47 protein-coding genes and 1 tRNA gene (2 of these 48 running past the window's edge) are annotated in these 57,356 nt (G+C 62.4%); 20 read left to right on the top strand and 28 right to left on the bottom strand.

What is annotated here, in order from left to right:
• Together pncB and AC0L3C_RS11200 are read left to right on the top strand one after the other, a co-directional pair.
• Positions 1-19 carry the end of a nicotinate phosphoribosyltransferase gene (pncB, locus tag AC0L3C_RS11195; protein WP_473282265.1) on the top strand. 1,286 nt of this gene lie to the left of the window's left edge, so the window shows 19 of its 1,305 coding nt (coding positions 1,287-1,305); its start codon lies beyond the left edge, outside the window; its stop codon occupies positions 17-19.
• Between the two features lie 244 nt (positions 20-263).
• On the top strand, positions 264-1,568 hold the full coding sequence (locus AC0L3C_RS11200) for a GGDEF domain-containing protein (protein ID WP_473282263.1): 1,305 nt from the start codon (positions 264-266) through the stop codon (positions 1,566-1,568).
• Between the two features lie 14 nt (positions 1,569-1,582).
• Here AC0L3C_RS11200 and AC0L3C_RS11205 read toward each other — a convergent pair whose 3' ends face one another.
• On the bottom strand, positions 1,583-2,203 hold the full coding sequence (locus tag AC0L3C_RS11205) for a TetR/AcrR family transcriptional regulator (RefSeq protein WP_473282315.1): 621 nt from the start codon (positions 2,201-2,203) through the stop codon (positions 1,583-1,585).
• A 535-nt stretch (positions 2,204-2,738) separates the two neighbouring features.
• On the opposite strand from AC0L3C_RS11205, the gene AC0L3C_RS11210 reads away from it, so the two are divergent.
• Both AC0L3C_RS11210 and AC0L3C_RS11215 read left to right on the top strand, forming a co-directional pair.
• On the top strand, positions 2,739-6,143 hold the full coding sequence (locus AC0L3C_RS11210; protein ID WP_473407992.1) for an acyl-[ACP]--phospholipid O-acyltransferase: 3,405 nt from the start codon (positions 2,739-2,741) through the stop codon (positions 6,141-6,143).
• Between the two features lie 5 nt (positions 6,144-6,148).
• A complete protein-coding gene (locus AC0L3C_RS11215; RefSeq protein WP_473407993.1) occupies positions 6,149-6,862 on the top strand; it encodes an esterase/lipase family protein in 714 nt (237 codons plus the stop codon).
• Here AC0L3C_RS11215 and tcuB read toward each other — a convergent pair.
• Genes tcuB through tcuA form a run of 3 tightly spaced genes read right to left on the bottom strand, consistent with a single transcriptional unit; the run spans position 6,826 to position 10,382 of the window.
• Positions 6,826-7,932, bottom strand: coding sequence for a tricarballylate utilization 4Fe-4S protein TcuB (gene tcuB / locus AC0L3C_RS11220; protein WP_473407994.1), 1,107 nt, complete (start codon positions 7,930-7,932; stop codon positions 6,826-6,828). The genes AC0L3C_RS11215 and tcuB overlap by 37 nt on opposite strands.
• A gap of 4 nt (positions 7,933-7,936) precedes the next feature.
• Positions 7,937-8,965, bottom strand: coding sequence for an alpha/beta hydrolase (locus AC0L3C_RS11225; RefSeq protein ID WP_473407995.1), 1,029 nt, complete (start codon positions 8,963-8,965; stop codon positions 7,937-7,939).
• Between the two features lie 25 nt (positions 8,966-8,990).
• A complete protein-coding gene (gene tcuA, locus AC0L3C_RS11230; RefSeq protein ID WP_473407996.1) occupies positions 8,991-10,382 on the bottom strand; it encodes an FAD-dependent tricarballylate dehydrogenase TcuA in 1,392 nt (463 codons plus the stop codon).
• Between the two features lie 155 nt (positions 10,383-10,537).
• On the opposite strand from tcuA, the gene AC0L3C_RS11235 reads away from it, so the two are divergent.
• Complete coding sequence (locus AC0L3C_RS11235; protein ID WP_473282251.1) at positions 10,538-11,233, top strand: GntR family transcriptional regulator; 696 nt, start codon at positions 10,538-10,540, stop codon at positions 11,231-11,233.
• 12 nt (positions 11,234-11,245) lie between these two features.
• Here the strand turns inward: AC0L3C_RS11235 and ybaK are convergent, their stop codons facing one another.
• The 8 genes from ybaK to mobB all read right to left on the bottom strand — a co-directional run bounded on the left by ybaK (position 11,246) and on the right by mobB (position 21,013).
• Positions 11,246-11,719, bottom strand: a complete 474-nt coding sequence (gene ybaK, locus AC0L3C_RS11240) for a Cys-tRNA(Pro) deacylase (RefSeq protein WP_473407997.1) — start codon at positions 11,717-11,719, stop codon at positions 11,246-11,248.
• Between the two features lie 109 nt (positions 11,720-11,828).
• A complete protein-coding gene (gene fdhF / locus AC0L3C_RS11245) occupies positions 11,829-14,597 on the bottom strand; it encodes a formate dehydrogenase subunit alpha (protein ID WP_473407998.1) in 2,769 nt (922 codons plus the stop codon).
• On the bottom strand, positions 14,594-16,303 hold the full coding sequence (locus AC0L3C_RS11250; RefSeq protein WP_473407999.1) for an NADH-ubiquinone oxidoreductase-F iron-sulfur binding region domain-containing protein: 1,710 nt from the start codon (positions 16,301-16,303) through the stop codon (positions 14,594-14,596). Before AC0L3C_RS11250 ends, fdhF begins: the two co-directional genes overlap by 4 nt.
• A 245-nt stretch (positions 16,304-16,548) precedes the next feature.
• Positions 16,549-16,836, bottom strand: a complete 288-nt coding sequence (locus AC0L3C_RS11255) for a hypothetical protein (protein WP_473263297.1) — start codon at positions 16,834-16,836, stop codon at positions 16,549-16,551.
• Between the two features lie 90 nt (positions 16,837-16,926).
• Positions 16,927-18,582: an OFA family MFS transporter gene (locus AC0L3C_RS11260; RefSeq protein ID WP_473263298.1), complete on the bottom strand. Its 1,656-nt coding sequence runs from the start codon at positions 18,580-18,582 to the stop codon at positions 16,927-16,929.
• A gap of 318 nt (positions 18,583-18,900) precedes the next feature.
• Positions 18,901-19,164: a sulfurtransferase TusA family protein gene (locus AC0L3C_RS11265; protein WP_473408000.1), complete on the bottom strand. Its 264-nt coding sequence runs from the start codon at positions 19,162-19,164 to the stop codon at positions 18,901-18,903.
• A gap of 55 nt (positions 19,165-19,219) precedes the next feature.
• Positions 19,220-20,476, bottom strand: coding sequence for a molybdopterin molybdotransferase MoeA (locus AC0L3C_RS11270; protein ID WP_473408001.1), 1,257 nt, complete (start codon positions 20,474-20,476; stop codon positions 19,220-19,222).
• A 9-nt stretch (positions 20,477-20,485) separates the two neighbouring features.
• Complete coding sequence (gene mobB / locus AC0L3C_RS11275; protein WP_473408002.1) at positions 20,486-21,013, bottom strand: molybdopterin-guanine dinucleotide biosynthesis protein B; 528 nt, start codon at positions 21,011-21,013, stop codon at positions 20,486-20,488.
• Positions 21,014-21,221: 208 nt separating this feature from the next.
• On the opposite strand from mobB, the gene fdhD reads away from it, so the two are divergent.
• Together fdhD and mobA are read left to right on the top strand one after the other, a co-directional pair.
• Positions 21,222-22,112 (top strand): formate dehydrogenase accessory sulfurtransferase FdhD, encoded by an 891-nt coding sequence (fdhD, locus tag AC0L3C_RS11280; protein ID WP_473408003.1) that lies wholly within the window; start codon positions 21,222-21,224, stop codon positions 22,110-22,112.
• Positions 22,057-22,734 carry a molybdenum cofactor guanylyltransferase MobA gene (gene mobA, locus AC0L3C_RS11285; protein ID WP_473282239.1) on the top strand — a complete coding sequence of 226 codons (678 nt, stop codon included), beginning with the start codon at positions 22,057-22,059 and terminating at the stop codon, positions 22,732-22,734. Before fdhD ends, mobA begins: the two co-directional genes overlap by 56 nt.
• Before the next feature lie 7 nt (positions 22,735-22,741).
• Here mobA and AC0L3C_RS11290 read toward each other — a convergent pair whose 3' ends face one another.
• From AC0L3C_RS11290 to AC0L3C_RS11300, 3 genes are read right to left on the bottom strand one after another with little or no spacing between them, the layout of a single operon-like run.
• The gene (locus AC0L3C_RS11290; RefSeq protein ID WP_473263304.1) at positions 22,742-24,691 is read right to left on the bottom strand and encodes a molybdopterin biosynthesis protein; all 1,950 of its coding nucleotides are present in this window, start codon (positions 24,689-24,691) and stop codon (positions 22,742-22,744) included.
• Positions 24,692-24,703: 12 nt separating this feature from the next.
• On the bottom strand, positions 24,704-25,810 hold the full coding sequence (locus AC0L3C_RS11295) for a molybdopterin-binding protein (RefSeq protein ID WP_473408004.1): 1,107 nt from the start codon (positions 25,808-25,810) through the stop codon (positions 24,704-24,706).
• 54 nt (positions 25,811-25,864) lie between these two features.
• Complete coding sequence (locus tag AC0L3C_RS11300) at positions 25,865-26,698, bottom strand: ABC transporter substrate-binding protein (RefSeq protein ID WP_473263306.1); 834 nt, start codon at positions 26,696-26,698, stop codon at positions 25,865-25,867.
• A gap of 299 nt (positions 26,699-26,997) precedes the next feature.
• On the opposite strand from AC0L3C_RS11300, the gene AC0L3C_RS11305 reads away from it, so the two are divergent.
• The gene (locus tag AC0L3C_RS11305; RefSeq protein ID WP_473263307.1) at positions 26,998-27,891 is read left to right on the top strand and encodes a substrate-binding domain-containing protein; all 894 of its coding nucleotides are present in this window, start codon (positions 26,998-27,000) and stop codon (positions 27,889-27,891) included.
• Positions 27,892-27,990: 99 nt separating this feature from the next.
• A complete protein-coding gene (locus AC0L3C_RS11310) occupies positions 27,991-29,217 on the top strand; it encodes an ABC transporter substrate-binding protein (RefSeq protein ID WP_473408005.1) in 1,227 nt (408 codons plus the stop codon).
• A 130-nt stretch (positions 29,218-29,347) separates the two neighbouring features.
• Here AC0L3C_RS11310 and AC0L3C_RS11315 read toward each other — a convergent pair whose 3' ends face one another.
• The gene (locus tag AC0L3C_RS11315) at positions 29,348-30,325 is read right to left on the bottom strand and encodes a TAXI family TRAP transporter solute-binding subunit (protein WP_473408006.1); all 978 of its coding nucleotides are present in this window, start codon (positions 30,323-30,325) and stop codon (positions 29,348-29,350) included.
• 107 nt (positions 30,326-30,432) lie between these two features.
• On the opposite strand from AC0L3C_RS11315, the gene AC0L3C_RS11320 reads away from it, so the two are divergent.
• On the top strand, positions 30,433-31,407 hold the full coding sequence (locus tag AC0L3C_RS11320; RefSeq protein ID WP_473408007.1) for a Bug family tripartite tricarboxylate transporter substrate binding protein: 975 nt from the start codon (positions 30,433-30,435) through the stop codon (positions 31,405-31,407).
• Between the two features lie 379 nt (positions 31,408-31,786).
• Positions 31,787-31,862, top strand: a tRNA-Ile gene (locus AC0L3C_RS11325).
• A gap of 81 nt (positions 31,863-31,943) precedes the next feature.
• Here the strand turns inward: AC0L3C_RS11325 and AC0L3C_RS11330 are convergent.
• The 3 genes from AC0L3C_RS11330 to AC0L3C_RS11340 are packed head-to-tail and all read right to left on the bottom strand — an operon-like array spanning position 31,944 to position 33,860.
• Positions 31,944-33,068 (bottom strand): tyrosine-type recombinase/integrase, encoded by a 1,125-nt coding sequence (locus AC0L3C_RS11330; RefSeq protein ID WP_473408008.1) that lies wholly within the window; start codon positions 33,066-33,068, stop codon positions 31,944-31,946.
• An 11-nt stretch (positions 33,069-33,079) separates the two neighbouring features.
• A complete protein-coding gene (locus AC0L3C_RS11335; RefSeq protein ID WP_473408009.1) occupies positions 33,080-33,265 on the bottom strand; it encodes a hypothetical protein in 186 nt (61 codons plus the stop codon).
• A gap of 7 nt (positions 33,266-33,272) precedes the next feature.
• Positions 33,273-33,860: a hypothetical protein gene (locus tag AC0L3C_RS11340; RefSeq protein ID WP_473408010.1), complete on the bottom strand. Its 588-nt coding sequence runs from the start codon at positions 33,858-33,860 to the stop codon at positions 33,273-33,275.
• Between the two features lie 119 nt (positions 33,861-33,979).
• Between AC0L3C_RS11340 and AC0L3C_RS11345 the strand changes: the two genes are divergently transcribed.
• The 7 genes from AC0L3C_RS11345 (at position 33,980) to AC0L3C_RS11375 (ending at position 39,734) form a co-directional block, all read left to right on the top strand.
• On the top strand, positions 33,980-34,276 hold the full coding sequence (locus tag AC0L3C_RS11345) for a hypothetical protein (RefSeq protein WP_473408011.1): 297 nt from the start codon (positions 33,980-33,982) through the stop codon (positions 34,274-34,276).
• Between the two features lie 13 nt (positions 34,277-34,289).
• A complete protein-coding gene (locus AC0L3C_RS11350) occupies positions 34,290-34,622 on the top strand; it encodes a hypothetical protein (RefSeq protein ID WP_473408012.1) in 333 nt (110 codons plus the stop codon).
• A gap of 126 nt (positions 34,623-34,748) precedes the next feature.
• Positions 34,749-35,117, top strand: coding sequence for a hypothetical protein (locus tag AC0L3C_RS11355; RefSeq protein WP_473408013.1), 369 nt, complete (start codon positions 34,749-34,751; stop codon positions 35,115-35,117).
• A gap of 71 nt (positions 35,118-35,188) precedes the next feature.
• Positions 35,189-37,903: a DUF3631 domain-containing protein gene (locus AC0L3C_RS11360; protein WP_473408014.1), complete on the top strand. Its 2,715-nt coding sequence runs from the start codon at positions 35,189-35,191 to the stop codon at positions 37,901-37,903.
• 352 nt (positions 37,904-38,255) lie between these two features.
• Complete coding sequence (locus AC0L3C_RS11365) at positions 38,256-38,459, top strand: hypothetical protein (RefSeq protein WP_473408015.1); 204 nt, start codon at positions 38,256-38,258, stop codon at positions 38,457-38,459.
• Positions 38,460-38,461: 2 nt separating this feature from the next.
• Positions 38,462-39,151: a hypothetical protein gene (locus tag AC0L3C_RS11370; RefSeq protein WP_473408016.1), complete on the top strand. Its 690-nt coding sequence runs from the start codon at positions 38,462-38,464 to the stop codon at positions 39,149-39,151.
• A 13-nt stretch (positions 39,152-39,164) separates the two neighbouring features.
• Positions 39,165-39,734 (top strand): hypothetical protein, encoded by a 570-nt coding sequence (locus AC0L3C_RS11375; RefSeq protein WP_473408017.1) that lies wholly within the window; start codon positions 39,165-39,167, stop codon positions 39,732-39,734.
• Positions 39,735-39,906: 172 nt separating this feature from the next.
• On the opposite strand, the gene AC0L3C_RS11380 is transcribed toward AC0L3C_RS11375, so the two are convergent.
• Complete coding sequence (locus tag AC0L3C_RS11380; protein ID WP_473408018.1) at positions 39,907-40,737, bottom strand: hypothetical protein; 831 nt, start codon at positions 40,735-40,737, stop codon at positions 39,907-39,909.
• A 62-nt stretch (positions 40,738-40,799) separates the two neighbouring features.
• On the opposite strand from AC0L3C_RS11380, the gene AC0L3C_RS11385 reads away from it, so the two are divergent.
• Entirely contained in the window at positions 40,800-41,087 is a 288-nt protein-coding gene (locus AC0L3C_RS11385; protein WP_473408019.1) for a hypothetical protein, read from the top strand.
• 161 nt (positions 41,088-41,248) lie between these two features.
• Here the strand turns inward: AC0L3C_RS11385 and AC0L3C_RS11390 are convergent, their stop codons facing one another.
• From AC0L3C_RS11390 to AC0L3C_RS11405, 4 genes are all read right to left on the bottom strand, one after another.
• On the bottom strand, positions 41,249-41,806 hold the full coding sequence (locus AC0L3C_RS11390) for an HD domain-containing protein (RefSeq protein WP_473408020.1): 558 nt from the start codon (positions 41,804-41,806) through the stop codon (positions 41,249-41,251).
• A gap of 44 nt (positions 41,807-41,850) precedes the next feature.
• Positions 41,851-43,674, bottom strand: coding sequence for an ATP-binding protein (locus AC0L3C_RS11395; protein WP_473408021.1), 1,824 nt, complete (start codon positions 43,672-43,674; stop codon positions 41,851-41,853).
• A gap of 223 nt (positions 43,675-43,897) precedes the next feature.
• Complete coding sequence (locus tag AC0L3C_RS11400) at positions 43,898-45,016, bottom strand: hypothetical protein (protein ID WP_473408022.1); 1,119 nt, start codon at positions 45,014-45,016, stop codon at positions 43,898-43,900.
• Between the two features lie 85 nt (positions 45,017-45,101).
• The gene (locus AC0L3C_RS11405) at positions 45,102-45,341 is read right to left on the bottom strand and encodes a hypothetical protein (RefSeq protein WP_473408023.1); all 240 of its coding nucleotides are present in this window, start codon (positions 45,339-45,341) and stop codon (positions 45,102-45,104) included.
• A 98-nt stretch (positions 45,342-45,439) separates the two neighbouring features.
• Between AC0L3C_RS11405 and AC0L3C_RS11410 the strand changes: the two genes are divergently transcribed.
• Positions 45,440-46,348: a BrxR family helix-turn-helix transcriptional regulator gene (locus AC0L3C_RS11410; protein ID WP_473408024.1), complete on the top strand. Its 909-nt coding sequence runs from the start codon at positions 45,440-45,442 to the stop codon at positions 46,346-46,348.
• Positions 46,349-46,373: 25 nt separating this feature from the next.
• Here AC0L3C_RS11410 and AC0L3C_RS11415 read toward each other — a convergent pair whose 3' ends face one another.
• From AC0L3C_RS11415 to AC0L3C_RS11430, 4 genes are all read right to left on the bottom strand, one after another.
• Positions 46,374-47,603 carry a PDDEXK-like family protein gene (locus tag AC0L3C_RS11415; protein ID WP_473408025.1) on the bottom strand — a complete coding sequence of 410 codons (1,230 nt, stop codon included), beginning with the start codon at positions 47,601-47,603 and terminating at the stop codon, positions 46,374-46,376.
• Positions 47,603-50,968, bottom strand: a complete 3,366-nt coding sequence (locus tag AC0L3C_RS11420; protein ID WP_473408026.1) for a Swt1 family HEPN domain-containing protein — start codon at positions 50,966-50,968, stop codon at positions 47,603-47,605. Before AC0L3C_RS11420 ends, AC0L3C_RS11415 begins: the two co-directional genes overlap by 1 nt.
• 8 nt (positions 50,969-50,976) lie before the next feature.
• A complete protein-coding gene (locus AC0L3C_RS11425; RefSeq protein ID WP_473408027.1) occupies positions 50,977-53,994 on the bottom strand; it encodes a DUF1156 domain-containing protein in 3,018 nt (1,005 codons plus the stop codon).
• 91 nt (positions 53,995-54,085) lie between these two features.
• Positions 54,086-57,356: the 3' portion of a helicase-related protein gene (locus AC0L3C_RS11430; RefSeq protein WP_473408028.1), read on the bottom strand. Its footprint extends 326 nt past the window's final position; only the last 3,271 of its 3,597 coding nucleotides appear in the window; its start codon lies beyond the right edge, outside the window — the gene reads right to left on this strand; its stop codon occupies positions 54,086-54,088.

Here is a 57,356-nt window from a genome sequence, read left to right on the forward strand (position 1 = left end):
CAAGCCGGTGCTGGTCTAGCGCCAGAGCAATCTCTCCATCAGGTAGACCACCTGGGGCGAATGCGAGACATCGGCGCGCCGATGCCGCGTCAGTTCCGGTTCGGCGGCATTTGCGACGATCTGCAAGCATCCACTTCACGACGCCTTCACCCTGCGACGTGGTCTCCTGGCATTTTCAAGTCGAGTTAAGCACCTTTCGCGCGTAATCCGCGTTATGAGCGGATCGCTCCGCTGGGGTCGTTGAGCGACTTGGGGAACGCAAAGTGTTTCGCAGAACAGCGCCATCAACGAAGGGACGCAACTTCCTTCACGTCATCAAGCTCGTCTCGCCTTTCGTCACGGTCGTCCTGCTGCAGGCGGCGATCGCCGGGTTTAGCCTGGAGGTGATGTCCTCCGTCCGCGCCTATGTCGCGGGCGAAGCGCTGTGGTCGCGCTCGCAGAAGAACGCCGTCTATTTCCTCAATCTCTATCTGCATTCGGGCGATGCCAGCCAGTTTGCGCAATATCAGGCCGCGCTCGCCGTTCCCATCGGCGACGAGTTCGCGCGCTGGGCGCTCGAGCGCGATCCGGTCGACGTCGAGGCCGCCCGCATAGGCTTCCTGCAAGGCGGCAACCATCCCGATGACGTGCCGGGATTGATCTGGCTGTTCCGCTACTTCAAGCAAGTCAGCTTTCTCAAAGAGGCGATCCGCGAGTGGGCTGCCACCGACCCCATGCTGCTGGAACTGAGCGTGTTCGGCGAGGTCATCCGGTCAGAGCTTGAGAGCGGGCCCGTTCAGGACAGCAAGCGCCTGCAATTATTGTCGTCGCGGCTCTCGGAGCTCAACACTCAGTTCACGGTGCACGCCAAGCGATTCTCCACCGTTCTCGGCGAAGGCTCGCGCGCAATCAAGATGACGCTGACTGGCGTCAATGTCGTCACAGCCATGACGCTGATCCTGCTCCTCATCTGGCACACACGGCGATTGGTGCTGCAACGACAGGCTTTCGAGGATGCCTTGTATGCCGAGAAGGAGCGCCTGGCGCATCAGGCTTCGCACGACTGGCTGACCGGCTTGTCCAACCGTCGCGCGTTCGAGGCCCGCCTGCAAAACGAGTTGGACACCGCGGCGGCTTCGCTGGGCCTGATCCTGCTCGATCTCGACCAGTTCAAGGACGTCAACGACAGTTGCGGTCACCTCGCCGGCGATCGCCTGCTCCGCCAGATTTCACGTCTCCTGCAGCAGGAGCGACGGCCGCATGACCTGGTGGCCCGGCTCGGCGGTGACGAATTCGGCTTGATCCTGCCGCAATGCACGCAGTACGACGCCGTGGACATCGCCGAACGGCTACGCCGGTCGCTGGAGCTATCCGTCTTCGCCTGGGACGATCGTTGCTTTGCAGTGACCGCCAGCATCGGCGTTGCCTACATCACCGACGGCAACACCACGCTCGAGGACGCGATGCGGCGCGCGGACGCTGCCTGCTATCGCGCCAAGGAGAACGGACGCAACCGTGTTCAGGTCGACAACGGGACAATGGACGTCGTCGTCGTCACCTCGCGGCAGCGCAGATCCGCCAGCGCGTAGCAGCGCTCAGCACTTTATCGTACTGGCAGAATCCCGAGCCCCGCGAGATGCGCATCGAGAAATTGTTCGACCTGCTGGCGCAGCATCTGCGGGGGCACGGCTACCATGCGCTCTTCGAGGCCGAGGGAGATGATGCCGTGCACGGCGGAAAACAGGGTGCGTGACAGCAGCGCGATCTGCACGTCGTCTGCATTCGGAAGCAGCCGCACCAGGGGCGGATGCATCAGCGCGAAGGCGTCCATCACCATCTGAAGGATGTCATCGGGGTAAGGGCGGTCGTCCTCCATCCGATGTTCGAACAGCGAGCGCAGCAGATTGGCGTGCTCCGCAAAGAATTCGAGGTAGGTCGCAGCCAGCCCGTAGAGCTGGCGAATGGGATCCTCGGCCGGAACCTGGCCCAGCCGCACCGTCAGCGCATTAACGGTCTCCCGATTCACGGTCAGGATCACGCCATCGAAGTCGCCGAACTCGTTATAGACACTTCCAACCGAGCAGCCGGCGGCGTCCGCGACGTCCCGGACTTTCAACGATTTCAGTCCCTTAGTCGCAATAATGCTGCGAGCGATCTCCACGATCTGCTGCCGTCGGCGAGATTTTTTTCGGTTCCGCAACGATTCATCTTGAACATTGTTCATTCTCAGGATACTCACTTGAACAATGTTCAATTTAACCTGGAGACCTGCAAAATGCAAACCCTCACCGTTGATATCGCCTCCACCTTCGTCGATGACGCCACTGCTCTCGTGACCGGATTTGGCCGCGCCCTCCTGCGGTTCGCGATGGGGCCGATCGATCGCATCGCAAATGCCTGCGACATTGCCGGCGTTTTGACCGAGCGCCGCGCGACCTTCCGGATGTGGCGGGCCAACCGCAGCCGTGCCCGTCATGAGAGCCGCCGTATCAGCCTGCTCGGCCGCCTCTCGCCCTTTCGCCGCCTCGCCCACCTCACCTGAGGCGCGCACGCCTCCTTGCCGGGCGTGATAGAGCCACGACCAGCCATTTGCGAACCAAACGTCGCCACGCGGAGACCAACAGGATCGGAAGGTAAAGGCGCAGAGCAGGCCGGGACGATTGTCGTCAACCCGCAAATGCCCGTCGCATCTCCTCCGATCCCGACGCCCATCCGACAATGAAACAACCTCAGACAGCGTTTCCAAAACAGGACTAGTCATGATCAGGGATTTGATGTCGTCACGCCGCTTCGCGCCGCTGTTCTGGGCGCAATTCTTCTCGGCGCTGAACGACAACGTGCTGAAGAACGCACTCGTCATCATCCTGCTTTACAGCGCCGCGACCGGCCACGGAGATGCGCTGGTGACGGTCGCAGGCGCCGTCTTCATCTTCCCCTATTTCATTCTGTCCGGGCTCGGCGGCCAGCTGGCCGACAAATACGTCAAATCCGTCGTCGCGAGGCGGCTCAAATTCGCCGAGATCTTTGCCGCGGGCTTTGCCGCGGCCGGCTTCTTCCTACACTCGGTGCCGCTGCTGTTCGCAGCGCTCGCGCTGTTCGGCGTCATCGCCGCGCTGTTCGGCCCCGTGAAATACGCGATGCTGCCGGACCAGCTCGAGCTCGGCGAGCTCGCGACCGGCAACGCGCTGGTCGAAGGCGCGACCTTCATGGCCATCCTGCTCGGCACAGTTGCCGGCGGCCAGTTCGTGGCCGGCTCCGCGCATATGGGCTGGGTCGCATCGGCCGTGGTCGTGCTGGCCCTGCTGTCCTGGGCGTTCGCCTCCCGCATTCCCGCGACGACGCCGTCTGCACCCGATCTGCCGGTCAATGCCAATCCCTGGACCTCGACGCTCGGCCTGCTGAAGACGTTGTACGCCGACCACCGGCTGTGGGACGGCACCGTGATCGTCTCCTGGTTCTGGCTGGTCGGCGCCATCGTGCTCTCGCTGCTGCCGGCGCTGGTCAAGGAGGTCATCGGTGGCACCGAGGGCGTGGTGACGTTGTGCCTCGCGATCTTCGCAATCGGCATTGCCATCGGCTCGCTGTTCGCCGCGAATTTGAGCCACGTTCGCCCGAACCTCGCGCTGGTGCCGATCGGCGCCATCATGATGGGGTTTGCCGGTCTCGACCTCGCGTGGGCGATCGGCATAACCACCAAGGGGCAGGACATCACCGCGGGCGACTTCGCGATCTCGTTCGCGGGCCTACGCATGCTGCTCGACTTCGTCGCCTTCGCATTCGGCGGCGGGCTGTTCGTCGTGCCGTCCTTCGCCGCCGTCCAGGCCTGGTCCGCCCCCTCCGAGCGCGCCCGCATCATCGCCGCCGGCAACGTGCTGCAGGCCGCCTTCATGGTGGCCGGCTCGCTTTTCGTCGCGCTGCTGCAGGCCGGCGGATTGCACATCGGCTGGATCTTCTTCGGTCTCGGCGTCGCCAGCTTCGGCGCAGTCTGGTTCGTGCTGACGAAGTGGGGCAAAGAAGGCGTGCGCGACTTTGGCGGGCTGCTGTTCCGCGCGCTGTTCCGCACCGAGGTCCGCGGGCTGGAGAACCTGCCGCCTGCTGGCACGCGCATGCTGATCGCGCCCAACCATGTCAGCCTGATCGACGGCCCGCTGCTGCACGCCGTGCTGCCGATTGACGCGAGCTTCGCAGTCGATACCGGCATCGCCAAGGCCTGGTGGGCCAAGCCGTTCCTGCGGGTGGTCAAGCACTACACCATGGACCCCAGCAAGCCGCTCGCCGCGCGCGATCTCATCAAGCTCGTCGCCGCCGGCGAGCCGGTGGTGATCTTCCCGGAGGGACGCATCACCGTCTCCGGCTCGCTGATGAAGGTCTATGACGGCACCGCGATGATCGCGGACAAGGCCGACGCGGTCGTCGTCCCGGTCCGCATCGAAGGCGCCCAACGCTCGCATCTCAGCTATCTCAACGGTAGCCAGATCAAGCGCACGTGGTTTCCGCGAGTGACCGTCACCATCCTGCCGCCGGTCAAGCTTCCGGTCGATCCGTCGCTCAAGGGCAAGACGCGCCGCAATGCCGCGGGCGCAGCACTTCAGGACGTGATGATCGACGCGATGGTGAAGAACGCCATGCTCGATCACACCCTGTTCGAGGCGCTCGGACACGCCTATCGCGACCGCGACACCGGCAAGGTCATCATCGAGGACGCGCTCGGCACCAAGCTAACCTATCGCAAGCTGATCCTGGGCGCGCAGGTCTTGAGCCGAAAGCTGGAGAACGGCACCGCTGTCGGCGAGAATGTCGGCGTGCTGCTGCCGAATTCCGCGGGCGTCGCCGTCGTCTTCATGGCGTTGCAAAACATCGGCCGGGTGCCGGCGATGCTCAACTTCTCGGCCGGCCCGGTCAACGTGCTCGCCGCCATGAAGGCCGCACAGGTGAAGACCGTGCTGACGTCCAAGGCCTTCATCGAGAAGGGCAAGCTCGACAAGCTGATGGCGGCGATCTCCGCGGAAGTTCGCGTCGTCTATCTCGAGGATGTCCGCGCCTCGATCGGCACGGCCGACAAGATCAAGGGCTTGCTCGCCGGTACTACGCCGCGCGTCGTCCGCCAGGCGAGCGATCCGGCCGTCGTGCTGTTCACGTCGGGCTCGGAAGGCACACCCAAGGGCGTTGTGCTCTCCCATCGCAACATCCTTGCGAACGCCTCACAGGCGCTGGCGCGGGTCGATGCCAACGCCAATGACAAGGTGTTCAACGTGCTGCCGGTGTTCCACTCGTTCGGGCTGACCGGGGGAATGATGATGCCGCTGCTCGCGGGCATTCCGATCTACATGTACCCCTCGCCGCTGCACTATCGGATCGTGCCCGAGCTGATCTACCAGACCGGCGCCACGATCCTGTTCGGCACCGACACGTTTCTCACCGGCTACGCCCGCTCGGCGCATGCCTATGACTTCCGCACCCTGCGCCTGGTGATCGCCGGCGCCGAAGCGGTCAAGGATCGCACCCGACAGGTCTTCATGGAGCGCTACGGCATCCGCATCCTCGAAGGCTATGGCGTCACCGAGACGGCGCCGGTGCTGGCAATGAACACGCCGATGGCCAATCGTCCCGGCACGGTCGGACGCCTGTCGCCGCTGATGGAAAGCCGCCTCGACCCGGTCCCCGGCATCGAGGACGGCGGCCGCCTGTCGGTGCGCGGACCGAACGTGATGCTCGGTTATCTCAGGGCCGAAAATCCCGGCGTGCTCGAACCGCTCGCCGAGGGCTGGCACGACACCGGCGACATCGTGGCGATCGACCCGGCCGGCTTCATCACCATCAAGGGCCGCGCCAAGCGCTTTGCCAAGATCGCCGGCGAAATGGTCTCGCTGTCCGCGGTCGAGAACATCGCGACGGCGCTGTGGCCGCAGGCCGCATCGGTTGCCGTGTCGATCCCGGACCCGCGCAAGGGCGAGCGCATCGTGCTGCTGACGACGGAAAAGAACGCCGAGCGCAGTGCGATGCAGGGCCAGGCCAAGGCGATCGGCGCCTCCGAGTTGACTGTGCCCGCGGCGATCATGGTGGTCGACAAGGTGCCACTGCTCGGCACCGGCAAGACCGACTACGTCACCGCAACGACGATGGCTCGCGAGCAGGCGTCCGCGCCGGAGCGCGAGATTGCCTAAGAGAGATGCACGTGGCGCTCCAATCAGGCGAGGCGCGATGCCCGGGAGTGGTTCTGCTTCACGGCATCGCGCGCACCTCGGCGTCCCTGACCAGACTGGAACGGGCGCTCCGGGCAAGCGGCTTCGCAACGCTCAACATCGACTATGCCAGCCGCAGCAAACCGATCACGGCGCTCGCGGACGATATCCACCCGGAAATCGCCCGCTTCGCCGAACGTGACGCGCCGCTGTATTTCGTCGCACATTCCATGGGGGGTCTGGTGACGCGCGCCTATATCGCAAAACACCGTCCGGACCGGCTTGCCGGCGTGGTGATGCTTGGCACGCCACACGGCGGCAGCGAGGTCGCCGATCTCCTCATCCGATATCGCCTCTACAGCGCATTCTACGGACCCGCCGGGCTCGAGCTTACTACTACGTCCACGCCCCGGTCCGACGCCCCGCCCGCCGTGGACTATCCCGTTGCCGTGATCGCGGGAAGCCGCTTCATCGATCCCGTGGCAGGTCTCTTCATTCTGCCGAAGCCGAATGACGGACGGGTCTCAGTGCAAAGCACGATAGTAGCAGGCATGGCCGACCATATCGTCGTCAAGGCGTCCCATACCGGACTTCCGCGTCACGCCGCCGCGATCGAACAGACGATCGCTTTCCTGCGCGACGGCCGCTTCCGACCGTCTGAATCTCAGGAGCCGGCTTCTTCGCGACGCTCCTGCGCGTAACGCACCAGCGCTGCGAAGCGATAGATGCCGTGCACGAACTTGCCGTAGGGCATGGTGACGAACAGCGCGAACACTGCGCCCAAATGCAACGCAAGCAACGGCCCCATGGCTGCGGTCTCGCGCAGGAGCAGAAGCAGCATGCCGGTGAAGCCGGTCAGGAACAGCATGGCGATGAAGCCGATATCCATGCCGTAGCGTTGCTGGTCGAGCAGCGCCGGATCGCGCCGCATCTTGGCGATAAAGAGGCCGATCGGCCCGATGATCAGACCGACGCCGCCGAGGGTGCCGAGCACCACCGGCAGATCCCACCACGGATACGGCGCCTCGCGACCGAGCAGATAGTGATACAGCGTGGCGACTGAGGTCGCGGCGAAGCAGAGCAGGAAGCCGTAGAAGGTCAGGTGATGATATAGCTTGCGCCGGTCGGTGGGCTTGTCATCCTCATTGTAGCAGCCGACGCCGCCACCATGGAGATAGCGCAGCTCACCAGCATCGCGCATTGCCTGAAAGATGGAGCCGCCGTCCGCACGGCCGCCGATCGGCGGACCGATATCCCGCCAGAAGGCACGCACGCTCATCACCAGCACGAAAATCGCATAAAGGAAAGCGGCGCTGAATAACGCCGCCATCGCGTTGTGCGGCATCAACTTGTAGAACGCGCCGGGGCCGGTGTGCACGCCGAACAGCACGCTGCGGTCGTTCAGTGCCGCGAAGCCGAGGATGAAGGCAGCCATGCTGAGCGCGGCGACGATGCTGATGACGAGACCATTGCGCGCGAAGGCACCGGACAGCGCCTGCGGCCAGGCATAAGCCGCGTAGGATTCCGCGCGCGCGATCGCCAGCGTCTGCGGGACGTTGACGTTGAATTCGTGCGGCGGCGAGAACTGGCAGTCGACGTAGCAGGCGCCGCAGCCATGGCAGAGATTGGCGAGATAATTGAGGTCCCCGTCGGAGAAGGCGCGCCGCATCTCCATGGCGGGAAAAACCGCGCAAAGACCCTCGCAGTAACGGCAGGAATTGCAGACCGTCATCAGGCGGTCGGCTTCGTCCAAAATTCTGGTTCCGTGCATGGCTTTACTTCGTCAGGCCTTTGCCCTCGAGCCATTTCTGGATCAGGGCGGCGACCTCGAGGTTGTTCTTGTCCATCATCACCATATGCGAATTGCCCTTGATGCCGGCCTGCGGGAGATCGACGATGTCGACACTGCCGCCGGCCGCTTTGATCGCGTCCGCAAAGGCGATGCCGTTGGCGCGAATCTTGGGCCAGCGGGAATCGCGCTCGATATAGTCGCCGTAGATGATGAGGGTCGGGATGTTCTTCAGCACATCCGCCTTGGCGGGATCGCCGATGCCTGCCGGCTCGATCGCAATCAGCGCCTTGACCTTGTCTGGTCGGGCTTGCGCGACCTTGAAACCGAAGGTGCCGGCCTGGCTGTGGAACAGGAGCACCGAGGGGCCGACGCGATCGATCTCGGCGATATAGGCGGCGATGGTCGCATCGTCGGTCGTGGTCCAGCGCGGTACGTTCTGCTTGACGAAATTCTCGTAACCCTCGACGGGGAACTGGTTGCCCGGCAACAATTTTCGCTTGGCTGGATCGGGATCGTAGGAATTCGGCCCATCACCGATGCGGAAACGCTCGAACGGATTGGCCGTGGTCAGGAAGACCGGCTCGCTCTTGAAAATATCTGGGTATTGCGCCCAGCCCGCGCGTCCGCGCTCTACCGCATCGGAGTTATAGACCGCCCACCCCTTGCGTAGAAAATAATTCAGCCAGCCTTCGCATCCATCGGGCGTGGTCTCGTAGGTGACGCCGGTCAATCCGCCGCCGTGCCACATCAGCAAAGGATAGGCACGCTTCTCGTTTGCCGGCAGGAAATACTGCACGTACATCTGCTCGACCTGATACGTGCCGTTGGGATCGACCTTGGCCGGCACTCCGCCGGGCGCGAACACGACCTCCCTCACCGGCTTGCCCGAGATTTCGACAAGACGGCCACCGACATGGAACGAACCCATGTCTCGTAGCGTGATCGGCTCGGCCGCATGGGCGTGGCCGACGATCAGCAGCGCCGCTATCGCAGAAATCGCAATGCGTGACATGGTTCTCCCTCGTCTTTTCTTCGTCCTAGTTCTTCGCGTGGCGCGCCGCTTCGTGTCCTGCAATCCGCCCGAACACGCTGCCGATGGTCATGCCCATGCCAGCGGCATAGCCCTTCCCGAGCACATTGCCGGCCATGATCTCGCCGGCAGCGAACATGTTGGCCGACGGTTTGCCGTCGGCCATCAGCATGCGCGCTTCCCTGGTCACGCGCGTGCCGAGATAAGTGAAGGTGATGCCGGGCCGCACCGGATAGGCGAGGTAAGGCGGCGTCTCGATCCGCCGCGCCCAGTGCGTCTTCGGCGGCGTGACGCCTTCGGTGCGGCAGTCGTCCAGAATGGTGTGGTCGAAGGTGCCGGGCTGCACCGCGGCGTTGAATTCGGTGATGGTCTTTTCCAGTGCGGCCGGATCGATCTCGAGCTTGGCGGCGAGCTCAGCCACGGTCTGCCCTGCGATCGGCGGAAACAGCGTCGGCATGAAGCTCGTGACCACCGTGGAATCGAAGATGATGTAGGCGATCTGGTCGGGCTGCGCGGCCACCAGCCGGCCCCAGATCGCGTAGCGCTTCGGCCAGATGTCCTCGCCCTCGTCATAGAAACGCTGCGCGTGCTTGTTGACGACGATGCCGAACACGACCGAGTCGTGGCGCGTGATGATGCCACCGTCGAATTTCGGCGCGCGAGCGTCGATCGCGACCGCATGGCACTGGGTGGGATCGCCGACCTCCTGCACGCCCTTGTCGAGCAGCATCTTCAGGATTGAGCCGCGGTTATAGGGCGTGCCGCGGATCAGGAAATTGTCGGCGGCCTCGCCCCAATATTGCTTCAGCCATTCGATGTTGGCCTCGAACCCGCCGGCGGCGGCGACCAACGACGTCGCGCGGATCTCGGTGTTGCCCTTGATCGGCCGTTTGAGGCGGGCGGCGAGGAACATGCCGTCCTCGATCACGAGGTCGGTGACCTCGGCGTCGTATTCGACCTCGACGCCGAGCTTCTCGGCGGTGAGATAAAGTGCGTTCAACATCGCGCGGCCGCCACCGAGAAAGAAGGAGTTGGTGCGACCGAGGCTCAGCGTGCCGCCGAGTGAGGGCTGCCAGCGCACGCCCTGCTCCACGATCCAGTTCAAAATGTCCTTGGACTCACGGATCATGTGCCGGGCGAGCACCTCGTCGGTCTGCCCGCCGGTGACGCGCAGGAGATCCTCCCAGAACTCTTCCTCGGTGTAGGGGCCGGTCAGGATTTCGGTCGCTTCGTCATGGGCGCAGCGCATGTTGCGGGTGTGGCGCGTGTTGCCGCCGCGATAGAATTTTGGCGCGCCTTCGAGCACCAGCACCGACGCCCCACCGCGTCGCGCGCTGATCGCCGCACAGAGCGCAGCGTTGCCGCCGCCGATCACCAGCACATCGTATTTGCTGCTCATGCCGTCTGCCCGATGCGACGAAGTTGGAGACATTCTGCCCGCCGGCGGCCCCCGGTCAGATCCGGGGCCATTGCGCACCTTTGTATACAAAGATATACAGACGTGCAGCAAGCGCCACCGCTGCATGGGCAGGATGCGCGAGCCCACGAGGATGGATGGCAAGACGCCCGACAAAGGCAGGCGGCTCGATCGCGCGCGGCGGCGACGTGGCGCTCGGCGAAGCCGTGTTCCGCTCACTCTGCGAGGCGCTGCAGGCCGGCAGCTACCGCGCGGGCGACCGCCTGCGCGAGGAAGAGGTCGCCCAGCGGCTGAAGGTCAGCCGTACGCCGGTGCGGGAGGCTCTGGGGCGGCTCGCGGCACGCGGGTTCGTCGAACCTGCCGGCGGCCGCGGCCTGATCGTACGCAACCTCGACATCTCGGAGGTGCTCGAGCTCTACGCCATGCGCGAGATCATGGAGGGCGCCGCTGCCCGACTTGCGGCCGAGCACGCCTCGACGCCCGAAATCGATGCACTCCGAGATATCGAGCAGACTTTTGTCGAAGCGTCCGAGACCAACCCGGCCGAGATGGCAGGAGAAATGGCAAGGCTCAACCGCGCCTTCCACGAAGCGATCTGCCGCGCCGCGCGCAACCGCTATCTCGACAACGCTTCGCGGGAATTGCAGGACTGGATCGCGCTACTCGGTCCGACCACCTTCACGGTAACAGGCCGTCCCTCGACCAGCCACAGCGAGCACCAGGCCATCATCGACGCCATCGCGGTTCGCGACGGCGGCCAAGCGGAGCAGCTCGCGCGTGCACACATCCGCGAAGCGCTACGCTGTCGGCTGAAGCTGTTGCAAAAGCAGTAGCAGAGCGCGCGCTCAGGCGACCAGTTCCGCGACGATCGCCTTCAACACGTCCCGCACATCGCCCGGACTGAGCCGCACTTGCAGTCCGCGCTGACCGCCATTGACGTACACGTAAGTATGCGCCAGCGCGCTCTGCTCGATCACGGTGCGCACGGGCTTCCGCTGCCCGAATGGGCTGATGCCGCCAACCTTGTAGCCGGTGAGGCGCTCGGCCTCCGGCGGCTTCATCATCTGCGCCGACTTGCCGCTGAAAGCAGCGGCGAGCTTCTTCATCGAGACTTCCTGATCGGATGGGACGATCACGCAGACCGGTTTGCCGTCGATGAGCGCCATCAGCGTCTTCAATACGCGCGCGGGATCCTCGCCGAGTGCGGCAGCCGCCTGGAGGCCGATGCTTTCGGCATCGGGATCATAGTCGTAACCGTGAACGGTGAAGGCAACCTTTGCGGCTGTGAGCGCGCGTGTGGCTGGGGTGGCTTTGGACATGGATCAGGTTTATCACCGTCATTGCGAGGAGCGAAGCGACGAAGCAATCCAGAATCTTGCCGCGGAGGCAGTCTGGATTGCTTCGCTTCGCTCGCAATGACGGCGCGTCCTACTCCGCCGCGTCCCGCAACTCGGCGCGCTCGGCTCTCGCCGCGCAGAACTTGAACTCCGGGATCTTGCCGAACGGATCGAGCGCCGGGTTGGTCAGGAGATTGGCCGCCGCTTCCGCGTAGCAGAACGGCATGAAAACCATGTTCTCGGGAACGTCGCGGTCGGAGCGCACCTTGACCTCGACCGCGCCGCGGCGGGTCTCGAGCCGAATGAAATCGCCCGGCGCGAGCTTCTTCCTGTGCATGTCCTTTGGCGACATGAACGCAACCGCCTCGGGCTCGATCTGGTCGAGCACCTGCGCGCGGCGGGTCATCGAGCCGGTGTGCCAATGCTCGAGCACCCGGCCGGTCGAGAGCACCATCGGATATTCGGCGTCGGGGATCTCATCCGGCGGAATGACGTGAGCCGGCACGATCTTGCCGCGGCCGCTCGCGGTCGGGAAGCCCGTGGTGAAGATGATCTCGTTGCCGGGCACGTCGGGACCGTCGACCGGATAGGTCACCGCGCCCTCGCGGACCAGCCGCTCCCAGGTGATGTTCTTCAGCGACGGCATCAGTTCTGCCATCTCGGTGAAGACATCGCCGGGCCCGGCATAATTCCACGGCAGGCCCATGCGCTTGCCGATCTCCTGGATGATCCAGAGATCCTGCCGCGCATCGCCCGGCGGCTTGATCACCTGGCGCGCGAGCTGCACGCGGCGATCGGTGTTGGTGAAGGAGCCGTCCTTTTCGGCAAACGCCGAGGCCGGCAGGATGACGTCGGCGTGGAACGCGGTCTCCGTGACGAAGAGGTCCTGCACCACGAGATGATCGAGCATGGCAAGCGCTTGGCGCGCGTGCTGAAGATCGGGGTCGGACATCGCGGGATTCTCGCCCTCGATATACATGCCCTTGATCTCGCCGGCGTGGATCGCGTTCATGATCTCGACCACGGTCAGGCCGCGCACGGGATCGAGATCCTGGCCCCACAGCTTCTCGAACGCACCGCGCATGTCGTCGCGGCCGACCGGCTGATAGTCCGGCAGGAACATCGGGATCAGACCGGCATCGGAAGCGCCCTGAACGTTGTTCTGGCCGCGCAGCGGATGCAGGCCGGTGCCGGGGCGGCCGACCTGGCCGGTGATCAGCGCCAGCGCAATCAGGCAGCGCGCATTGTCGGTGCCGTGGACATGCTGGCTGATGCCCATGCCCCAGAAGATGATCGACGATTTTGCCCGCGCATACGTTCGCGCGACCTCACGCAGGGTCTGCGCCGGGACGCCACAGATCGGCTCCATCTTCTCCGGCGTGAACTCCTTGATCTTCTCCTTGAGGTCCTCGAACCCCTCGGTGTAGCCGGCGATGTACTGATCGTCGGTCAGCCCTTCGGTGATGATCGTGTGGATCATCGCGTTCAGCATGGCGACATCGGAGCCCGGCTTGAACTGCAGATGCTTGGTCGCATGGCGCGACAGCGTCTGCCGGCGCGGGTCCATGACGAACAGCTTTGCGCCGTTCTGCTTGACCGCATTCTTGATGAAGGTCGCGGCGACAGGATGATTCACGGTCGGGTTTGCGCCGATCACGATGATCACCTCGGCGTCCATCGCAGCCGAGAACGGCGCCGACACCGCGCCCGAGCTCAGGCCTTCGAACAGCGCCGCGACCGACGACGCGTGGCACAGACGTGTGCAATGGTCGACGTTGTTCGAACCGAAGCCGGTGCGCACCAGCTTCTGGAACAGATAGGCCTCCTCGTTGGAGCCCTTCGCCGAGCCGAAACCGGCAAGCGCCTTCACGCCCTTCTCGTCGCGAATCTTGACGAGGCCCTTGGCCGCGATGTCGAGCGCTTCTTCCCAGCTCGCTTCGCGGAAATGCGTGAACGGATTGGCCGGATCGACCTGGTCGTTGGAATCCTTCTTCGCATTCGGCAGCCGCACCAGCGGCTTGGTCAGGCGATGCGGATGGTGGATGTAGTCGAAGCCGAAGCGGCCCTTGACGCAGAGGCGGTTGCGATTGGCCGGGCCGTCGCGGCCCTCGGCATAGATCACCTTCTCGTCCTTGACCTCATAGGTCACCTGGCAGCCGACGCCGCAGAACGGACAGAGCGAATCCACCTTCTTGTCGGCATAGACGACACGGGTCTGCTGCTCGTCGAGCATCACCGCCGGCATCAGGGCCCCGGTCGGACAGGCCTGCACGCATTCGCCGCAGGCGACGCAGGTGGACTCGCCCATAGGATCGTCGAAGTCGAACACGATTTTCGAGCCATGACTGCGATAGGCCATGCCGATGACGTCGTTGACCTGGACCTCGCGGCAGGCGCGCACACACAGGCCGCACTGGATGCAGGCGTCGAGATTGACGCGCATTGCCGGATGGCTGGCATCGGTCGCCCAACGCTCGGCGGCGGGGAAGCGGCTCTCGGTGACCCCCGTGGTTTCGGCCCAATGCCAGAATTTGGAGTCCGGATCGTGCGAGGTCTCGCGCGCCGGCTGATCGGCGACCAACAGCTCCATGACCATTTTTTGCGCGGAAACAGCGCGCGCGCTCTCGGTCTTCACCTTCATGCCGACCGATGGCGTGCGCTTGCAGGACGCCGCGAGCACACGCTCGCCTTCGATCTCGACCATGCAGGCGCGGCAGTTGCCGTCGGGGCGATAGTCCGGCGCCGGCGAATAGCACAGATGCGGAATCTCGCGACCCTGGCGTTTTGCGACCTGCCAGATCGTCTCGCCTGCATTGGCCTCGACCTGCTTGCCGTCGAGCTCGAACGTAATCTTCGTCATTCGGCCGCTTCCTTGAACTCGTCAGGGAAATATTTGATCACAGTGGACAGCGGATTCGATGCCGCCTGTCCAAGCCCGCAGATCGAGGCATCGCGCATCGCCTGGCTCAATTCGTCCAGGAGAGCGCGGTTCCAGACCGGTTGCTGCATCAGAGCCGCGGCCTTCTGGGTTCCGACGCGACACGGCGTGCACTGGCCGCAGCTCTCGTCCTCGAAGAACTTCATCAGGTTCAACGCAGCCGCGCGCACGCTGTCCTTCTGCGACAGGATCACGATCGCGGCAGAGCCGATGAAGCAGCCGTATTTTTCAAGCGTGCCGAAATCGAGCGGGATATCGTCCATCGCCGCCGGCAGGATGCCGCCGGATGCGCCGCCCGGCAGGTACGCATAGAACTGTTGGCCGTCGGCCATGCCGCCGCAATATTCGTCGATCAGCTCGCGCACGGTAATGCCAGCAGGCGCGAGCTTCATGCCCGGATTCTTGACGCGGCCCGAGACCGAGAAACTGCGCAGACCGTGCCGCTCATGGCGGCCGTGGCCCTTCCACCAATCGGCACCCTTCTCGACGATGTCACGCACCCACCACAAGGTCTCGATGTTGTTGATCAACGTCGGCAGGCCGAACAGGCCGACCTGGAATGGATAAGGCGGCTTGTGCCTGGGCAGGCCCCGCTTGCCCTCTATGCTCTCGAGCAGCGAGGATTCCTCGCCGCAAATATAGGCGCCGGCGCCGCGGCGCATATGCAGCGTCGGACCGCCCGGCGGGAGCTTTGAAATCTCGCGCTCGAGGATTTCGCGCGACGCCGGATATTCGTCGCGCAGGTAGATGTAGATATCCGAGGCCTGCACCACATGGGCGCCGATCAGCATGCCCTCGAGGAAGCGGTGCGGATCGCTTTCGAGATAGACGCGATCCTTGAATGTGCCGGGCTCGCCTTCGTCGCCGTTGATTGCCATCAGGCGCGGGCCGGGTTCACCAAGTACCGCCCGCCATTTGCGCCCCGTCGGGAATCCGGCGCCGCCGAGACCGCGCAACGAGGCGTCGTCGAGCGCCTTCAGCAGGTCGTCGGTCGCTAGCTCGCCCGAGCGCAGGCGATTGAGCAGCTTGTAGCCGCCGTCGGCGACATAGGCGTCATAGCCGATATATTTGGGCAGATGCGCGTGGGTGTCGCCAGCCTTCGCCGCCGCCATGATATTGGCGACCGTCGCGTGGTCAACAAAGTTGTGTCCGACTTCCGCGGCAGGCGCCGTATCACAACGACCGACGCAGGGCGCACGCACCACGCGGATGCCGGGACCGGACGCATCTTGCAACTCGGCAAGCAGCTTCTCTCCGCCGAGCATCGCGCAGGTCAGCGAATCGCAGACGCGGATCGTCAGCGGTGCGATATCGGGCTCACCTTCCTTCACCACGTCGAAATGTGCGTAGAAGGTTGCGGTCTCGAACACTTCGGCGAAGGCAAGCTTCATCTCGTCGGCGAGCGCGGCGAGATGCGCGGCCGAGATCTGGCGGTACTTGTCCTGGATCAGATGCAGATATTCGATCAAGAGATCGCGACGTCGCGGCCTGTCGCCGAGCAGTTGCGCGATTTCATGCGCGGCGGTGGGATCGACCTGCCGTCCCTTGGGCGTGGACTTGGCGCGTTTCCGTCCCTGACCCGGATGCTCGAATTCTCTGACCTTGTGAACGTCGTCGTTGCTGCTCATGGAGACGTCGCGTTCTCTTCAAATGCGTGATGAGTTTAGGCCGGATCGCCAAGCGATGCGCCTTCGTTTCCTGATTCGATCAGCGGAACCACCAGTTCCCGAGTCCCGCCGACCAAGCCAAATTCGACGCAACTCTAATCTCTGGTATGCCAGATGCAAGACAATTTAGAGCGTCTCTAGAGTGATTTAGGAGGCAGGCGGTCGCCCGCCATGCCCTTTACGCAAGCGTCGGAGGGAACCCGATCTCAGGTCTTGCTCATGCACTCTTCGATGTAGAACCAGCGGTCATCGCCGGCGAGGCCTTTGGCTTTCACGTCGGCGCGACAGGCCTTGAGCTTCGGCTTGTTGGCCGCCCACTTCGCCTTCATGTCTTTTAGCTTCTGCATCGTGAGCTTCATCTTGCCAGGCTTGGCTTCGGTCGTTGCAGCAGGCGCCGCCGGTGTCGTTGCCGTCTGCGCGGATGCGGCATGAAGGCCAGCGACGACCAACACGGCCGCAAGGCAAATTCGAAGGCAAGTTCGGTTGCGAATCATTTCAATCCCCTAAGTCCCATTCTTGATGATGTCTGAAAGGCCAACGAAACGGGACGCCTGATGAGCATCCCGCTTCCGTCTCGACGGCGGTCAGAAGATCTTGACCGCGCTCTCTAATGTCTTCCAAACACCCCAAAGCAGGGGGACGCCGACGAAGGCCCAGAACATCGCCGCCTTGGCGTCGAGCCCGCCAAAACCGATGCCGTAGGAGCCGTGCGGCCCCGCGGCGGCGGCGTTGGCGCTTGCAGCCTGCAACTTGGCGACATCGGCCTCCTTCATGTGCCACTTCGAATCGACCGGCTTGATCAGATAGTTGCAGATCAAACCTGCGATCAGCATCGCACAGAGGATGTACATCGTCGTGTTGTAGAGCTGATCGCGCGGCACGCCGGCCGCGAGCTGGAACTCGCGGATGTAGTTGACGACGACGGGGCCGATGATGCCCGCGGTGGACCACGCCGTCAGCAGCCGGCCATGGATGGCGCCGACGAACTGGGTTCCGAACATATCGGCGAGGTAGGCCGGCACGGTGGCGAAGCCGCCGCCATACATCGACAGGATGATGCCGAAGCCAAGCACGAACAGGAGCTTCGAACCCATCGCCGCAAAAGTCGGCGCCAGCGCGTAAAGCACGATGCCGAGGATGAAGAACGTATAGTAGGTGTTCTTGCGACCGATCTTGTCCGACAGCGATGCCCAGAAGAAGCGGCCGCCGATGTTGAACAGCGACAGCAATCCGGCGAAGCCCGCGGCGATCGCGGCGATCTGCGCCTTCTGCCCCGCATCGAGCGCGTTGAAGCCGACGTTAGGCAGGCCGATCAACTTGCCGGCGAATATCTCCTGGAGCATCGGCGAGGCCATGCCGATCACGCCGATGCCGGCCGACACGTTCAGGCACAGCACCCACCAGATCAGCCAGAACTGCGGCGTCTTGTGCGCGTCGTTGAGATGGACGTTGGCCTTCGAGATCATCGCATTGGCCTTCGACGGCGCGGTCCAGCCCTCGGGCTGCCAGCCGGGCGGCGGCAAGCGATAGCGGAACGCGCCGATCATCATGAACACGAAGTAGATGACGCCCATCGTGACGAAGGTCTCCCAGACGCCGACCGAGGTCGGAGTCTTGAAGTAGTTCATCAAGAGGTTCGCCAGCGGCGCGCCGATCATGGCGCCGCCGCCGAAGCCCATGATGGCCATGCCGGTCGCCATGCCGCGGCGGTCCGGAAACCATTTCACCAGCGTCGACACCGGCGAGATGTAGCCAAGGCCGAGACCGATGCCGCCGATCACGCCCGAACCCAGCCACAACAGCCAGAGCTGATGGGTGTAAACCCCGATCGCACCGAGGAAGAGGCCGCCGCACCAGCACAGCGCCGAGACGAAGCCGGCCTTGCGCGGGCCTACGCGCTCCAGCCAGCCGCCCCAGACCGCAGCCGCGATACCGAGCAGCACGAAAAACAGCGTGTACATCCACCCCATGCTGGCGACCTTCCAGTCGCAGCTGGTCGTGAACAGCTCCTGAAACAGCGACATCTCTGCGCACGCCTTCGGCGCGGTCACTCCGATCGCGCGCGACAGCGGCAGCCAGAACACCGAGAAGCCGTAGGCCATGCCGATGCAGAGATGGATGCAAAGCGCAGCCGGCGGCACCAGCCAGCGGTTGAACCCGGCGGTCGCGATGGTCCGCTCGCGATCCAGAAAACCTGCGCCGGCACCCGAAAGTGTTCCAGCGCTCTCGATGGTAGACATGCATTCCTCCCCTAAAGCCGCCCTTCTGAGCGGCCTGCCACGACGGTCCTGTTTCTCAGCCTGCAGCGCAGCCTTTGTCCCTGCTGCTCCGCACAATGATCGACGCGCGCCAGGATCGTCACGCGCATCCGAGACGTTAAACCCCTAACCTTGGGGGCTATGCCCGACACCACGGCCGGGCTTCTTTCGAGGGCCCATTTGCTCCGCATATCGCAGGCAAGACTCGACCTCCGCGTCTCGGCGGAGGAACTCAATTGGGGCAGAAGTGGTGATCGATGTCGATAGACAAAAGGTAGGTATCAACCGAGTGACCGCCGGCTAAGTGGGCGGCGCACCATTGATATTTTCTATCGATCGATCGGCCTTCTCAATCAAGAACACGATACGCGCCTCGCTGCGCTCGGTGATCTCCACCATGTCGCCGGTCTCCCGGATCAGGTTTGGAATGTCAATCACCGACAGGGGATCGGTGCAGTACACTTCGAGCTGATCGCCCGGCTGCAACGGCTTCAGCGCTTTGCGCGTCTTCAGGGCAGGCAGCGGGCATTTCAGTCCGGTGAGATCGAGCGTCGTTCTGGTCATCGGCGCAACATGGCGGGAGGGGCCAATGGCGTCAACGCCAAGACAAGGTCCAGATTCAGAGCAAGTCGGCATAGGACAAGAAACCCACGCTCTGCCCCGGCTCGACGCGCGTGACCTCCTCATCGAGCTCGATGAGGCCGTCGGTGTCGACCAGCGAGGACAACAGCCCTGCCCCCTCGCGTGGAAACTTGATTGCCTCGAGTGCGCCGTCCTGCATGCGCCGCAAGGAGGCGCGAACATATTCGCGACGCCCCACCTTCTTCTTGTAGGTGAATGCCGCGCGCACCGGAATCGGCAACAGCGGCGCCGGCAGGCTGCCCGCAAGCGCCAGCACCGTCGGCCGCACCACATGCACGAAGGTGACGAAACTCGCGACGGGATTGCCGGGCAATCCGATCAGCGGCGTGCCCTCGATGATGCCCATCGCCACAGGCCGTCCCGGCTTGATCGCCATCCGCCACAACACCAGCGAGCCGATGCTCTCGACCGCCGCCTTGACGTGATCCTCCTCCCCGGTCGATACGCCGCCGGTGGTGAGGATCAGATCGTGGCTGCCTGCTACCCGCTTCAGGCCATCCGCAAGCGAAGTGCGTTCGTCGCGCAAGATGCCGAGATCACTGACGTCGCAGCCGAGCCGGCGCAGCATCGCCATCAGCATCAAGCGGTTGGAGTCGAACAGCTGCGAGGCTGCGCGCGGCTCGCCGGGCGAGGCCAGTTCGTCACCGGTCGAGAACACCGCGACACGGACGCGCCTGACGACGTCGAGCCTGAGAAGGCCGAACGCGGCCGCGAGCGCGACATGCTGCGGCAGCAAGCGCTGTCCTGCGCGCAGCGCGATATGGCCCTGGGGAATGTCCTCTCCCGCAGGGCGGACATTCGCGCCCGGCTTGAGCCCTGGCGGCAGCACAATTCGGCCGGCATCATCGACCTGCACGTCTTCCTGCATGAAGACGGTTTCGGCATCCGGCGGCATCGGCGCGCCGGTGAAGATGCGCGCGGTGTGGCCGGCCTTGATCGGCGCCAGTGCCAGACCGCCGGCCTGGATGCGGCCGTCGAGCGGGAGTGCCCGCTCGACGCTGTCCGGAAGATCTGCGTTGCGCACGGCGTAGCCGTCAACAGCGGAATTGGTGAAGGGCGGCAACGGAAGCGGCGCCGCGATATCGCGGGCCAGCACCCGCCCATCTGCATCAATGAGCGCCACGGTTTCGAGATCAACAATCGCGTTGACGCGCGTCGTGATCAGGCCAACGGCCTCGTCGACCGACATCATCGGTCCGCCGAAGGCAAAACAATCGTCCGACAGTTGAGCCATGGTGCCTCGTCAGCGCATCGCAGCGCTTTTCGCGACCGCTTCCTCGACTGGCATCGCGGCGCGCAGCAGCAATTCCGCGGCTGCAGCGATATCGTCGAGATGGACGGTCGGCAGTCTGGTTTCAATGGCGACGTCGGCCGCGATCCCGAAAATTCCTGGATCATCGGGAAACAGCAACGGCTTGTCGTTGGCGGCGCGATGCACCTCGATCTTGCGATGCGGCTCGCGCTTGAAACCCTCGACCACGACGAGATCGACCGCCGACAATCTGCTCAACAGTTCCGGCAGACGCGGCTCTGCCGCCCCGCGCAACTCGTGCATCAGCGCCCAGCGATTTGACGAAGCAACCAGCACCTCGGCCGCGCCGGCCTCGCGATGGCGCCAGGAATCCTTGCCGGGCACGTCGACGTCGAACTGGTGATGCGCATGCTTGATGACCGAGACGCGCAAGCCAAGCGCATTGAAATGCGGGATCAGCCGCGTCAACAGCGTGGTCTTGCCCGCACCGCTCCAGCCCGCAAGGCCGATGACTTTCATGCCAGCTCCGTCTCCCCGAACGACCTGGTCCTTGATGGAACCACTCTCTCCTCCGTCGTTGCGAGCGCAGCGAAGCAATCCAGGAATGCATCCACGGCGGCAGCCTTGATTGCTTCGCTTCGCTCGCAATGACGAATAGGCGGCATTTCGTTCTCTCGCTAGCATGCTTATATCGGCTTGACCCGAATGTCATGCTAACGTCGCGGCCATGATGAAGATCGACAAAGCCCCAGTGCCCCTGATCGTCCCTGACACCGAGGACCCGCGGCTCACCGAGAGCGTGACCGGGATCGACCAGTCCGGCGCCAGGATGGAGATCAAGGTGCCGGTGGAGCGCCCGCTGACGCTCTACCTGAATTCGCAGGAGATCGTCACCATGATGACGATCGGAGACTATCCGGAATATCTGGCGCTGGGCTATTTGCTCAATCAGAACATGCTGAAGTATAATGACGCGGTCACCGAGGTCGAATACGACGACGATCTCCAGGTCGTGGTGGTGCGCACCGAGCACCACACCAATTTCGAAGCCAAGCTGAAGAAGCGCACGCAGACCTCGGGCTGCGCGCAGGGCACCGCCTTCGGCGATCTGCTGGAGGCGGTCGAGAGCGTGGCGCTGCCGAAAGCGGAGCTGCGTACCTCCTGGCTGTACCAGATGACTCAGACCATCAACACCATGCCCTCGCTCTATCTGGAAGCCGGTGCGATCCACGGCTGCGTGCTGTGCAGGGAGGGCGAACCGCTCTGCTACACCGAGGATGTCGGCCGTCACAACGCCGTCGACAAGATCGCGGGCTGGATGTACCGCCACGGCGTCGATGCATCCGACAAGATCCTCTACACCACGGGACGGCTCACCTCCGAGATGGTGATCAAGACGGTCCGCATGGGAATTCCGATCCTGGTGTCGCGCTCCGGCTTCACCGCCTGGGGCGTCGATCTCGCCCGGCAGGTGGGCTTGACGCTGGTCGGACGCGCGCGCGGTAAGCGGTTCATCGCGCTGTCGGGGGAAGAGCGCATCGTCTACGACCAGAACCTCGCTTATGTCGAGGAGGAATCGGCCAAGCACAAGCGCAAGGGTGAAGGTGGTGACGATTAGCTGTCCGACCACGCAAGGCGTGCTGCTCGCCGGCGGCCTCGCGCGGCGCATGGGCGGCGGCGACAAGCCGATGCGCACCATTGGCGGTCGCACCATCCTGGAACGCGTGATCGCGCGCCTATCACCCCAATGCAGCGGGCTGATCCTCAATGCCAACGGCGATCCCGCCCGCTTCGCCACGTTCGGTTTGCAGGTCGTCGCCGACGACGTGCCCGACTTTCCCGGTCCGCTCGCCGGCATCCTTGCCGCGCTCGACTGGACCGCGGCGAACCGGCCTGAGGTGGAATGGGTGCTCAGTGCCGCCGGCGACTGCCCATTCCTGCCGCGCGATCTGGTCGCGCGCTTGCATGAAGAACGCATCGCGGCGAATGCCGAGCTCGCCGTCGCAGCGTCAGGCGACCAATCGCATCCGGTGATCGGCTTGTGGCGCGTTGGCTTGCGCGACGAACTGCGTCACGCTCTGGTGGTCGAAGACCTCCGCAAGATAGATCGCTGGACCGCGCGTTATCCGCTCGCGACCGTAACATGGCCGACCGAGCCGCTCGATCCGTTCTTCAATGCCAACACGGTCGAGGATATCGCGGAAGCCGAACGGCTGGCCGCACTGGATGCGGCGTATTAATCAAGCGCTACGCCGGTCGGAATCCGGCCCGCTCCAGCGCGGCGCGCGCTTCGTCCGAACTGAGTGCAGCGAGAAAGGCCTGCACTGCCGGCCGCTGCTTGCGCGCCGTCACCAGCGCGAAGTCATAATGCTCCTCCGCGAGCGGAATGAAACCGAGGCCGACCGCATGGGCGACCGGCGCAATGGTCATGCCCCAGTCGGCGCGATGCTGTGCGACCGCTGCGGCCACCGCGTTGTGCGAGCGCGGCTGGTTCCAATAGCCGTCCGGGCGCGCACCACCGAGCAACCGGTCGATCAGGATGCGCGTGCCGGCGCCCTGGTTGCGGTTGACCATGATGCAGGAGGGATCCGCGAGCGCCGCGGCGACGGCGTCCTTCGCGCTGTGGCCTTCGAAACGCTTGTCGCCCTTGCGGAACACGATGCCCTGCATCCGCCGCCAGCCCGGCACGAGCTCGAGCCCTTCAACGAGGTAAGGCGTATTGTAGGCTTCGCTCTTGTCATCGAACAGATGGATCGGCGCAAGATCGCATTCGCCGCGCCGTGCCGCCGCAAGTCCGCCGAGACTGCCGACCGCAATCGAGCGCACGGTCAGGCCGGCATGCGCGAGTTGCGCCGTGACGAGATCGAGGCCAGTGCAATGGCTGCCCACGATGACGAGATCGGGCACCCGCACATGCGGCGTGAACAGCGTCACCTCGGCCTCGGTCCCGGCCGGCATTTGGTCGGCGAGCGCGTCGATGCGCAGAAAACCGTCGGCCTGCGCGAATGAAGTGATCGCACCGGACCCCTTGCCGGAGGGAAAGGCGATCAAGCCGTCCTTGCCTTCGACCAGCGAGACCATGACGAATTCGGTGCGGCCGAGCTCGGAAGCAATGCGCACCGGCACGGTTGCGCTCACCTTGGCATCGGAGCGCGGGGGCAGTCCGGCCATTTTGCGCAGCACCGGCACGATCATGTCGTGGAAGGTGAACATCGCCGAGGTCGGAAATCCCGGCAGGATCACCACCGGCTTGCCGTCGCACACCGCAAGGCACAGCGGCTTGCCGGGCTTGAGCGCAATGCCATGCGCAATGATGCCGGGCTGACCGAGCCGGCCGATGATGCGATGGGACAGGTCGCCCGCGCCTTTCGACGTGCCGCCGGAGAGCACCAGCATGTCGGCGTCCGCGAGCGCACGTCGCATGGCGGCTTCGAGCTGAACTTCGTCGTCGGGAATGGCACCGAGGAAAACCGCCTCTCCGCCGTTCTCGTCGATCGCAGCAGTGACGATCGCGCCGTTGGTGTCGTAGATCGCAGCAGGCGCGAGCACCGCGCCGGGCTGAACCAGTTCGTCACCGGTGGAGATCACGGCAACACGAGGTTTGCGCACGACGCTCACCTCGGCAAGACCGCAAGCCGCCAGCATGCCGACCTCGCGCGAGCCGATGATCGTGCCGGCGCGCAGCAGCGCCTCGCCGCGCGCGATATCGGATCCTGCGTAGGATACGAATTGCCCGGGCGAGGCCGCGCGACGGACGTCGATCGCCCCCGATCCTGCCGGCTGGGTATGCTCGACCATGACCACGGCATCGGCACCGCGCGGCAGCGGACCGCCGGTGGCAATCGGCGTTGCCGTTCCCGCGGCGACTTGCAGCGCCGGTACGATGCCGCAGTGAATGGTCTCGCCATTCAGCCCGAGGCGAACCGCCGCGCCTTCGCCGGCTGTTGCAAGGTCCGCTGAGCGCACCGCAAAGCCGTCGACATTGGAACGGTCGAACGGCGGCACGTCGATTGGCGCAGTGATGTCTTCAGCGAGCGACGCGCCGAGCGCAGCACCGAGTTTGCGCGTTTCACTCGGAAGCGCGCGCGGAAACAGCGCGGCCTCGAAGCGAGCCAGGGCCTCCTCGCGGGAAAGGATTTTGAGGAACTGCTCCTGCTCGAGCGCGCTGCGGACTTGCGATTGCGGGATCATGGTCATGCTAAACCCATATCATTCCCGAATCAGATAGGCATCGACCGGCGCGCCCGCTGCAAATCCCTCGTGGTTGGCGGGAACAAGCAGCCATGCATCTGCACGGGCAATTGCCTGGAGCGGCCATTCTCCTACCGCAAGCGGCACCCAGGCATGATGTTCCTCGGCCAGCAGGACCATTTCGGCGATCCCGACGCTTGATGCAATTTTTCGCGCGAGCGGCAAGGCTATCTGTCGGCGCGGCAGCCGCGTCGATAGCCGGTCGAGGAGCGGCAGCACGAGCGCAAGCCAGACCGCAAGCCCGTGATCCGGCGATCCGGGCAAGGCGACGACAGGAATGGTTCCGAGCCGCCCGATTGCGGCGGTGCGTCCGGGCTGGAGCGCAAGACCATGGGCGATCACATGACCATGCCGAGCCAGCGCCGTGACGGCTGCATCCTTGCGACCGAGACCGCTGCCGCCGATCGTCAGCAGGAGATCGCAGGTGGGCGCGCCGAACGCCCCCGCAATCGATCCCGCGTCTCGCGCGCCGGCCTCGTGCGTTTGCACATCCAGTCCTGCGGCGCGTGCGATGTCCGCAATCAGATGCATGGTCCCCGTTGCGCCTGGTACATTGACAATGCGCAGCCGCGGACGGCGCACGCTCAGTCGGTCCAGTCCGGCGGCGCGCGCCAGCAGCGGAGCGCCAGGACCGATCGGATACCCCTCTGCCGCGGCAGGCGTGCGTCCGTCGATGTCACTTCCAGCGCGCCTGACGCCTTGCCCTGGCACGCTCTCCGCCAACACCTGGACTAGCGGACCAGATACCTCGACTGCGTCGGCATCGAGCACACAGTCGCATCCGGCCGGCATCGCGTCGCCGGCGTCGACCCAAGGGGGCGCTGTTGCGAGAGGCAGCGGTGAATAGGAGGACGCGCCGACCAGATCATTGGCGCATAGCGCCCAGCCGTCGGCGGCAGCGACGTCACGGGACGGTCGGGCCGCGAGCAGCGGATTGCCGGCCGCGATGCAGCCGGCCGCTTCGCTCAGCGGCAACTCCACCGCCGCGACCGGATCAAGCCCCGTCAGCAACGCGGCGAGCGCGGCGTCGAGCGGCGTCAGCGATGGCGGCAGGCGCTGGGTCATGCGTCATGATGGACCACGCATCGCCCGGTTTGGCAACCGCTGGCGATACGAACGTCAGCCGCCCGACTTGTCCGCATTGGGGAAGAACAGTTGTTGTCCGTCGACCTTGTATCCGGCGATCGCCGCCTGCCCGTCGGGCGAGATCAGCCAGTGGACGAAATCCTGCCCCAGCTCCTTCTTCACGTTCGGAAACTTCGCGGGGTTCACCAGCATCACGCCGTACTGATTGAGCAGCCGCTTGTCGCCTTCGACGACGATGTCGAGATCGCCGCGCTCCCGAAAAGCGATCCAGCTGCCGCGGTCGGACAGCACATAGGCGTTCGCCGTGCGCGCTGCGTCGAGGGCGGAGGCCATGCCCTGCTTGGCTTCGCGATACCAGCCGCCCTTGTTGCGGGCGATGTCGATGCCGGCGACGATCCAGAGCGCGAGCTCCGCGGCGTGCGTGCCCGAGCGGTCGCCGCGCGTCACGAACGGCACGCCCTTGGCCTCGATCGCCTTCAGCGCGGTCGCGATGTCCTTGCCCTTCACGCCGGCGGGATCGCTCTTCGGCCCGATCAGCACATAGTCGTTGTACATCACATCGAAGCGCTTCACCGCAAAACCGTCGGCAACGAATTTCTCCTCCTGCGGCCGTGCATGCATCAGCACGACATCGACTTCGCCCCTTCGTGCCCCGTCGAGCACCTCGTCGGCGCGCCGCGCGATCACCGTCACCTCGATGCCGGTCTTCTCACGGAAGATCGGCAGCAGATAGTCGAGCAAGCCTGACTCCTGCGTCGCTGTGGTCGTGGCCATGACGATGGCGCGGTCCTCCGCGGATGACGCCGCAACGCTCGCGGCGAGGCCGCAGAGAAGCGCGAGTGCAATGGAGAGGCGGCGGACGGCCATGATCGGGTTCCCACTGGCTATGACGCGATCATGATGATGATCGATTGCGCCGCACTCGTGACGCGTTTGCTCGTTGTGCCCGCCGTGTCGGGAAATTCCGGCAATGCGGCGCGCGCGACTGCCGCAAGATCCGCCCCACGCGAGCGATTCAGGATCGTTCACCAAAGCAGAGATCGCGCGTGGGGATGTGTTGCAAAGCAGCGAGATGATCGGGCATGGTCGTGGCGGACAAAACTTGAAATGCAGATTCCACCTGCGTCGAGCACCAAAAGAAGCAAGAATTTGCATAGGAATGCAGGATGGAATTCCTGACGACCAGCGAAGCCGCCGACTATCTTCGGCTCGGCGAACGCAAGCTTTACGAACTCGTCACCACCGGTGCGATCCCCTGCACCAAGGTAACCGGAAAGTGGCTCTTCCCGCGGCACGAGCTCGACCTCTGGGTGCTGTCCGGACTGGCGCGTCCGGCCGGCATGCTGATCGCGGAGCCGCCGCCGGTCGTCGGCGGCAGCCAGGACGAGCTTCTGGATTGGAGTCTGCGCGAATCCGGCTCGGGCCTGGGATCGATGAGCGAGGGCAGCGCGCGCGGGCTCGAGCGGTTGCAGCGGGACGAGGTGCTGGCCGTGGCCATGCACTTCCACAGCCTCGATGCCGACGGCAATCTCGCCGCCGACGCCAATGCGACGGTCCTGCGAGACGCTCCGGACCTGCATGATGCATTGCTGGTCGCGTTCGTGCGCCGCGAGCAGGGTCTCGTGCTGCCGCCGGGCAATCCCAAGCGGCTGCGCGGCCTTTCCGACGTGCTCGCGCTCGGGGCCAGAATGGCGATGCGGCAACAGGGCACGGGCGCGCAGATGCTGCTCGATGTGCTGCTCAAGCGCGCCGGCGCCTCGACCCGCGATTTGCGCCGGATCGAGACCCCGGCCCTGACCGGGCCGGATCTCGCCGAGATCGTCCGCGCGGGACAAGCCGATTGCGGCATCGCGACGCGTGCGTCCGCGCGCTCGGCCGGCCTCGATTTCGTGCCGCTGGTCTGGGAGAACTTTGACCTCGCGATGCGGCAGCGCAGCTATTTCCGCCCCGCCATGCAGGGCCTGATCCGGTTCCTCAGCGAAAAGCGGTTGCTCCAGCGCGCCGCGGAGCTGACCGGCTACGATCCCTCGCCGGCCGGACAAATCCGCTTCGCCGGCTGACGTTGACGCCCGCCCCCAAATAGTTGCAAAAGAAACCAATTCAGCCGGGCCATACCCGGGGGCACACCGGCCAACGCGCCGGATCAGGGGAGGACAAGCATGAAGCCAACGAGATTTGGACTGCCGGTTGCTGCCGGCTTTGCAACGATGTTCCTGACGACGCTGCTGCCGGGCGCCGCAATCGCGCAGGTGTCGGACGACGTCGTCAAGATCGGCGTGCTCACCGACATGAACGGTCCGGCCTCCGCGCCGACCGGCCAGGGCTCGGTGACGGCGGCGCAGATGGCGATCGATGATTTCGGCGGCACCGTGCTCGGCAAGCCGATCAGCATCGTCGTCGGCGACCATCAGCTCAAGGCCGACATCGGCGGCGCGATTGCACGGCGCTGGTACGACGTCGACCAGGTCGATCTGATCGTCGACGTGCCGGTCTCCGCGGTCGGGCTCGCGGTGCAGAACATGGCCAACGAGAAGAAGCGGCTGTTCATCACCCACTCCACCGGCACCGCCGATTTCCATGGCAAGTTCTGCTCGCCCTATGCGATCCAGTGGGTGTTCGACACCCGCGCGCTCGCGGTCGGCACCGCGGACGCGGTGGTCAAGCGCGGCGGCGACAGCTGGTTCTTCATCACCGACGACTACGCCTTCGGCCATTCGCTGGAGCGCGACGCCTCCGCGGTCGTGACCGCCAATGGCGGCAAGGTGCTGGGCTCGGTGAAGCCACCCTTGGCAACGCCCGACCTCTCCTCGTTCGTGCTGCAGGCGCAGGCCTCCAAGGCCAAGATCATCGGCATCGCCGCCGGTCCGCCCAACAACATGAACGAGATCAAGACCGGCTCCGAGTTCGGCGTGTTCAAGGGCGGCCAGCAGATGGCCGCGCTGCTGGCGCTGATCACCGACATTCACGGCCTGGGCCTGCAGGCCGCGCAAGGGCTGTTGCTGACGACCTCGTTCTATTGGGATCTGGACGACAAGACGCGAGAATGGTCGAAGCGCTACTTCGCCAAGATGAACAAGATGCCGTCGATGTGGCAGGCCGGCGTCTATTCGAGCGTGATGCACTATCTCAACGCCATCAAGGACGCCGGCACGGACGACCCGCTCAAGGTCGCGGCCAAGATGCGGGAAAAGCCGATCGAGGATTTCTTCGCCCGCAACGGCCGCTTACGCGAAGACAATCTGATGGTGCACGACCTCTGGCTGGTGCAGGTGAAGACACCGGAGGAGAGCAAATATCCGTGGGACTATTACAAGATCCTCACGACGATCTCGGGCGACAAGGCGTTCGGTCCGCCGGACCCGGCGTGCGCGATGGTGAAGAAGTGAGGGTGTAGCAACGCGCGAGAGAGGTCGTCACGGCCGGGCCTGTCCCGGCCATCCACGATCTCCGTGCGGCGCCAAGAAGGTGGATGCCCGGGACAAGCCCGGGCATGACGATTGCGGGTACAGGCGCTCGCTACTTCAGCACTCCGATTTCGCGAAAGTATTTTGCGACGCCGGGATGGATCAGCTCGGGCTTTGGTGCGGCGGCGACCGTGTTCGCGGCGGTGGTCTCGCAGGCCTGCGCAAGCTGCTTGCAGAATGTCGGCTCGACGCCATGCAGCGTCTTCGCCAGCCGATAGGCGACATCGTCGGGCAGATCTTCGCGCGTCAGCACAAAACTCCAGGACCCCAGCGAGGCGATCGGCGCGGACTGGTTCGGATAGCTGCCGGCCGGTACGGTGAGCGGCTTGAGGAACGCGTGTTTGGCGCGGATGCGCGTGATCTCCTCGGCACTGGGCGCGATGAAGCGCGCGCCTGATCCGCTCGAGGCTACCGCCGCAAAGCCGGGCCAGCCGATGCCGGCGCCCCAGAGTGCTGCGACGCGGCCGTCCTCGACCATCGCGGGGCCGTCGCCGGCGCGGTCGAGATAGACGGCCTTGAAGTCCTCGTCCTGCTTCAACCCGAGACCATCGAGCACGTAGCGCGCCAGGATCGGCAGGCCCGAGCCTTTGGCGCCGAATGCGACGGGCTGACCGACGAGATCGCGAATGGTCTTGTACGGACTGTCCGCGCGCACCACGAACATGCCGGGGTTGGAATAGATCGCGGTCAGAATCCTCAACCGTACCGGCGCGCGGCCGATGCCGGCGAAGGCTTCATAGGCCGGCTCGCCCGCGACCAAAGCGAGATCGAGCTCGCCTTTCTCCAGAAGCGGAATGTTCTCGTTGCTGCCCTTGGTGTTGCGCGGGGCGATGATCACTTGCGGATCGGCCGCGTTCATCGCTTGCGCGAAGGCGTTGCCATAGAGCGGAAAGCCGCCGCCGGGCGTCGCGGTGCCCAAGCTGATCGTCAGGACGGGTGTCGTGGTCGGAATGGCGTTGCCTCCGGTTTGAGCAGCAGCGGGGCTTGAAAGCAGCGCCGCGCCGAGAACAAGAGTGATAGCGAATCTCATGGTCGGTCCCGGCGGGGGCGCGTCAACATCGACTTGCGGCGATGTAGGCAGCGCCCCGATTTTGTGAAAGCATGCAGCCCAACGACAATAGAACAATGGGAGGCGTCATGTTGCGAATTTTGCGTAACAGTGTTTTCGGGCTGGTTTTCCTTTCTACGCTGTTGGGCGCCGCACCTCCCGCCTCCGCCGCTTATCCCGACCGTCCCGTGCACTGGCTGATCGGTTTCTCCGCCGGCGGCCCGGTCGACATCGTGGCGCGGATCATGGCGCAGTGGCTGTCGGACCGCCTCGGCCAGCAGTTCATCGTCGAGAACCGCACCGGCTCCGGCGGCAACATCGCGGCCGCTGCCGCGATCACCTCACCGCCGGACGGCTACACGCTGCTGTTCGTCGCGCCCAACAACGCGATCTCGACCTCGCTCTACAAGAAGCTGCCGTTCGACTTCCTGCGCGACACCGTGCCGGTGGCGAGCATCATGCAGCTCACCAACATGCTGGTCGTCTCCAACGCGTTCCCGGCGAAGACGGTTCAGGAGTTCATCGACTACTGCAAGGCCAATCCCGGCAAGATTTCCTTTGCCTCGTCCGGCAACGGCACCTCGGTGCACATGTCGGCGGAGCTGTTCAAGGTGATGAGCAAGTGCGACATGGTGCACGTGCCCTATCGGGGATCTGCGATCGCCTTCCCCGACATCATCTCCAACAAGGTGCAGCTGATCTTCGACAACCTCCCCTCCGCGATGGAGCAGGCCAAGGGCGGCAATGTCCGCGCGCTCGGCGTCACCTCGCCGCAGCGCTGGCCGAGCGTGCCTGACGTTCCCGCGATCGCCGAGACGTTGCCCGGCTTCGAATCGGTCGGCTTCTACGGCATCTCCGCGCCGAAGGGCACGCCGCCTGATGTGATCGAGATCCTCAACAAGGCCGTCAACGAGGCGCTGAAGGACCCGAAGCTGGTCGCGCGCCTCACCGAGACCGGCGGCATCCCCAAGCCGATGACGCCGGCCGAGTTCGGCAAGCTGGTCACCGACGAGACCGAGAAGTGGCGCAAGGTGGTGGAGTTCGCCGGCGTGTCGGTGGACTAGCGCCGGGGGAACTGCCGCGCGTCTGCAGCGCGCCAACGCGACATCGGAGGGGACCGAAGCCCCCTCCCAACAAAACGTGCGAAAACAACCCCATGCACAGTAGAAACGTCTTGGGATTACAAGGGGTTACAGAATCGAAAACCGAACCCCCTGGCGTGATTGCCAGAGGGCGGCGGCGAAGGCTCGGCGAGGTGGCCTTGCGCCGTCGGGCAAAACAGGACTATAAGGGCATCATCGCCAATTTCGGTTATTCAAAAATCTCCGACCTTGCCGCGCCGACGTTTCGAACCGCCGGAGCCAGCATTGCACCCCCGCCTCCGTCCCTGTAAACGAACCGCGCACCGTTGCCGGCCGCCGCTTTCGCGGCCGTCCCGCGGCGGGGCCTGTAGCTCAATGGTTAGAGCCGGCCGCTCATAACGGTCTGGTTGCAGGTTCGAGTCCTGCCGGGCCCACCAGAACGGACCCTCGCCTTTGAATTCATTAATCTTTTTAACCTTGTGGTCACCCCCGCCCCACAGGGGGTGACTACTGCTGTTCTAGTCGCGTTCTTTTTCAAGCTGCAGGAATGCGAGTTCACTGGGGCCCACCACCTCGTCGGACGAGGGCCGGACCCACTGCGTCGAGGCGCGTGCGGCTAGCCGCTTACGGTCGGCTTTCTTGGTGTACAGCTGCGCCATCTGATAGCCGGTCCAGCCGAATATCGCGTTCAATGTGGACTCGCTGGCGCCGCCCTCGGCGAAGATCGTCGCCGACGCCTTGCGCAGGCCGTGCGCGGAATAGCCTTTCTTGCGCGATCCCTTACGGCTCACCGGAATGCCGGCGGCCTCGACTGCTTCGCGGAAGAAACTGCCGAGCGCTTCCTTGGTGTAGTGCGTGCCGCGATCGGTGGAGAGGATCGCCAGCCCCGGCGGCGGACAAGACTTGATCGACGCCACCAGCGCGGGGTTGATCGGCACATAGATCGGCATCGTGCCGCCGCTCTTCTCCGTCATCAGGTGGACGAAGCCGCCCTTCATATGCTGCCTGCCTAGCCGGGCTGCATCGCCGCGCCGCAGGCCGACGTAGAGGAACACGTCGAACACCAGCCGCTGTTTGGTGCCGAGCGGCCAGTGCTGTTCGTACTGCTCGATCATCTCGATTGGCCATGCGAGGTGGCCCTCGCCATCGCCACGAGTGACCTTGATGTTGTCGGCCGGGTTACGGTCGTGAAGTTCGTTCGCGACGGCCCATTTGAACAACGCCGCCATGGTGTTCTTGAAATGGCGTCCTTGGTTCGGCGTGCGGGCCGAGACGCCATCCTCGATCTTCTTGCGCGTGACGGCACTGATCGGCAGATCGCCGGCAGCGGTCTCGACCTGCTTCAGGATCGGGCCGCGTTGCTTCCTCGTCCCATGCGAGAGCAGCTCGCCCCAATCGCGCGATTGGCGATAGAGCTTGATCAGCCAGCCAACCGATCCCTTGCCGTCCTTGGCGATCAGCGATGCTGGCGCGACCGGCGTACCGCGCACCACCGCATGGTATTCGGCCATAAACGCTTCGCTGTGATAGAGCCCCTTGATCAGGGTGCCCCGACCGGGCTGACGCTTCGACAGCTTGACGTAGAATTTGACCTTGCCGCGCTTTTCGTAGCGGTGCAGGAATGGGAGGTTAGGTTTCGGCATTTCATCAACTCTCAAAGTTTGAAATCGCGGTGCTTGGGTTCTTCGGGCTTTGGCTTCTCGTCTCCATGCCTCTCGGTGATCACGATTCGGATGGTGCCATCGGGCAAGACTTCCACGGCAGCAGCACCCTCGGCCTTGGCCGCCTTTGTGGCGCGGCTGATGTCGGCAAGGTTAAATCTGGCGGAGGTCTTGCTCATCCCGATCTCATCGCTTTACCCGGCGTCGATTGCCTTTGGTGACCTGGACCAGAGGCTCCGGCTGCAAATGATAATGTGCGAGAGCGTCGTGAAACTTGCGCAACTGCGCGCTCACGTTCACCAGCACCGCGCGTGCTGGCAGGCCGTCGCCGTCCAGCAACTTTAAGCGCTCCGAAATCTTGTCCAGCGTTGTGTGGTTGATGTTGGGGACCGGCGACTCCGGGCTGAGGGCGGCAACGCCTACCAAGATCAGCACCACGTCGGGGGTCTCGCGGACGTTCGCCTGTTCCGCCCTCTGGTAAATATTGCGCAGCCTGCTGTCCCAGTACTGTTCGATTAGAGGCAGGAAGATACCCGGCGCGATGCCACACTGAACCAGCTCGAATGCCAGCGCCACACGGTGCATCTGATCGGGGCCATACTCCAGCTTGCGCCCCTTCCCCGGCTGGTTTTCCGCTCCCAGCATCCCGCCGCGCTGTAGTGCGCCAAACCGAGCGCGGAAAGCCGAGACATCGTCTGGTGCAATGTCGTGCATTTTGACGAGAGCAGCCTCGACCTTCGCGTAACTGACCGTAAAGACGGGCGCGGTGGGCATTTGCAGACCTTTACCGACGGTTCCCGCATTTTGCAGAAAAGTCCCGGCTGAAGCAATAGATATGTTGATCTTTCCATTTAATCAATGTAATTTTTTACATTGCTGCGAGGAGACTCCTGATGCTCTCAAAAACCAAAGGGCGGGATCGTCATCTGGATATTTTGTTCGGTGCGCGTGCGCTCGCTGGGTACATCTTCGCCGACGAGACCCAGTGGAAGAAGGTCTACCCCTTGAAGGAGGAGTTGGGTCTGTTCCGCATGTGTGGCCGGATCTGTGGGCGACCGACGACAATAGATAGCCGCATCTCAGCCCGCGAAGCCGCCAGCACAGCCGAAGACGAAATCAAGGCCGACGAGATCGTCGCTACGAAGCCCAAGCCCGCAAATCGCAAACCGGGCGACGCCGATTTTTTTTAGAGGAACAAGGCCAATGAAGCACGAACTATCAAATGAGAAAGGTCAGTGGCTGTTGCAGGACATCGCACGGGTGCGACGTCAGCGACGCCGGATCGACGTCTATCTCGATTATCTCGAACGCCTCCTGAGGCATTTTCGCGAGATCGACGAAAACTACAAAGCGTACGTGGAGCACTTGAACCCGCTGAAAGACTTCGAGGCTGGGCCTGAGTGGCAGCTGTTTGATCTGATCGAAGACGATCTGATCGAAGGCGAAATGATGTGCAACGCGATGGCCCGAGCCATCAACGGCCTGGATAAGCCCGCCGCACCGCCGTCCGAGGTGGGCGAGGACATTTTATTCTAGTGGAATGCGAGAAGGCATCGCTCAAACGGGCGAGGCCCTCTCTTTCGATCAAAAGGAATTCCTGCGCGCTGTTGGCACAAAGCGGCGGGATCAAGCGAAGGTGCCGATAAGATCAGGAGAACACAAATGGATATGAGACAGTTTGCAGGTTCTTCGTTCATCACCATCGAAACGCTGCGCGACGGACCGCAAGAGGAAGACATCGCGTCGGTGGAACCCGGCAAGTACGACAAGCCGGTCGTGACCTTCAAGAGCGGCACTAAGTTTTCGCTCAATGTGACGAACGTCAACACGCTCATTAAGGCCTACGGGCCCAACGACCAGGATTGGATCGACTGCACCGTCGAGCTGTCCATCGGCTCCGTGAAATACAACGGCAACAACATCGAGTCCGTCATCGTGCGGCCAGTCACTCCGCCGATGCCGCCCACGCAGCGCACGCCGATGAAGACGCCGTCGCCAAAGAACGACATGAACGACGATACCCCGTTCTAACTTTCTGCAGGACAGCGGATCAGGAGCTTCGTGCTCCCGGCCGCATCGCTCAATCCCAAGAAGAATCGCCAATGTCCGCCGCTGGTTTGCCTTCCCTCCAGAAGATTGCCGAACTGCTCGGCGGCGAGGTGCGCGACAATCAGGTGTCTGCGCCGGGGCCAGGCCACAGCGCCAACGATCGCTCTCTCAGCGTGCTGATCGACGCAAGCGCACCGGATGGTTTCGTAATCCACAGCTTCGCCGGTGACGATGCGATCGCATGCCGGGATTTTGTTCGCGACAGGTTGGGCTTGCCAGCGTTCGAGGCGAAGCAAAAGAAAGCCAATGGGAAAGCGAACGGAAAGTGGTCGCCGCTCGCGGAATACGTTTACCGCGACGCGAACGGCGAACCGTATCTTCTCGTCAAGAAATATCTCGACGTCAACGGCAAAAAGCAGTTCCCGCAATTCCACTGGGACGGCACGCAATGGCTCAAGGACAAGCCGGCGGGCCCGAAAATTCCGTATCGACTCCCGGAGCTGCTCGCGGCGCCTGTCACGACGACAGTCTTTTTTTGCGAGGGTGAAAAGGACGACGATAATCTTACCAAGCTCAGCTTCGTTGCCACCACTGCGAGCGAAGGCGCGAATGCATCTTGGGATCCCGCGCTCACACAGTACTTCAAAGACCGGCCCGTCGTGATCCTAGTGGACGCCGACAAGCCGGGCCGAGCGCATGGACAGAAGGTCGCGAAGGCATTGAATGGCGTCGCGGCTTCCGTGAAAGTCGTTGATCTCTTTCCTGATAAAAACGACGGCAGCGATGTTTCAGATTGGCTTGAGGACGATCGCGTCGGCTCTCGGCTGGCGAAGCTGGCCAAGGAATCGGACGAATGGAAGCCGAGCGCAGACGACAGCAAGGCCGACACCAACAGGGCCGACGAGGCGCTGATTTTCGAACTCGCGGCGTTGACGAAGCTGCAATACGCCAAGCGCCGTAAGGAGGCGGCCGACGAGATCGGGATCACGGTTAGCGCCCTGGACAAGATCGTCGCCGAGGCGTGCGGCGAGAGCAAAGATAAAGAGCCGGCGCCGGCGCTCTATGAACACTGGAACGTCGAGCCGTGGGACGAAGCAGTTGACGGCGACGTTCTGCTACGGGCTCTCGTCGAGGCGATCCGCCGGTACGTTGTCATGTCCGACGAGCAAATGCTCGTCGTCGCGACCTGGATCATGCTCACCTGGCTGCACGAACAGATCGTCGTCCACAGTCCGGTCCTGTTGGTGACTTCGCCGCTGCCGAACAGCGGCAAGACGACGCTATTGAAAGTCGCCAGTTTCCTTGTCCGCAACGGATTATCAAGCGTTTCGATCACCGGCCCGGCGCTGTTCAGATCGATCGAGAAATGGGCGCCCACCATCGCGATCGACGAAGCGGATACCGCCATCATCAATAACGACGATCTAAAGGACGTGATCAACAGCGGCTGGACGCGTGGCGAAACGGTGATCCGCTGTGATGATAAAACGCACGAGCCGCGTCCCTACAGCACGTTTTGTCCGAAGGCAATCGGCATGATCGGGCGCAAATTGCCGCCCGCCACGCTCAGCCGATGCCTTGTCATTGCCCTGCGACGCAAGCGCCAAGATGAAGAGGCCCACGACTTCGATCACATTGATAACGAGCACCTCGCCCGATTGCGATCTCAACTCTTGCGATGGGCGACCGACAAGGCCGGGGTGTTAGGCAAGGCCAAACCCGAGAAGCCGCCTGGACTGCACAACAGGACCTGGATGAACTGGCGTTTATTGTTGGCGATCACCGAACAATGCAACTGGAAGCAAGCAGCGTGGAAGGCCGTAAGGGCGATCGAGGAAGTCCATGCCGCCTCCGATCCCGAACTCGGCGTGCAACTGCTAGCGGATATCCGAGATGCATTTGAACGGCTTGGCGATCGGATACCGACAAAGGCATTGATCGAGGCGCTGACGGAGGACCCGGAAGGGCCCTGGCTGTCCTACGGCAAAGCCGGCAAGCCGATCAGCGAGCGTCAGCTAGCCGGGCTGCTCAAGGACTTCCGCCAGGGCCATGGTATTCGGCCGAAGGTGCTACGCGCCACAGGCATAGCCGGCACACCGAGGGGCTACCTTCGAGAGGACTTCGAAGGCGACTTTGCCGCCTACATACTCTCTGTTGCGGCAAAAACCCCATCCGTAGCCGCAACACCGCAACAAGTGAACATTTTCAATGATTTAGAGGCGGAAAGCACCCGCCACACCCCAGCTGTTGTTGCGGATAAAATGCCGCCTAACCAATTGGAAACAAGCATTTGTTGCGGTGTTGCGGATGAGAACCCAGGTTTTGTCGCAACAGACGGTACTGGCCTGGTTGACGGGGAAGCAGACCACATCACATCCCCCTCTGAGCCATGCGCTGACAGCGCAGCCCAGGACGCCGTTTCTCTGCCTGAAGGCGCCGAACTGATCGGCCGAGCCGGCGCCGGCGAACGGTGTTTTTCCTGCGGCAAAGCCGGCCGCGTGTACCTGATTCGGCACCGCCCCGGCGCCGAGCCAGCACCGCTGCACCCAGCCTGCGCCTTTGCCGAGCCCATGGTGGAGCTGCCCCAGGAGATCCACGACGAGCGGCGTGGAGAAGCCGGCGCCGGCGATGAGGATCGCTCCTGTCGCCAGTGTGACGGCATGATCGACGGCACCGAGCGGCACTACCAGATTGATGGTGGGATCTGGCTGCATCCCGAGTGCAAACGGTTCTATCGCGCCAGGACAAAGGAGGATGCGCCATGGTGAAGAGTGGCTGGACGCCAACGATGGAACAGCGTGCAGATCTCGAAGGGCGCCAAGTGAAGTGCCTGATGGCGTCGGAGGGGCACCTTTGGATGCGAGGCTACTTCGACCGGTTGCCGCCAATCGTGCGACACCGGCTTGCCGACAGCCGTTTCAACATTTGTCCTGCGTGTATGGCCGAGGAAGCTCGCAGGGTGGCGTCTCACCCGACGCTTCAATCTATTGCGCTGCGATCGATTTGATCGAGCAGAAATTGGCCCAGGAAAAGTAAGTGGGAACACCATGCTCGATTGGCGCAGCAACAGCCAAGTCGCCGACAGATGACGAGGGCGCGGTTGAGGAGGGGAGTAAACCAATGGACGCCGTGACGATCATCAAGCCCGGACAGTTGACGCGGCAAGAATGGGCCACGCGGCTAAATGATCAGTGGGACCGGATTTGCGAGTCGGCCAAGTGGCTGCAGCCCTCCGGGCCGCCGGTCTGCCCGAGCGACAAGATTCCGATGAAGCTGCAAACGGCGGTCGAGACCGAGCACCCGTGCGAGCGGGAAGCCGCCTAAAAATGGGCAAGCGAACCAACTTCGAACACCGCGAGCGCGATTTCTACCCAACGCCGCGCAAGGCGGCGTTGCCCCTGATTCCACATCTGCGCGGCGTGGGCGCGTTCGCCGAGCCATGTGCTGGGGACGGCGCATTGATCCGGCATCTGGAATTCTTCGGGCTGCGTTGCGTCTATGCCGGCGACATAGCGACCGGGCAGAATGCTCTCGATCTCACACCGGCCGACATCGACGATGCCGACACGATCATCACGAATCCACCTTTCTCGCGTGAATCGCAGCCGCTGCTCCGTCGCCTGATCGCGCACTTCCTGCGCGCCGCCTCGACGGCGTGGCTGTTGCTCCCGGCGGACTTTGCCTCGAACCACTGGTTTGCGCCCTTCCTGTTCCAGTGCTCCGACATCGTGCCAATCGGCCGCGTCCGCTGGTTCGCGGGCACAGAGGGCAACAGCTACGAGAACTTCGCGTGGTACCGCTTCGACATCAGCCACGCAGCCGGTCCGATCTTCCATGCGCGGGGGTCGGCGCCGGGATCGTCGCGAGCCAGCCTGTGCCGGCAATGCGGCCGGTCATATCGGCCGCAGCGATCCGATTCCCGGTTCTGCTCCGACAGATGTCGGCAACGCGCCCACCGCATTCGGTTAGCCGTGACAAAGCGTGACAACCGAACCGACCGGATCGTCGACAATTGAAGGAAGGACGACCATGACGACGAAACCGCCCATGCGCGTCCTGGTGGCCTGCGAATTCTCTGGCGTGGTCCGCGAGGCCTTCCGTGCAAGGGGTTGCGATGCCTGGTCCTGCGATCTCCTGCCAGCGGAACATAGCAGCGAGCACCACCTCCAGTGCAACGTCGAAATCGTTCTGGGTGACGCCTGGGACTTGATGATCGCCCACCCGCCATGCACCCACCTGGCGGTTTCGGGTGCCCGCTGGTTCAAGGACAAGCTTTCAGAGCAGGCCGAGGCACTGGAGCTGGTGCGTCGCCTGCTGGCGGCGCCAATACCGCGCATCGCGCTCGAAAACCCGATCAGTGTCATCTCGTCGAAGATTCGCAAGCCGGACCAGATCATTCAGCCCTGGCAGTTCGGGCACGGCGAGACGAAGGCAACCTGTTTGTGGCTCAAGGGCCTGTCGAAGCTGGAGCCGACGAGTATTGTCGAGGGCCGCACGCCGCGAGTGCATAACGCATCGCCCGGACCCGACCGCTGGAAGGAACGCAGCCGAACGCTGGCTGGTATTGCCGAAGCGATGGCCGGTCAGTGGAGCGGGTGACATGCACGCCGCACCTGACCGCCGGCAACGGCTGCCGAGGGAGAGCGGACTACCATCTACCCAAGTTCGAGCGTGTGATGCGCGTCGATTAAGGAGCGGGGGTTCTGACACGAACGGCTTCGCTTGCCGATGGTGGCTCGGTTCGTGTCCCTCCGGCGAGGCACCGGTTCACTTATCGCGCCTCCGTGTGGAACTGCTCGAAAAGCGAGCGCAGCTCCAGCGGCGGACCTTCGCACCCGTCCGACATGACCGGCACCGCGATGTAGTTAGCGCGGTCAAGCCGCCAATTCACGATGAAGACTGCGACGCCGGAAATGCCCTGCAACCCGCGCTCGCCCTTGACGCCGCGTTTGCCTTGGCTAGCTATAAGTTGCCAACCGGCACCGGGACACGGCCCGGGGTTGTCGACTCTGGCGATGAAGCTGCCGCCGTTGAGCGCCACGATGTCGAGTACCCTGTAGGTTTCTTGGTCGCTGAACAGGCCACGAACCTCCGGCGACCGACCATCGCGTCCGTCCTTGCCGTCTTCGCCGGCGTGCGCAACGCAGGTCCAGTCTTCCTGCGGCGGCTCGCGCGCAGTGTCGCATCGAGCTTGGTATGTCGAGCCTCGGTGGGCGACAATGTCACCTTGGTAATGCACTTCGTGCTCGACATATCCGTAAACGCATTCAAGCTTTCCGGCCACTCCTGGTTCGCCGCATGGCCCGGGTTCGCCGCGCGGTCCATCGACCGGCTCACGAATTTGCGCGAGGCGCTGCTCAATCATTGCTTCAATCGTACCGCGGACCTCGGCGGCGTTGGCCCGCATCTGGGCAATAGCCGCCGAGCTTTCCGCTTTGATCGCCCGCAGTTGCTGTCGCCATTCATTGTCGCGACGGCTAAGAATTTGCGCAAGCGCGTCGCGCCAAGCATCGAGCATTACCTCTTGTTGTTGCGGCGACGGCGCCGGAATTCCTTCACCACCGGCGGCCGCGCTGGCATAATGTTCACCGTTGCTGATCATAACGGCCTCCCTGTTTCAGTGGCCCTGGCCAGTATATCAGAGAACTGCAAGGAGGCGGAGCGATGACCGATACCGCAGCGGCAATTTATCAGGAAATTTATCAGGAAATGATTGCAACCTTAGTGGTGATCCACCGCGTTGCAAACCGCGCGCTGAGCGAGGAGGAGCGCGTCGGGCAGCGGATACTAGGAGACCCTCGCGGCGAGGTCCGCGGGTTATTGGTACAAATGATGGCGATCGAGAAGATAGCCCGTGCGGGGTTGCCCAAAGAAGGTCTCACGCTGCTGGAAATAGCTCTCGCCAAAGAAGAGAGAGCCGCGAACTGCGCCGCAGGGCGTAAGACTCACTGATTCATTTCGCGGCTCAGCGGTCGGGTGATCACAATTTGGCTTCAAGAACCATTTGGCTTCGAGTGGGGCGCCCGCATCCTCTCGGAGCGAACCAGGGCGAGCCCCAATTTTTTGCGTGGGAACAGCCGCCCAGAGTCAGATCACCAGATAAAGCCGCTAAGCTAGACGCCCACGAAAGGCGGATTGATAGACTGTTCTGCGTGCGCTGCAGCTTCATCGAACTGCTGTTCGAGCCATGACGACGTGCCGCGTAACCCGACAACGACTTCCTTGGCCCAGGCGACGTATTCGAGTCGACGCTTAACAGACCAACCGGCTGCGGGGCTTGACGCGATCGTTCGCAAGTTGCTCGTCTTGTCCGCAACTTTGATCAATTTCGCGCCTTCGCTCTTCTTGGGTGCAGCTTCAACCTGCTTGCGTTTTCGTTCCTCCTTTGGAAGGCTCTTATCGTCCGTAACTTCCATCACAATGTCAGCGACCTGCTTTCCAAATTCACGGGCGATAATTTCCAGTGGCACCTCTTGGTCCTCAACGGCGTCGTGGAGCAATGCGGCAATCACCAAATTCGGATCGGAGCCACCGGTCGCCTCCGTCACTAAATTAGCGACTTCCAGTAAGTGATTGATGTACGGTTCTTGAGCGATTCCCTTGCGCCGCTGATGGACATGCCATCGTGCTGCGGCGTCCGCAGCCCTCAATACTGAAACCCATTCCTTCATATTATTCCTTTCCTTGTATAGTTTCATGAGGACGAGGCACCGACCTACGCTACGGCCGCATCGAGCTCCGATTCAGTGCGCCTCATTTTCAGAGTTGTTCCAATCGCGCGACGTGCATCCTGAAGAGAATCGAAATGGTTGTCGGCGGCGAGACTGAGACTCTCCGGTTCGAGCGCTTTTCCCATTGCTTCCTCATCCCACTCCTTGTTCAAACGTTTCGCCAAGGAAAATACCACCGCGAGACCCGTCCTCTGGATCATCGAGTTGCGCGAATGGGAAAGCGCCAGACGCTTCATAATATCTACATCACCAGCGTGGGCGTACTCTCGCTCTAGCTGCTCGCGCATGATGTCTATGGCCGGGTAACGCATGTTAATAAATAGCTCGCCTGTTTTAGGGTAGTATCTCGCCGCGCGCCCCTTGATGTTTTTTGCCTCGATCTCGTCTTCGTCATCGAGGGGTATCAGGGCGGGCGCCCGCTCCATGTTCTGAGCCATTCGTGCAAGCTGCGCTCCGGATTGCACAACGGTCAGATCGGCAGTGTGTTGCCGTGTGTCACGGCCGGCAGACTCGCCATCGCGATGCCTCGGAGCGGCCGCGCCACCAATTCCGGGATGGACAAAGAAGTTCCCGTTGGGAACGACTCGAGGGCTCAGCGTTTTTACCCTGAGCTTGTTCAGCAACTCTTGCAGGCGGCTTCGAATTTCTTCGTTGGAATCCCCGGAGTTGGGAGCCAGCGAATGTACTAGATCGATTAGCCATTGAGGACGATTCTCTAACACCTCGACCGCAAAGTCTGACGCTTCGACCTGATTCTGCTCACCGTCGACATACCTGAGGAACTGCCGGTAGCCTTCCGGACGAACGCGCGCATCGTCCGGAAGCTCGATATGAATCGAAATGTGCTTCGCGCCAAAGGGAATCCCAAATGTTGGAGCCTCAATAGTCCAGCTGCGTCCCGTCAACACCGCATACATTTCCTCGTGGAAAACAACGGCAGCAGTGCTCACAGCCGACGCGATTGCCCCACTGATTGACTTGTTGTGTGAGGTTTCCTTGAATGGCGCGTCATAAATGTAGTGTATCTTAATTCCGTTCGGCAGCTTGACAGTCTCCGCCCGGGAAAATGCGTTCTTGGATTCCCTGGCTGGAATGGTCTCAAACCGGCGAGAGCCAGGCCCTCGGGCGTGGGTACCTTCCTCTAGACGAACTTCCAGTGCGTCCGGCAATCTATAGAACCGATGGTATAAATAGGTAGCGAGCCAAAATTTTGGCTGCTTGGGATCACCATCGTAGGGATCCATGACCGTGTCTTGATCCGATCGATTGCCCAACAGAACTACCTCAGTCCAATCGGTTGTCAGCGGCCGAAGGCCGTCCGTGCGGACCTGTTCGGTAACGTCAATCACGTCACCTAAGTCCTCGCCGATCGTGTCGCGTCTGCGCAGACGGCCATAGACGCCATTTCGCTCACACAGAATTACCTCGTGAACCGCTCCGGACTTGCAAGAGCGATATCGGATTCCATGGCGATTCGAGGGAAGCGAAGCAACTTTTGCGCCCATCCCAAAGTTCTTGTCCAGTCCCTTCTGCTTTCCAATTGAAGCGGCAAGGTTTGTCATCCTCGACAATTCCTCGTCGTCCATACCTGGTCCAGTGTTCCAGATCGTCAACTTGGGTGAACCCTGAACGGTCGTGACTGAGAACTCAACCCGGCGATCTTCTGATGGAGCTTGCGCCGCCGACTCGATCGCATTTTTTGCGAGTTCTCGGATCATCATCACCTTCGGGCATCGATCGATCGTGCTGCTGACCAGGAAAGCTTGATCGTCAACGCGGATGGCCGAGACGTCTTGTTGGGTCGTCATAATGAGAGTCCTTCAATCGATATGTCTCTAACTGAGCTACGAGAACTGCGTGTCATTTTTGATGGAGATTGGAGCCCCGAGGACCCAGCGTCACGACACCTTCTCTGGCCCAAGGAATTCCTGCTTGCGCCGTGGCGCGGGCGGCGAAGGCGCAGGCTCGCCTGGCGGTGATTGAGGCTTGAACGTGGGCATCGGTATCTCCCGCTCACCCACGCGCTCGATGTCACCGATCCTCATGGCTTGTCTCCTTTTCTCTGACGTGAACCTTTACCTCTGGATAGCGCTGCATGATTGCCAGCGCGGTCTTGGTGTCGGGTGCCATCAGCTCGCGGATGATCACCCACTCGGCGCGCCATCCTTGGGTGCCGAGAACATAGCGTCCGAAGCGCTCGACGATGCCGTGGACATCGCAGCGGCCGACGTCGGGAAACGACCGGGGATCGACGCGACGCCAATCACAGGGCAAGCGATGCGCGTGAATGCCAGCTACGCCACGCACTGCGTCACTGTCTGACCACTGTTTTGCGCGAAGACTGGCCTCGCGCCACGGCGTGTGCTGTATCGGGGAGACGAGCACGTCGCCCTTCCAGTTCCAGCCGCGCCAGCCGAGGGTGTCGGGCGCGTCAGGTGCAGGTGCTGTTGCACGCTGCTGCTCCGCTTGCTGTTTCCGCTGCTCCGCTTGCCGTTTCTGCCATTGTGCGGTCGCGCACGCCGCGACCCGGGCACGCTGCTCATCGGTCAGCCAACTCGGGTGCCACCTAAGCTCCCCTGCGGCTACGCGCTCAACCCAACGAGGCGTCGCGAAAAGGCGTGGCAGTGGGTCTGCTTGGCGCACCCTGACAGCGACGTTCGCTTCGGGCCCACCCAGCCGCGCCAGCACCCACTTGGCCGGTACCGCCACGTTGTGCTTGAAGTAGTAGAGTTGGCGTTCCATGCGCACGCCGTTGTAAAGGCGCGGCTCGCTGCCGTTCCACCACACTGGAAAATCCGGATGGCAATTCGCCTTGGCTTCGCGTCGCGCAGCCTTTCTCAGATCCGTACGGTCGAACATGATGCGCCCAAGCGTGTCCAGGATGGCGCGCCGCAGCGGATCAGGATGCTGCTTGCGCAACTCGGCGCGCCTGGTGCGCAGCCGCTTCACATGCCGTGCGAAATCGGCAATGCGCGTGAACCCTTGCGCTTCGCGGGCAGCACGCGGGATACCGCGCGCCCACTTGACGGTATCGGCAACGCTCAGCGGGGCCGCATTTCCGATGTGAACTTTGGGAAGGCCACATGAGAGGAGGCGGTCCTCCTCGTAGAGGGATGCCCCTTCCTTGTGACCATAGGCGCGGCTGAACACTACACGGTCCCCTTCGACTGAATGCTCGTCGAACTATCCTGTGCCTGTGCTGGACGATTAAGGGCGTCGGCGCCTTGGGCGTACTTCATGCTGCGCGCTCCACTTCAGAACTTGAGTATTGCGTCTCGGCGGCGATCCAGTGGACGGCGGACAAGCCGACGCTGCCGATGATCAGTTGGGCAGTGAGGGCGGAGGCCAGCGTTTTCCTGTTAACGGTCGTGCGTCGCCACTTTGGTTGCGCGGAAATCGGTTTCGTGTCCTTGGCCTGCGCCGGCGGACACAGCAGGACCATTTTGAGAGCCTCGTCCCTGTGCAGAGCTTTCATGGAGATCTCCCAAGAGTTGACTTCTGTCCTCATTAGACTACTAACTATACATGTCTAGTTACGATGTCAATATAGTTTCTATACCTATCGAGGAAAATATGACGACAGAGCGCAAGCCGGTCCGCTGGGGCGTGGAACGCCGCCTGGAGTTTATTGAGTTCCGTTTGTTGTGGGAGGGCGGCGTGAACAGGGTCGATTTGATTGACACATTCGGCATTTCGGTGCCGCAAGCCTCCAAGGACTTTTCGCTCTATCAGGAGCAGGCGCCAGACAATGTGGTCTACAACAAGAGCGCTAAGCGCTATGTCGCATCGGAACATTTCAAGCCGCTGTATCTCGACAGCGACCCGGATGCCTATTTTTCGAGGCTCCGGGCGCTCACAGAGGGCTCCGCGGACGCGACGGAGTCATGGCTGGCCGAACCGCCCGAAGCGGACGTGACGCTCACGCCCAAGCGAGATGTCGATGGCCTGGTATTGCGGACGGTACTTGCCGCCATCCGCAACACGCAGTCGGTCGAGATCCACTACCAGTCGATGAACAAGGCAAGACCCGATCCGAGCTGGCGACGGATTACCCCGCACGCCTTGGGCTACGACGGCCTGCGGTGGCACGTGCGCGCATTTTCTCACGACGAAGGCAGTTACCGGGATTTTCTGCTTCCACGGGCGCTCCAGGTTCGAGCTCCAGGCGAGCCCGGAGAATCCGCCGAAAACGATCAGCTTTGGCACCAACATTTCAAGCTTGAGATCGCGCCGCACCCAGCCTTGACGCCGAGCCAGAAGAAGGTCGTCGCCAAGGACTATGGAATGGTCGGCGGGAAGAGAGTGCTCTCAATCCGCCATGCGATGCTCTTCTATGTGCTGAAGAGACTTAACCTGTTGAACGACCCGGAAAAAGAAGACGCGCGACAGCAGCACATCGTTGTCTTGAACAGGGACGAGGTGCGGCAGGCGCTCGAGCTAGCGGATTCGGCGCGTCAGGGACCTAAGGCGGGGCGCGGCTGACCAAGATTGGGTAGTCAGTTCGGTTCTAACCTGACTGGGCGCTCTTTGAATCGGGACTCACGATTTCCGATATCGCAGCGACAAGACGCGGTAGATCATCCTTAATGAACGCTGCCCAACCCGCCTGGATTGCGGCCGCCTTTTCATTGTGATCCATGTTTTTTGCGGCCGCAGGCGTCAAAAGCTCCCGCATATAAATTGTTGCGTATTGTTTGCCCATCGGCTTCACCAGCCCCCTAAACAGGTCTGAGCGAGCCGATGCTTCAACATAGATCTTCTCGCGTATCTCACTCGGCGCGGGACCACTTACGAGCGAAATTATCGTTCGGTCAGCATACGGAGCTATCGTCCAGGCTTTGATTTCGAAAATGAGATTCCGGCCAGTCCTTGTCCACGTCGTGGTCGCACAGCTATTCAGATCAGTGATCTCGGTCCAAGTTTCTGGGGCGAATCGCAAAACGTTGGCACCGTGGCGATCCGTCACCAATTCAGGCTGAGCCTCCAAGAGCGATCGGGCGACCCCCAGCAGGCTCTCGGGCTCAGGGCGTGCCTCAAAAATGAAGTCAAACGCCTCTTGGTGTCGTTCGTAAATTTGCCGCGCAAGTTCACGAAGCTCGTCGTCCGGCACGATATGTCTCCTTAACATTTGAACGTAATGCCGAATGATCAACTCGGAGTCGGTCGACAATGTACCGTCGCGTCCCTGAGGTAACGCTTCAATGATTTTCGCCAATTCAACGTAGCTGAATGCAAGGTAGTCCGAGTCGTCAGGTTGTGTACCTTTGGGGGTCAAAAACACCAGAAGGCGACGCTGAGTGGGATACTTGAGCTGAATGAGTTTTTTATAGCCAGCGAGTTGGCCTTCCCCCGCTTTGGCGTCTATTTTGTTTTCAATCAAAACAACGAGATGAACAGGTTTAATCTCGATTAGCAGATCAAGGTTGTTCCATTCTCGATAAACTATTGCACCGTCCAAGTCGGCAAGAAGTAGCTCTAGGGCACGGATCGGGCGCTGCTCATTCGGAATTTTGGCGAGAACAGCCTGCAAGAACCTGAGGAGTGGATCGGCTCCGAAGCCGTGGCTGCGAGAAGGTGAAAGTAGGAAGCTGAGAAAATTTGAATGCTTTAGTTCACCGCGAACAGCCCCAACCGCCTCAAAAAGGTTGAAGCGAGCCATCTTCCTATCAATGGCTTGGAAATCCAAGTCATCGAGGAGATTGGAAATCTTGTCATCAATTCCCACCGAATCATTCATCAGGTAGCGTCTCGGTCGAAACCCTGGTTCGTAAACTTAAGTGTCCGACTGTTTTCTGTAACGGTCCGCACCACATTGTCCGGCACTCCGCCCGGAACGGAGGCCTCGATTTCGAGCGTCACGGTCACCTTGGCGCCGACAAGGCCAGAGAGATGGGCGATGACTTCTTCGGCGATCTTGCCGGCGTCCCGGCCGACGCGAGTGGCGTCCAGCGTCACCGTGCCATAGTAGCGGTTCGGCCGTACGGCTGCCGTTCCACCATTGCCGGGGGCGGTGCCACCCGCCACGGGCGGCGTTTGTGGCCGTTCGCCGATTACAGTCGGGCCGGTCTCATCGGTGTTCGTACCAGAAACAGGCTGCACCGCAACTCGATCGGATTCCTGCTGCCTAGCCGCTACCTCGGCTTTCACCAGCAGGCCGTCGGCGGCGTGATGGATCAGGTCGACACGTTGCGCACTTCGAAGGCCACGATAGCGGCCGGTCGCCTCGTCGAAGGCGTCGGCATAGGCGAATCCGTCCTGCGCCCATGACAGCAGGGCAACGCCGTCGCGAGCGGCCTCGGCCACCACCTCGGGTCCGGCGAGGCGCGGCAGATAAACGTAGCGGGCAAAGTCGTCGGCGAGCTGGCGCACGGCAACGTGGTCCCCACGCCAAAGCGGGATCTTGTCCAGCTCCATGCGCAGCCGTGTGCCGGCGAAAGACGGCGCCAGGAGGTCCTCGCTGCGCAGTTTCTTGCCGGCGCGTACGGCAAGATGATCCGACCCGGTCAATCGGTAGGCCTGCCACTGGACCGCCGCCTGCGGTGAGGATTGAACCGGCACCAGGAGCCATTGATAGGCCTCGGGCAGGCGCGCCACCACAGCGCCGTCGGCCGACTTCTTCTGCGTCTCGGCCTGGCGGACCTGGTGCGGATCGAGGTTCAGCCCGTCCTTCTCGTCGAGAATAGATGTCCAGGCGAGATAACGACGGACCGCCTCGTCGAGGTCCTGCAGGCGGGCATGATCGACCGCGAGGAACGTCAGCGTGTTCTGGAAGATTCGCGGGGCATTGCCGCGGTTCTGCAAAATGGCTGCGGCGGCCTCCTGCGCCTTGTTGCCGAGGTCTTTGCTGTAGGGAGAGTCAATCCCGAGCACAACGAGACGGGCATCCATGTCGTCGGGCACATCTCCACCAGACGGCGGCACCGCGTGAATCCGACGAAACTCGCCCGAGTTGCGCAGGTCAGACCGCAGCCGCTCCTCGATCTCGGCGGCGACCGAGTCGTGATTGCGCCTGAGCTGCTCCGCTCGATCCTCGGCGATCTTGGTGACGGTCGGTTGCGTGGAGTACCAGTAGCGGGCGCCGTCCTGGTAGAGGTAGGTCGCCGACGAACTCAGACGTCGCAGCGCGTCGCCGAACACCGCCGGCTGCTCGCCAGGCATGACGCAGCCGAGCTTGATGTGACGGTCCTCGATGCCACGATTCGCCGCCGCCGACGTCGGTGCAGAGCCGAGGTAAAGCGTACGCGCCACGCGCCGGGTCGCTGCGTATTTGCCGAGGTTCGGCACCTCGCTGTCGATCCGCAACGGCAGGGCGTTCGGGCCATCGATGTCCTTCTCGATGATCGGCTTCCACTGATCCGACAAATAGCGCGTCAGCTCGTCACGGACGCGTGGATCGTCGATCGGGATGTTGGCCGGCATGATGAGGGGATTGCGGTCGCCCTTCTCCCACAGGCTGTGAATTACCGCTGCCATCAGGCGCAGCACGCCGCGTGTGCGCTGGAATTTTATCAAGGTCGACCAGTCCGTGTAGAGCCGGTCGAACACCTCGGGATGGATCGGATAGGCCGCCCGCAGCCGCTGCTCGTAGTCAGAATCCCGGCACGCTGGGGGAAATTCCTGATGCTGCGTGCGATAGAAGTCAGCGAAGGCGCGAGCGACATTGTCGCGGCCGGTAAACTGTTCGCGCTCGACAAGCGGCTCGAACAGACGACGGCGGACGATTTCAAATCCTTCCTCGGTGCTCGCCGGAGCCCATGATGATTCGACCCGGCCGATGACATTCCTGAGTCGCGCGAGTGCCGCCCGGCCGCGAATGCCTCCAACTTCCTCATCATCGTCCCGAGCGTGTGGCGATGTTGGCGTGTCAGACGACGGCAGGCTGATGACCAGCAGACAATTCTTCGCCAGCTTGGCCGATTCGGTCAGCGCCTGGGCGAAACTGAAGTGGGTCTCGAAACTGCCGGCCGGCAGATCGCCCTCGTCGTGCAGCTGACGTGCATAGGCGACCCATTCGTCGATCAGGATCAGGGATGGCCCGTGGTCGTTCATCAGCGTGCGCAGCATGTCACCCGGACTGGTCGCTCGCTCGTCGTCGTGGCGCACCTTGTCGAACGCCTTGCGGCCGCCGAGCTGCCAGGCCAGTTCGCCCCACAGCGTCTTCACCACCGTGCCATCGCTCTTCACGGACGGGTTGCCGGGCGAGATCTTGTTGCCAACCAGGACGACGCGCGTGACTTTCGACGGCAATGCCGCAACACTGCCATCCGCCATCAGGCCATCGATGCCGAGCATCTCGCCGGGTTTGGTCCCGGAGAAAAGATGATAGAGCGCCAACATCGAGTGAGTTTTACCGCCACCGAAATTGGTCTGCAGCTGTACCACTGGATCGCCACCGTCGCTTGCGAGTCGACGCATGGCACCAACAAGCAGATCCTTGAGGCTTTGGGTCAGATAGGTACGGCGGAAGAACTCGGCCGGATTACGGTACTCGTCTGAACCCTCGCCGAGGTGCACCTGCCACAGGTCGGCGGCAAACTCCGCCTGCTGATAACGCCCGCTCGCCACGTCACGGTGGGGGTTCACAACCTCGCGCCAAGGTTTCAGAGTGCCGGTGACCTGGCTCTCGACGGCGGTGCCAGCGCCGCGTCGCCGTTCGCTTCGCGCTTGCTCCTCGAAGATGAGCCGTCTGAGCTCCATCTTCATACGGCCAACCTCGTCAGCTTGGGGCGCTGAGACGGCAGTTAACAGACGCTGGATTGAATCGAGGGCGCGGTCGGTGTCATCGCTGGAAAAAGCGTTTTGGTGCGCCCAGTTGTTGCGATGCTCACGGATCTCGCTGACGAGGCTGCGCTCGGCGTGGCCCAACGTGTTGCGGAACACTTCCCTCCAGGTCTCCGTCATCAATTTCAGCAGGCCGGATACATCCCATTGTGCGAGGGGCCTACTGGCCAGCTTCGGATCTTCGGCAAAACGTCGCACCGTCTCCATGTTGACGGCGCGATTCTTCACGGCCTCGTGGGTCTCGCGTTCGACGAAGGGTGCGAGGCCGGCTTTCAGAAGCTCCAGGGCTTTGGCGACCCGTTCCTGATTGGTAATGGCCATGGTTCACCTCAGACGGGCATTTCGGCCTGCGCCGCGGCGGGTGCCGCTGGAATTTCGCGCGCGAGCCGCATGATCTCGGGGAAGCTCTGGACGAGCCCGTTATAGGCGAGAGCTTCCGCTGCACGCTTCTTGTTGTTGGACGTGTTGTAGAGTCGGTAGGCGAGTTCGCGAGCGATCTCGGCCTTGTTGCCGAGCTTAGCGACTAGTGTCGCCGCCGCGCTTTCGCCGCCGGAGAGAGCGCGAACGAGGTGATGGACGATCTCCCATGCGCTCATGCGCGTGTCGTCAGCGGGGTCCCAATCGTCACGCAATTCGTCGGAGCGAAGCAGCCTCACTTTGCCGCGTTTCGATTCGAGTATGCCGGCTTCGGCGAGGCCGGCAATACTGGTATTCTTGGCCTTGCTGAGAATCTCAGCAACACCGTACTCGCCTTCGGCAAAGCCGTTCTGCTCGAACCAAGATAGTGCCCACCGGCTATCCGCGTCGAAATCTCCCTCTTGCTCGGCAAGGACCTCATCCAACGTGGCGTTGATCAGGGCCAGCGCGTCGCGTACCGAAACCGGCTTGCCGTCCGAGTCCAGCACCTTGGCATAACGGGTGTAGACAGCCATGCCTGGGCCGATGGCGGCTTGGGCGAGGTCGACAGGCGCGATGTTGCCGCGCTGTAGCTGGGCGAGCGCCGCAGGCAGCTCAGCCTTGAGCACATTCAAGAACTCGCGGCGTGTAGCCGTCGCTGCATTCTCTGCGCGCTTACGACAGACAAGAACGATGGATGAGGCTAGGGCACCGATGTTCTTCTTTAGATTGCCAGTGTATTCAGTTCGCATCGGCCAAGTTCCGCCGATGCCGAATCCGGCGGTCATGACAGCGTCGAGGAATGTCTCCCATCCCGTGCTTGCCGTTCCTCTAGCCCCTTCAGTTTCAGACTGTTTGAAAGCGTAATAGATAGAAACTGGATATGAGGGATGGGCCTGTTCGGCTAAGCAGCGCATTGCATCAGTCATTCCAGTGAGGAAAAAGGCTTCGGCTTGTTGCTTTCCTCCGTGCCTCGCGGCGATAGCAACGAGTTCTTCCGTTTTAGGCGCGCCAAGTGTTGAGAACAGATTCGGCAGCATGCCCTTCGCGGATCGTCGCAACCAGTTGTAGAAAAAGTCCGATAAATCGGAGTAATTTATATTATCGTAATAGGGTGGATCAGTGGATATAACCTTGCCGAGACTTACATTCTGAGTCTGAGCGTCGGCCTGCTGGGAATGACCGGGAACATACGCGGGTGCTGAGCTGATCACGCGTGTGATATATTCAAACTGACCAAGAAAGTTACCCGTGGAAGAACTTAGCGGATTACCTTCGACGAAATCCCATGTCATCGCGAAGGCTTGACGCCCGAAAACCTGCTGTATGTTTTCGCCTGCGTTGTCCCAAAAATTCAGTGTCGCACTTCTATTGGCCTGCCTGCTAACAGCGAGAGCCAGGTACACTGCGATATTGTCCGCGAACGTCTGAGGCGTTAGGCCATTCCCAAGAATTTGTTTCACTGCCTCAGCATCTTGGAATGCTTTTTGTCTGGCGGTATCGACAAGATCGGAAAGTGCTGTGAGACAGGCGATTTGCCGGTCGGTGAAGAGGTCCCCATGGGTAGTCAGGCCATAAGCTGAACAGACTCCACCTGTAATCATTGCTCTTGTCGGAGTACTGCCAGCCAAGAACGTGTTTCTAGCATCTTGAACCAAGGGATCTTTGGCAGGTCGCTCGGCCAGTTCAATGTCACGCGCGCCTGGTTGAAGGTACAATCTACCTTTGTCACCTTCCACGACAATGGCCATGAGCTTCATGCCCATGCGGCCTGCCTTAGCTTCTTCACGAATGTAGGCTCTGGGAATCGGAACTCCACTCATTATGCAGAAGAAATCTTTGGCTTGGCCTGCGCGAGTCCCTTTCTTCGCCGACTCTGGTTCCTTGGGCTTTCCGACCTTGACCTGAAGTGAATAATCAGCGTGACCGACTTTTGCTTCGACATACGCCTCTTTGCCAGCTTTAGTTGAAAGCATGAAGGTGGAAGCGAGGGGCACGTCAATATTGGCGAATGCCGGGTTCGGACTTTTCACGGCGCGCGCCCATAGCCACCCGATGACGGTAAGCTCCCTGCCAACATAGGGTACTAGATCAGCTCGCTCCTTCGCCATTTCGGCTGTCACCTCGATCTTCGGATAAAGATGCCCGATACGTTTCTCGGCCTCGTCGCGCATCCACTTTCCATAGTGACGCACGTCCTCGGCCAAGCCTGCGGCGCCTCTCCAGCTGCTACCGATTAGATCCGGTCTTCGTGCCTCCGGGTTCACCGGCGGTTGACCGGCAAACTTGGGAGGAATTTCAATCATCGCCTTGTTTATCAACACCGCCACAGGATTGAGGTCGGAAGCGTACGCCTCCAGACCGAGTCGCTGCGCCTCAAGTGGCAGCGCACCGCCGCCAGCGAATGGATCATGGAAGGCGGGCAGCTTCTTGCGGTCGAATAGGTCCTTGGCATGTGGATGGCCGGCATTGTCGGCGCAGGCGCGCCGCCAGCTTTGCCAGATCTCGTCTTGCGCCTTCTGCAACACTTCCTCGTTAGTGGTGTTCTTCCATTCAACGAGGTCCTCGATGATGCGGAACAGCCGCTGACGCTCGATGTCCGCGATGCAGTCGTCGAGCGTCGGCTCCGGGCCCGGCTCCGGCACATCGGCCTTGCCGGATTCGAACTCCGCCTTGCGCGTCTTCCACAGATCACGCCTCTTCTTTAACTCGCGCTCAGCCGCGCGTTTTGTTTCCGGCACGCCGAGCAGCGTATCGACATAACTCGACGGATCGTCAACCATTTGGCCAAAGATCACAGCTCGCGCCGCTGCTAGTGGCCGCCGCGCCCACCACAGATGCAGCGTTGATGGATGCCCGTGTCGGATCGACTTCTCACGCGCCGAGGCCACATTGATTGCCTCCAGCGGCAGCGCAACCTCGATGAGCTTTTTGCGTGTCTTCACCGTCATAACGTTTTTCACTCTCGAAACAGGCTGCTGGAATTGATGGATTGAGATACTTCTCTCGGGAGGCCGCTTTGAATCTGCGCGCTTTCATCACTCATGATGCGGCAGCTCCCTCGGCAATCAGCTGCGCGAACGGAAAATTGACGGTAGCACCGGAGAACTCTGTGGTGATGCCTTTTCCGTGAAACGGGCGTCGCAGGTAGTGGGTCTTATGCTCGCCACCATCGAAGAACTCGACGATTGCAAGAATGAAGTCATCCGGCTTGTTGAAAGAATAAAGTATCTCGTTTTTCGTGACTGTGATCGTCTCCGCCCCTGATACCCTGCCTTTGACCTCGATGAATCGCAACCGTCCGGTTCCCGGCACCACGCTCTCGATGTCGTAACCGAGCTTTTCCAGCTCGCGATCGACCGGTACATAACCGAGCGTGCGTTCGACCTCCATGATGATGGCTCTCGCGCGCGCCGCCGACGCCTGCGTATCAATCGCAGCACGAACTTCCAAAGAAGGCCGTCCGGTTATGGCGGCGAGTAACCCCACGGGCACCACCAGCACACCGCCGAGCACGACCGGCGGCTGGGGCGACAGCCGTCGTTCTTGCTTGATCTCCTCCATGCGCTTCTGTAGCCGCGCCTGCAGTTCATCCGCGCGCTTGCGCGCCTCGCCGGAATTGAGGCGGGCGTTCGGCTTGCCTGCACGTTCCTGGTCCTTGAGCTGTTCGGCGCGGAAATCCCAGTAGTTGATCTCCTTGGTGAGCCGCTCCTTGACCGCGGCTTCGGTCTTGTCGAGCAGCGCGATTTTTCGCTCGCGCACCTCGGCGAGATGCTCCGGCACCACTTTGGCGATGGCGTGCGTCTGCGCCTTGCTCTCCAGTTCGCGGCCGATCCAGCCGCATTCCGGTCGCAGCAGGATGTCGGCGAGGCCGGGCTCTTCCGCATTCAGCGCTCGATAATCGAGATAGGGCGCGTAGTTAAGGTGCCGGGCCGTGCCGTCGCGGTCAATCTCCACGAACAGCAGACGCTTCGAGACGACGCGGCGCTCGCCACTCCTGGTCAGGCTCGCGTCCTGGATCGCGTGTTCGAGGAAGAACAGGACACGGGGGTGCGTTCCCGCATCCCGCTCGTCGATGAGCACGGTGCCACGGCGCAACAGGTCGCGCTGGCGTTCCAGTGTCAAGTCGATGACGGCGTTAAGCAGGGGATGGCCCGGGCACAGGAAGGCGGCCGGTGTTTGCCCGACGGGCGTGACCAGATCTTTTTCAAAGGCGACGCGCTCGTAGCGCGGCTGGACCGGTTCGCCGAAGCCGATCAGCCGGTCGCGGTTTCGCACCGGGGCCGGCACGTGGGTGATCTCATAGCGACCCGATTCGCGCCGCTTGGTGGTGCCACCGAGCCGCTGGAAGGCATCCAGAAAGAAGGATTCAATGTAGTGCGGCTGCAATCGCCGGGCGTCGGCGCGCTCCATGTCTTCACTGATACGACGCACCCGCGTGACGTCCATGGTGTCGTGAGCGAGCCCACGTTCCTCCAGCAGGTCCTGCAACTGGTTCCGGTCGAAGGCATTTTCGACCACTTGCGTCAGGCGCGCGCGCACCTCCGGCTGCTCGCCGTATCGAATGGCGTCGATCAGCAGTTCGCGCAGCGGCCGTCCTTCGAACTGTAGTTTGCCCAGCACATCGAACACCTGGCCGCCAAGAGCCTGCCGAGCCTGCTCCAGCTTTTCCAAGAGCTTGAGATAAACGTCACCCTCGCGGGTCTCTTCCGCAATCAAGTTCCAGAGATGGCAGACCTCGGTCTGCCCGATGCGGTGGATACGACCGAAGCGCTGCTCCAGCCGGTTCGGGTTCCATGGAAGGTCGTAGTTGACCATAAGGTGGGCGCGCTGGAGGTTGATGCCCTCGCCGGCGGCATCGGTGGCCAGCAGGACCTGAACCTCTGGGTCATGCCTGAACGCCTCCTGGACGTTCAAGCGCTCCTCGCGTCCCATGCCACCGTGGATGACAACAACGGCCTGCTGTCGTCCCAGCAATGTGGTGATGCGGCTCTGCAGGTAGTTCAGAGTATCACGGTGCTCCGTAAACAGGACGAGCTTCTGGTGTGGTGACGGCTTCGGCTTGGGCGGCTGCTGGCCGCCGGCGTCGTAGGGGACCTCGTTCTCAGCAAAGGCGTTGGCGATTGACGCTGTCGTGAAGATCTCGCCAAGAAGGCTCGCAAGCTCCCGCCACTTCTTGTCTTCGCCGCTGCGACGGATCGCGAGGGCAAGCCCTTCAAGGCGCTTCAGCGTCTCGATCTCGATGCGCAACTCCTCGATGGAGCGTGCGGCGGTTGCCTGGTCGAGGATTTGCTCCTCGGCCGCCTCGACTTCGGCATCGGGCGCCTCTTCCAGGTCCTCCACGTCCTCGCTGTCCAGCAAGGGCGCCTGTGCGGCGATCACTCCATTGACCTGGCCGCCGCGCTGGAGGACTTCCAGTTCGCGCATCCGGCTTACCAGACGTTCGCGGCGGCGCCGCAGCGACTGGTAGATCGCCTCTGGCGAGGAAGCGAGCCGGCGCTGCAGGACGGTAAGGGCAAAACCGACCGTACCGGCTCTCTTGTCGTTCTCCAGCGCCTCGGCCCGGTTGAACTCGTCGCGGACGTAGTCGGTCACGGCCTTGTAGAGAGCGGCTTCGGCGTCCGACAGCTTGTAGGGGACCGTGTGGGCGATGCGCTCCGGAAAGAGCGGCGTCGCATCGAACTTGAGCAGGTTCTCCTTGACCATCCGGCGCATCAAGTCCGAGACATCGGCGGTGTGCACGCCGTCACGGAATCGGCCCTCGAAGCGGTCGCCGTCCAGCAGCGCCATGAAGAGCTGGAAGTCCGCTTCCTTGCCGTTGTGCGGCGTCGCCGTCATCAGCAGGAAGTGCCGGGTCAGGGACGACAGCAGCTGCGCGAGCCGATAGCGCTTGGTGTATTTGATCTCGCCCCCGAACAAGGTCGCGGACATCTTGTGCGCTTCGTCGCAGACAATGAGATCCCAGCGGCAGTCCGGCGCCTGAAGCTTCTGCTGGACGTCCTCGTTGCGCGACAGCTTGTCGAGCCGGGCGATGACCAGATTGGTTTCGAGGAACCAGTTGCCGGTCCGCGCCGCCTCAAGCGCGTCGTTGGTGAGGATTTCAAATGGCAAGTCGAAGCGGCGACTGAGTTCGTCCTGCCATTGCTCCGCGAGGCTCCCGGGACAGACAATCAGACAGCGCTGGAGGTCACCACGGGCAATCAGCTCCTTGATCAGGAGCCCAGCCATGATGGTTTTGCCGGCACCAGGATCGTCGGCCAGCAGAAAGCGCAGCGGCTGGCGCGGCAGCATGCATTCGTACACGGCCGTGATC

Source organism: Bradyrhizobium sp. WSM4872 (genome assembly GCF_055811715.1).

Excerpts from the sequence above, each read along its gene's own strand:
- mobA (WP_473282239.1), top strand. The coding sequence starts at position 22,057 with ATGTCGAGGAGGAATCGGCCAAGCACAAGCGCAAGGGTGAAGGTGGTG.
- AC0L3C_RS11385 (WP_473408019.1), top strand. The coding sequence starts at position 40,800 with ATGACCGATACCGCAGCGGCAATTTATCAGGAAATTTATCAGGAAATG.
- AC0L3C_RS11225 (WP_473407995.1), bottom strand. The coding sequence starts at position 8,965 with ATGTCACGCATTGCGATTTCTGCGATAGCGGCGCTGCTGATCGTCGGC.
- AC0L3C_RS11340 (WP_473408010.1), bottom strand. The coding sequence starts at position 33,860 with ATGCCCACCGCGCCCGTCTTTACGGTCAGTTACGCGAAGGTCGAGGCT.
- AC0L3C_RS11360 (WP_473408014.1), top strand. The coding sequence starts at position 35,189 with ATGTCCGCCGCTGGTTTGCCTTCCCTCCAGAAGATTGCCGAACTGCTC.
- AC0L3C_RS11255 (WP_473263297.1), bottom strand. The coding sequence starts at position 16,836 with ATGATTCGCAACCGAACTTGCCTTCGAATTTGCCTTGCGGCCGTGTTG.
- AC0L3C_RS11235 (WP_473282251.1), top strand. The coding sequence starts at position 10,538 with ATGGCAAGACGCCCGACAAAGGCAGGCGGCTCGATCGCGCGCGGCGGC.
- tcuB (WP_473407994.1), bottom strand. The coding sequence starts at position 7,932 with ATGCACGGAACCAGAATTTTGGACGAAGCCGACCGCCTGATGACGGTC.
- AC0L3C_RS11335 (WP_473408009.1), bottom strand. The coding sequence starts at position 33,265 with ATGAGCAAGACCTCCGCCAGATTTAACCTTGCCGACATCAGCCGCGCC.
- AC0L3C_RS11305 (WP_473263307.1), top strand. The coding sequence starts at position 26,998 with ATGGAATTCCTGACGACCAGCGAAGCCGCCGACTATCTTCGGCTCGGC.
- AC0L3C_RS11355 (WP_473408013.1), top strand. The coding sequence starts at position 34,749 with ATGGATATGAGACAGTTTGCAGGTTCTTCGTTCATCACCATCGAAACG.
- AC0L3C_RS11315 (WP_473408006.1), bottom strand. The coding sequence starts at position 30,325 with ATGAGATTCGCTATCACTCTTGTTCTCGGCGCGGCGCTGCTTTCAAGC.
- AC0L3C_RS11300 (WP_473263306.1), bottom strand. The coding sequence starts at position 26,698 with ATGGCCGTCCGCCGCCTCTCCATTGCACTCGCGCTTCTCTGCGGCCTC.
- AC0L3C_RS11270 (WP_473408001.1), bottom strand. The coding sequence starts at position 20,476 with ATGGCTCAACTGTCGGACGATTGTTTTGCCTTCGGCGGACCGATGATG.
- AC0L3C_RS11205 (WP_473282315.1), bottom strand. The coding sequence starts at position 2,203 with ATGAACAATGTTCAAGATGAATCGTTGCGGAACCGAAAAAAATCTCGC.
- fdhD (WP_473408003.1), top strand. The coding sequence starts at position 21,222 with ATGATGAAGATCGACAAAGCCCCAGTGCCCCTGATCGTCCCTGACACC.
- AC0L3C_RS11320 (WP_473408007.1), top strand. The coding sequence starts at position 30,433 with ATGTTGCGAATTTTGCGTAACAGTGTTTTCGGGCTGGTTTTCCTTTCT.
- AC0L3C_RS11375 (WP_473408017.1), top strand. The coding sequence starts at position 39,165 with ATGACGACGAAACCGCCCATGCGCGTCCTGGTGGCCTGCGAATTCTCT.
- AC0L3C_RS11405 (WP_473408023.1), bottom strand. The coding sequence starts at position 45,341 with ATGAAAGCTCTGCACAGGGACGAGGCTCTCAAAATGGTCCTGCTGTGT.
- AC0L3C_RS11345 (WP_473408011.1), top strand. The coding sequence starts at position 33,980 with ATGCTCTCAAAAACCAAAGGGCGGGATCGTCATCTGGATATTTTGTTC.
- AC0L3C_RS11215 (WP_473407993.1), top strand. The coding sequence starts at position 6,149 with ATGCACGTGGCGCTCCAATCAGGCGAGGCGCGATGCCCGGGAGTGGTT.
- AC0L3C_RS11415 (WP_473408025.1), bottom strand. The coding sequence starts at position 47,603 with ATGAATGATTCGGTGGGAATTGATGACAAGATTTCCAATCTCCTCGAT.
- AC0L3C_RS11250 (WP_473407999.1), bottom strand. The coding sequence starts at position 16,303 with ATGAGCAGCAACGACGACGTTCACAAGGTCAGAGAATTCGAGCATCCG.
- AC0L3C_RS11290 (WP_473263304.1), bottom strand. The coding sequence starts at position 24,691 with ATGACCATGATCCCGCAATCGCAAGTCCGCAGCGCGCTCGAGCAGGAG.
- AC0L3C_RS11260 (WP_473263298.1), bottom strand. The coding sequence starts at position 18,582 with ATGTCTACCATCGAGAGCGCTGGAACACTTTCGGGTGCCGGCGCAGGT.
- AC0L3C_RS11420 (WP_473408026.1), bottom strand. The coding sequence starts at position 50,968 with ATGGCCATTACCAATCAGGAACGGGTCGCCAAAGCCCTGGAGCTTCTG.
- mobB (WP_473408002.1), bottom strand. The coding sequence starts at position 21,013 with ATGAAAGTCATCGGCCTTGCGGGCTGGAGCGGTGCGGGCAAGACCACG.
- AC0L3C_RS11380 (WP_473408018.1), bottom strand. The coding sequence starts at position 40,737 with ATGATCAGCAACGGTGAACATTATGCCAGCGCGGCCGCCGGTGGTGAA.
- AC0L3C_RS11350 (WP_473408012.1), top strand. The coding sequence starts at position 34,290 with ATGAAGCACGAACTATCAAATGAGAAAGGTCAGTGGCTGTTGCAGGAC.
- AC0L3C_RS11330 (WP_473408008.1), bottom strand. The coding sequence starts at position 33,068 with ATGCCGAAACCTAACCTCCCATTCCTGCACCGCTACGAAAAGCGCGGC.
- AC0L3C_RS11210 (WP_473407992.1), top strand. The coding sequence starts at position 2,739 with ATGATCAGGGATTTGATGTCGTCACGCCGCTTCGCGCCGCTGTTCTGG.
- AC0L3C_RS11295 (WP_473408004.1), bottom strand. The coding sequence starts at position 25,810 with ATGACCCAGCGCCTGCCGCCATCGCTGACGCCGCTCGACGCCGCGCTC.
- tcuA (WP_473407996.1), bottom strand. The coding sequence starts at position 10,382 with ATGAGCAGCAAATACGATGTGCTGGTGATCGGCGGCGGCAACGCTGCG.
- ybaK (WP_473407997.1), bottom strand. The coding sequence starts at position 11,719 with ATGTCCAAAGCCACCCCAGCCACACGCGCGCTCACAGCCGCAAAGGTT.
- AC0L3C_RS11370 (WP_473408016.1), top strand. The coding sequence starts at position 38,462 with ATGGGCAAGCGAACCAACTTCGAACACCGCGAGCGCGATTTCTACCCA.
- AC0L3C_RS11395 (WP_473408021.1), bottom strand. The coding sequence starts at position 43,674 with ATGACGACCCAACAAGACGTCTCGGCCATCCGCGTTGACGATCAAGCT.
- AC0L3C_RS11365 (WP_473408015.1), top strand. The coding sequence starts at position 38,256 with ATGGACGCCGTGACGATCATCAAGCCCGGACAGTTGACGCGGCAAGAA.
- AC0L3C_RS11310 (WP_473408005.1), top strand. The coding sequence starts at position 27,991 with ATGAAGCCAACGAGATTTGGACTGCCGGTTGCTGCCGGCTTTGCAACG.
- AC0L3C_RS11265 (WP_473408000.1), bottom strand. The coding sequence starts at position 19,164 with ATGACCAGAACGACGCTCGATCTCACCGGACTGAAATGCCCGCTGCCT.
- AC0L3C_RS11390 (WP_473408020.1), bottom strand. The coding sequence starts at position 41,806 with ATGAAGGAATGGGTTTCAGTATTGAGGGCTGCGGACGCCGCAGCACGA.
- fdhF (WP_473407998.1), bottom strand. The coding sequence starts at position 14,597 with ATGACGAAGATTACGTTCGAGCTCGACGGCAAGCAGGTCGAGGCCAAT.
- AC0L3C_RS11410 (WP_473408024.1), top strand. The coding sequence starts at position 45,440 with ATGACGACAGAGCGCAAGCCGGTCCGCTGGGGCGTGGAACGCCGCCTG.
- AC0L3C_RS11425 (WP_473408027.1), bottom strand. The coding sequence starts at position 53,994 with ATGACGGTGAAGACACGCAAAAAGCTCATCGAGGTTGCGCTGCCGCTG.